This is a genomic window from Streptomyces sp. NPDC046925 (assembly GCF_040644915.1).
Lineage (GTDB): Bacteria > Actinomycetota > Actinomycetes > Streptomycetales > Streptomycetaceae > Streptomyces.
On sequence record NZ_JBEYWZ010000027.1, the window covers coordinates 1 to 44,656 of the forward strand.

Genomic DNA, 44,656 nt, shown 5'->3' on the forward strand with positions numbered 1-44,656 from the left:
GCCTTCGCGCGGTAGACGCGGCCCTTGTTCGTGAAGAACAGCAGCCAGTGGTGCGTCGTCGACACGAAGAAGTGGTCGATCGGGCGACGCCCCCCTTGCATCAGTAGGCCCCCTGGCCGTAAAGCACCGCACGCAGCGTCTTCCACAAGATCACCGTGTCCAGGGCGAGCGACCAGTCCTCCACGTACCGCAGGTCGAGCCGCACCGCCTCCTCCCACGGCAGGTCGCTGCGTCCGCTGATCTGCCACAGGCCGGTCAGACCCGGCTTGACCAGCAACCGCCGCCGGATGTCCGGGCCGTAGGCGGCGGACTCCTCCGGCAGCGGAGGCCGGGGGCCGACGAGCGACATCGAGCCGGTGAGTACGTTGAAGAGCTGCGGGAGCTCGTCGATCGAGTACCGGCGGAGCACTGCTCCCACCCGGGTCACCCGCGGGTCCCTGCGCAGCTTGAACAGCAGCCCCGCGCCTTCGTTGCGGTGGGCGAGCTGGGCGCGTGCCGCGTCGGCTCCGACCACCATCGTGCGGAACTTGAATATGGTGAACTCGTGGCCGTCCTTGCCGACTCTGCGCTGGCGGTAGAGCGCCCCGCCCCGGCTCTCCGCAAGGACGAGCAGGCCGACGAGCACCATCAGCGGCGCGAACAGCATCAGCAGGATCGCCGCGCCAAGGCGGTCGACGACCCCTTTGACCACCCGGCGGCCCCCGGTGAAGGCAGGCATGCTGACCCGCAGGAGCGGAATCCCGAGCACCGCGTCGACGTGCAGCCGAGGTCCCGCCACCTCCATGAGCACCGGGGCCACGACCATCTCGGCGTCGCTGCCTTCGAGGTTCCAGGCCAGGCGCTGGAGGCGGTCCGGTGACCAGTGCGGGTCCGGGGTGACCGCGACGACGCGGTAGCCGTCGCGGCGCACGTGGTTGGCGACGTCCGTCAGCTGACCGACGACCGGCACTCCGTCCAGTTGGTCACCGTCGAGGCCGCGACCGTCCGTCGTGCATACCGCGTCCACCTGCCAGCCCAGGTGCGGGAACTTGCGGGTGCGGGTGATCAGGTCGCTGACGGTGGCCAGGCTCCCGGCGGCGAGCACCGGGCGCAGGCACCGCCCTTCCTTGCGCTGTTTGTGCAACCACAGGCGCAGCAGATACCGCGCGGTCATGGTGAGAAGCGCGATCGCGGGCACCGCGACGAAGATCCAGAGTTTGATGTTGCGCGAGGTGAGGGCGATTCCGCCGAGCGCCAGTACGACGACCGCCGTGAACAGCGAGCGTCCGAGCCGGCGGAACTCCTCGGCGCCCTGGCCGAGTACCGCCGGGGCCCAGGCCCGGCTCACCGCGAGCGCCGCCAGCACCAGGAGTTCGGTGCCGAAGGCGAGGATTCCCCACTTTTCGTGCCAGTTGGCCGCGTCCCGGGCTCCGAAGAAGATCCCGATGGACGCCACCACGAAGGCGGTGACGACCGTGTCGCTGGTGATCACGGTACGTCGGTACCGCTGTTCCCAGTCGCTCGCCGGTCGGCTGATGGTCCCGTTCGTCAGGCGCCCATGAGGCGCCGACGGAAACGGGTCGACTAATTCCCCCTGCTGCACAGGACCCCCCACAGGTCGCAAGTTCCCTCGGGAGACCCCCCGCCCCCCGCGCCGCGCTGTTCAACCCCCTACGGGAGGCCCCCGCCTCCCGCGTCGCGCCGTTCTTCCCCCTCGGGAGGCCCCCGCCTCCCGCGCATGGCAAATCCCGGCCTGTTCGCCGCTACGGGCACAACTCACCCCGACGGGAAGCAGATTCGCGTGACCTGCCGGAGGTTCGAGGTGCCCCGGAACCGGTCGAAGCCCCGGGCACTCCCCGCACCCAAGGCCCGTTCCCGGACCCGAAGTTGATCACCCCTGTGCCTGACACCGGGGACGCGATTGCCGCCTGTCTGTAGCGCCGAACGTATTGATCATTGTTGGTCGCTTCATGCTGGAACAGCTGAAGCACGGTCAATTTAGACCATCGGGATCGGTCTGTAGAGGGGGTGTGTGGAATTCGTGTTCAACCTTTGAGACTGGATCCACTTGCGGATGACGGCCGACGAACGCCTTGACGGAGAGAGCATGCCCCGTGACCTGGGGTGACGGGAGTTGTCCCAGCTGACGACACCAGCAACCGCGAGCCGTTCCGGAACTCTCAACTGGGCTGAATTTGACCCCTTGTTGGCATCCCTCTCAGGGACGGATGCGGACGCCGTGGCGGGTGCGCATCCGGTGCAGTTCCCACAGGGCGACCGCGGTCACGGACACCGGGCCGCCGAGGACCGCGCACCACTGTGCGGCCGGCGGCCCGTGCGGCAGCCCTCCGTCGAGCGCCAGGCTGCAGAGCATCAGCTCCCAGACGAGTACGACGGTGAGCGCGGCCGGGAGAGCGGCGTGCACGTTGGATGTGTTGAAGGCGTAACGGGCGGCGTAGGCGGAGGCGAAGAAGAGGAACGGAAGGAGCCAGACGAGGCCGATGAGCAACACGAGCGCCACAAGGCCGTTCAGGAGCGTGCCGTAGTTCTGTTTCAGGAGAACGGCACTGCCCGCCAGTACGAGTCCGACGCCCACCAGGATGCCGATGTACCAGCCCACGGCCTTGAGCGGCGCGCGCAACCGGGAGCGGAGCAGGCGCCGTTGCGAGGCGGGCGCGTAGCGGATGAAGCCGAGAACGACCAGCGGCCCGGTGAAGATGAGCAGCAGCGGGGCGAGGATCACCTTCACGACGCCGTCGTTGGCGACGCCGCTCCAGCCGTCGTCCGCGCCGTAGGCGTAGATCAGACCGAGGCTCGCGATCGCGCCGGCGATCGCGCGCCACAGCTGCACCCGCGTCACGATCCGGTCCTCGACGCGGCCCGCACCCGGCTGGTTGAAGATCGCCTCGGCGCGGCGGCGGGCGGATCGGATCACCGGGATGAGCGGCGAGACGAAGAAGAGCGCACAACCGGAACGCCGCCGGGCGGGCCTCGGCGGTTGCGGTTGCGGATAAGGGAACGGGTGCGGCGGCGGGGCGGGGTGCGGCGGCGGCGGCACATACGGACTCGGCGGCGGACCGTACGGACTCGGCGGCGGACCGTACGGATCCGGGCCCCCGCCTGGCCGCGGCGCGCCGTTGCCCGGTCCCCAGCCCTGATGTCCCCCGTGTGCCACCGCTACTCCTCTGCCTTGTGCGTCGCCTCTGAGCGCGCGCAGTTTACTGGCCGGAACAGAACGGGTGGCACCGGCCGCGGGACTCGGGCGCGGGCGCGTCCGCGTCCCGCGGCCGGAGCTTGCGGCGGCATTCGGCCCAAGGGGGAGGCACGGTCTCCGTGGGCGGCCACCGTCGCGCGCGCTCCGTCCGGCACAATCCCCCCATGGAGATTGCCGAGCACCTGGAAGTTCTCGACGCCGAAGGCCAGTTGCTGGCCCGTGCCGCGCAGGCGGCCGGGACCGGCGGCAAAGTGGTCACCTGCCCCGACTGGACCGTGCGCGACCTGCTGCGGCACACGGGAGCGGTGCACCAGTGGGCCGCGGCTTTCGTCGCCGAGGGACACACGGCGCCGCGCCCCATCGGCGATCCCCCGGACCTGGACGGCGCCGCCCTGATCGACTGGTACCGGCAGGCGCACGGCGACCTGGTGTCGACACTGCGTGCCGCCGCGACCGACGTGGAGTGCTGGGCGTTCCTGCCCGCGCCGTCCCCGCTGGCGTTCTGGGCGCGGCGGCAGGCGAACGAGACGGCGGTCCACCGCGTGGACGCCGAGTCCGCGCGCGGGGGCGACCCGTCGCCGATCGGCACGGAGTTCGCGGCGGACGGGATCGACGAGCTGCTGCGCGGGTTCCACGCGCGCTCGCGCAGCAGGGTGCGCACCCGGGAGCCCCGGGTGCTTCGTGTGCGGGCGACGGACGCGGACGCCGTGTGGACCGTGCGCCTCTCGCAGGAGCCGCCCGTCACGGAGCGGGGCGACGACGGCCCGGCGGAGTGCGAGCTGTCGGGCCCAGCGGAGCACCTCTATCTCGCGCTGTGGAACCGGGGTCCGCTCCCGCACGTCACCGGCGACACCGCGCTGAGCACGCTCTGGAGCGAGACGTCGGGGGTGTGAGCCCGGCGGGACGTCGGAGGTGTGAGCCTGCCGGACGTCGGAGGTGTGAGCCGTACGCCGGTGGGCTGAGCCTGCCGGCTACGCGGAGGTCGTCCGCCCCAGCATCCGTTCGAGCACCGCGCGCTGGATCGGCCGCACCTGCGCGTGCAGGCGACCCCCCTTGTCGGTGAGCACCACCCGCACCCCGCGCCGGTCCTCGCTGCACATGGCGCGCTCCACCAGGCCGTCCTTCTCCAGGCGGCCGATGAGGCGGGACAGCGCGCTCTGGCTCAGGTGCACCCGGCCCGCGATGTCCTGCACGCGATAGGCGCAGTCGCCGTCCGCCGCGGCGCCCTCGGACAGCACGTCGAGCACCTCGAAGTCGCTCGCGCCGAGGCCGTGCTCACGCAGGGCGCCGTCGAGTTCGCACAGGGTGCGCGCGTGCACCGCGAGGATGTCGCGCCATTGGTCCACGAGCCCTTGCTCGGCCGTCTTCGCCGCCATGACATCGCACGTTAGCAGAGAATGCACCTTTGTTGCACTGGAATTAAATGCACCTGCACTCAATGCACATGCATGTACTGTGCTCCGCATGACTTCTCCGCTCACAGCTGTCTCCGCGTCCCCGGAGCGCTGGTCCCCGCGCCTGTGGGGCACTCTCCTGGTGCTCTGCGCCGCGATGTTCCTCGACGCACTCGACGTGTCGATGGTCGGCGTCGCCCTGCCCTCCATCGGCTCCGAACTGAACCTCTCCACCTCGACCCTGCAATGGGTCGTCAGCGGCTACATCCTCGGCTACGGCGGCCTGCTGCTCCTGGGCGGCCGGGCGGCCGATCTGCTCGGGCGGCGCCGGGTCTTCCTGATCGCGCTCGGCGTCTTCGCCCTCGCCTCGCTGCTCGGCGGCTTCGTGGTCTCCGGCCCGCTGCTCATCGCCAGCCGCTTCATCAAGGGGCTGAGCGCCGCGTTCACCGCGCCCGCGGGCCTGTCCATCATCACCACGACGTTCGCCGAGGGCCCCCTCCGCAACCGCGCGCTCACCATCTACACCACCTGCGCCGCCACCGGCTTCTCGATGGGCCTCGTCCTGTCCGGTCTGCTCACCGAGGCCAGCTGGCGCCTGACGATGCTGCTGCCCGCGCCCATCGCCGTCATCGCGCTGATCGCCGGACTCAAGCTGATCCCGCGCAGCGCCCGCGAGAAGAACACCGGCGGATACGACGTGCCGGGCGCCGTCACCGGCACGGCCGCGATGCTGCTGCTCGTGTTCACCGTCGTCGAGGCACCGGAGGCCGGCTGGGCCTCGGCCCGCACCCTCCTGTCGTTCCTCGCCGCGGCCGTGCTGCTCGCCGTCTTCGTACGCATCGAACTGCGCACCGCGAGCCCGCTGATCCGCCTCGGCGTCCTGCGCTCGGGGCCCCAACTCCGGGCTCAGATCGGCGCGATGACGTTCTTCGGAGGCTATGTCTCCTTCCAGTTCCTCGCCACGCAGTACTTCCAGACGCTGCTCGGCTGGTCGGCCCTGGAGACCGCGCTCGCCTTCCTGCCCGCGGGCGCGCTTGTCGCCCTCTCGTCCACGAAGGTCGGCTCGGTGATCGACCGGTTCGGCACGCCGCGGGTCATCGTGGCGGGCTTCGTCCTGCTCGTCGCCTCGTACGCGCTGTTCCTGCGCGTCAGCCTCACCCCGTCGTACGCCTCCATGGTCCTGCCGTCCATGATCCTGCTCGGCTTCGCGTGCGCCCTGGTCTTCCCCTCGCTCAACATCCAGGCCACCAACGGCGTGGACGACGACGAGCAGGGCATGGTGTCGGGCCTCTTGAACACCTCGATCCAGGTGGGCGGCGCGATCTTCCTCGCCGTCGTCACGGCCGTCATCACCGCGTCGTCGCACGGCGGCGACGCCTCGCCGCAGGCCGTGCTCGACAGCTACCGCCCCGGCCTGATCGTGGTCACGGCGATCGCGGTCGCCGGACTCCTGATCACCCTCACCGGGCTGCGGACACGTCGTACGCAGGAGACGATCCTGGTGGTGAAGTCCGTACGACGAGAGGCCGACGAGGAGCGGGTGGCCGTCCGCGACTGAGGTGCGGTGCGCGACCCGGCGGGAGCGTCAGCCGAGCCAGCCGGGGCGGACAAGCCCCGACTCGTAGGCGAGGACGACGAGTTGGGCGCGGTCGCGGGCCCCGAGCTTCACCATGGTCCGGCTGACGTGGGTCTTGGCGGTCAGCGGGCTGACGACCAGGCGGCGGGCGATCTCCTCGTTCGACAGGCCGATGCCGACGAGCGCCATGACCTCCCGCTCCCGCTCGGTGAGTTCACCGAGCGGCTCGGGGCCCGCGGGCTCCTTGGAGCGGGCCGCGAACTCGGCGATGAGGCGCCGCGTCACACCGGGCGAGAGCAGCGCGTCGCCGTGGACCACCGCGCGGACGGCGCGCAGCAGTTCGTCGGGCTCGGTGTCCTTGACGAGGAAGCCCGAGGCCCCGGAGCGGATCGCCTCGAAGACGTACTCGTCCAGTTCGAAGGTGGTCAGCATGACGACCTTCACGTCGTTCAGATCGGGTTCGCCGGTGATCGTGCGGGTCGCGGCGAGCCCGTCGAGCAGCGGCATGCGGATGTCCATGAGGACCACGTCGGGGCGCAGTTCACGCACCCTGCGCACCGCCTCCTCGCCGTCCGCCGCCTCCCCGGCGACCCCGATGTCCGGCTGGGCGTCGAGCAGCGCCTTGAAACCGGCCCTGACCAGCGACTGGTCGTCGGCGAGCAGTACGCGGATCACTGGTCCTCCCGGGGTGCCGTGCGGGTGGGCAGTACGGCGGTGACGCGGAATCCCCCGTCCGGGCGCGATCCCGCCTCGATCGTGCCATTGAGGGCGGCGGCGCGCTCCCGCATCCCGGCGAGGCCGTTGCCGCTGCCGCCCGCGTCGGCGCCGGTGGCGGGGCCGTCGTCGTCCACCCGCAGGGTGAGCGCCGCCGCCTCGTACCGTACGAGCACGCGCGCGTGCCGCGAGCCGGAGTGCCGTACGACGTTGGTCAGGGCCTCCTGGACGATGCGGAATGCGGCGAGGTCGACGCCGGGCGCCAGTCTTCCGCCGGACCCCTGTGTGTCGACGTCGACGGTGAGTCCCGCACTGGCGGCCTGCTGTACGAGCTCGGGCAGCCGGTCGAGCCCGGGGGCCGGGGCGCGCGGCGCGTCACCGGGCGTGCGGAGGGTGTCAAGGACCTGGCGGACCTCCCCCAGTGCCTCCTTGCTGGCAGCCTTGATGGTGGTCAGGGCGGTGCGGGCCTGTTCGGGGTCGGAGTCGAGCAGCGCGAGGCCGACGCCCGCCTGGACGTTGATCACGGAGATGCTGTGCGCGAGGACGTCGTGCAGTTCGCGCGCCATGCGCAGGCGCTCCTCGTCGGCCCGCCGCTCGGCGGCCCGCGCGCGCTCGGCGCGCTCCTTCATCCACTGCTCCCGGCGTACGCGGGCCAGTTCGGACACGGCGACGATGGCGACGACCCAGACGGCGACGACGGTTTCCTCGCCCCAGGTCCGCGCGTTGTCGCCGTCCGGCGGCAGCCACCGGAAGAGCCAGTGCGCGACCAGCAGATGCCCCGCCCACAGCATCGCGACGGCGCCCCACGCCGCACGCCGGTGCCCCGCGACGACCGCGGCGAAGCAGCCGACGGCGACGGTGATCAGGACCGGGCCGTACGCGAACCCGGCGCCGAGATAGACCAGCGTGGTCCCGGCCGTGAAGTAGGCGACCGGGACCGGGTGGCGGTGCCGCAGCAGGAGCGAGAGCGTCCCGGCGAGCAGCAGCAGCCGCGCCGGGATGTTCAGGTCCACCCGGTCGAGCTGGCCCTCTGCCGCGTACTTCGAGCCGATCTGCACGAACACGGTGATCGCCAGCGTCGTCAGCCACGGCAGCCTGCTGACGTCGCCCTCCTGGTGGCGCTGATGCCACCACGGCGGGCCGTGCCGCCACATCGGCGGCCCGCCCCAAGGAAGGGACGGACCGCCGCGCCCGTGTTCGCGCTGCTCGTCCATGACGGCAACGCTAGACCGCGGGACGGGCGGCGGGCGTCAGCCCGGCGTGGCGATCACGCGTACTCCCCCGGGAGTACGCGCGAGGACGCGCCGCCCGCGGCCTGAGCGGGCGGGTCGCTTTCGCGGCGTCCGCTTCTTCCGGCGCCTGTCACCGTTCCGCCTCCAGTTCTGCTTCCAGTTCTGCTTCTAGTTCTGCTCCAACAGCCCGACGCTGTGGGCGAGTTGGGTGGCCGCGTACGAGAAGAACGCCGGGCGGTCCTCGACGACGCGGTTGAACTGGCCGAACACCTCGAAGCCCACGAGCCCGAAGAGCTGGCCCCACGCCGCGACCAGCGCCATGTTCACGGCGGGCGGCAGATCGGGGGCAACGTCCGCGGTGAGCCGCTCGGCCTCGGAACGCAGCTCCTTGGGCAGCGGTTGCACGGCGACTCCGCGCCCCCGATGGGCGTCGCGCACGATCCCGACGAGCAGCAGCCCGACGCGGGCGGCGGCCTGGATCGTGCTCTCGGGCGCGCTGTAGCCGGGCACGGGCGAGCCGTAGATGAGGGCGTACTCGTGGGGGTGGCCCAGCGCCCAGGTCCGTACCGCCTCGCAGGCGACCGTCCAGCGCCGCACGGGTTCGGCCGACGCGACCTCGGCGTGCGCTTCCTCGGCGGCGGCGCCGAGGGAGTCATAGGCGTCGATGATGAGCGCGGTCAGGAGGTCGTCGCGGCTGGGGAAGTAGCGGTAGAGGGCGGAGGAGACCATGCCGAGCTCGCGGGCGACGGCGCGCAGCGAGAGCTTGGCGGCGCCGTCGGCGGCCAGCTGTCTGCGGGCCTCGTCCTTGATGGCGGCGGTGACTTCGACTCGGGCGCGGGCCCTGGCCCCGCTGGTGGCACTGCTCATGCAGGCAGTGTGCCACGGGTTCGGAGCAGTGCGCCGAAACGAGATCGGGGAACCAAATAGAGAGCGCCGCACATTTTCGAGAGCACTGCTCTTGAAATGGGGCACCGCTCTCGTGCACACTGCTCTTAAGCGAGAGCAGTGCTCTCGGAAACCCTTACGACTTTGGCGGTCACCATGTCTGCGTCCTCGTTGTCCTCGACGTCCTCGACATCCTCGACGTCCTCCCTGTCCGACGCCCCGGCCCCCGCTCCCCACTACCTCGAGGCCGGCCCCGTGGCCCTGCGGTTCAACAGCCTCGTCGGCTGGCTGGCGCGGCGCGGCATCAGCCTCGCCGGGTCCGCCGAGCTCTCCGTACGGGGGCGCAAGAGCGGCCAGATGCAGCGCGTGCCGGTCAACCCGTTCACGTACGAAGGTGCTCAGTACCTGATCTCGGCCCGCGGGCACTCGCAGTGGGTGCGCAACATGCGGGTGGCGGGCGGCGGCGAGCTGCGGGTCGGGCGGAAGGTCCGCCCGTTCACGGTCGAGGAGGTCCCGGACGCCGAGAAGCTGCCGTTGCTGCGCGGCTACCTGGAGAAGTGGGGCTGGGAGGTCAACCAGTACTTCAAGGGCGTCACCGCCAAGTCCACAGACGCGGAGATCGAGGCGGCCGCGTGCGACCACCCCGTCTTCCGCGTCACCGTCACCAAGTGACGCCGCCCGGAACCTGCGGAGCCACCGGCGGCAACCACTGGCGGAACGCCTGGCGGAACCGGAACCACCGACCGGACTACCGGTCGAACGCGCTCAGCGCCCGCCCCGCCAGCGGGTGGCTCCGCACCAGCTCGCCCAGCGTCGTCGAACCGCGGGTGATCCTCGCGAACGCGTTCCACGCGGGCCTGAACCCGGTGATCGCCGCGTGCAGCGTGCCGGGACGGCGCTCGAAGACGGCGAGCATGCGCTTGCCGACGCTCATCTCGACGCCGAGGCCCGCCTTGACGGCGAAGGCGTAGTTCAGGGCCTGGCGGCGGGCGTCGACGGCGTCGTGCGCCTCGCCGATCCGGACGGCCCACTCCCCCGCGAGCCGCCCCGAGCGCAGCGCGAAGGAGATGCCCTCGCGGGTCCACGGCTCGAGGAGCCCCGCCGCGTCACCGCACACCACGACCCGGCCGCGCGAGAGCGGCGAGTCGTCGCTGCGGCAGCGCGTGAGATGGCCGGAGGAGATGCTCGGCTCGAAGCCCGCGAGGCCGAGGCGGGCGATGAAGTCCTCCAAGTACCGCTTGGTGGCCGAGCCTTCGCCGCGGGCGGAGATGACGCCGACGGTGAGGGTGTCGCCCTTGGGGAACACCCAGCCGTAACTGCCCGGCATGGGGCCCCAGTCGATAAGCACGCGGCCCGCCCAGTCCTCGGCGACGCTCTGCGGCACCGGGATCTCGGCCTCAAGCCCGAGGTCCACCTGGTCGAGCTTCACGCCGACGTGCGCCCCTATGCGGCTCGCGCTTCCGTCGGCCCCGACGACCGCGCGGGCGAGGACCGTCTCGCCGCCCTGGAGGACCACGGCGACCGTGCGCCGGTCGGGCACCGCGGAGCCGTGCTGCTCCACGCGCGCGACGGTGACACCCGTGCGCACCTCGGCGCCCGCCTTCTGCGCGTGCTCCACCAGTTGCTGGTCGAACTCGGGGCGGTTGATGAGCCCGAAGAGCATCTGCTTCGAGCGGCGGGTGCGGGAGAACTTGCCGTCCAGGGAGAACGTCACCGCGTGCACACGGTCCCTGAAGGGCAGCTCGAACCCCGGCGGGAGCGCGTCGCGCGAGGGGCCGATGATGCCGCCGCCGCACGTTTTGTACCGGGGCAGTTCCGCTTTCTCCAGGACGAGGACACTGCGTCCCGCGACGGCCGCCGCATAGGCCGCGGACGCCCCCGCGGGCCCTGCTCCCACCACGACGACGTCCCACACGTACTGCGCGTCGTCCGCCGAGTCCGCTGAGTTCTCGCTGCTCACGTTGGTCTACCGCTCCCGATCCCGCTGTTGGCCGCGCTTTCCAAGGCATCCTACGGCGGGCACCTCGGGCACCCTCCTGTGGGAGGATCACATCACCCACATACGTACAACGTCGCACCTGCGAGGAGCGTGCCCATGTCGCCGGATCCGATCGCCGAGACCGTCGCCTCACTCATGCCGAAGGCGAAGGCGGAGCTCACCGAACTGGTGGCCTTCAAGTCGGTGGCGGACTTCGACCAGTTCCCCCGGAGCGAGAGCGAGGCCGCCGCGAACTGGGTGGCGGACGCGCTGCGCGCCGAGGGTTTCCAGGACGTGGCCCTGCTCGACACCCCGGACGGCACCCAGTCGGTGTACGGCCTGCTTCCGGGCCCCGAGGGCGCTCCCACCGTGCTGCTCTACGCCCACTACGACGTGCAGCCGCCGCTGGACGAGGAGGCGTGGACCACCCCGCCGTTCGAGCTGACGGAGCGCGACGGCCGCTGGTACGGCCGCGGCAGCGCCGACTGCAAGGGCGGCGTCCTGATGCATCTGCTCGCGCTGCGCGCCCTGAAGGCGAACGGCGGCGTCCCGGTGACCGTCAAGGTGATCGCCGAGGGTTCCGAGGAGCAGGGCACGGGCGGCCTGGAGCGGTACGCCGAGGAGCACCCCGACCTCCTCACGGCCGACACGATCGTCATCGGCGACGCGGGCAACTTCCGCGTCGGCCTGCCGACGGTCACCGCCACCCTGCGCGGCATGACTCTCCTGCGCGTCCGTATCGACACCCTTGCGGGCAATCTGCACTCGGGGCAGTTCGGCGGCGCGGCCCCGGACGCGCTCGCCGCCCTGGTGCGGGTCCTCGACTCGCTGCGCGCCGAGGACGGCTCGACGACGGTCGACGGACTCACCGGCGACGAGGTGTGGGACGGGCTTCAGTACGAAGAGGACGACTTCCGCAGGGACGCCAAGGTCCTTGAGGGTGTGCGCCTGGTCGGCAGCGGCACGGTCGCCGACCGCATCTGGGCCCGTCCCGCGGTCACGGTGCTCGGCATCGACTGCCCGCCGGTGGTCGGCGCGACGCCGTCCGTGCAGGCGGGCGCGCGGGCGCTGATCAGCCTGCGGGTGCCGCCGGGCGTGGACGCGGCCGAGGCCACCAAGCTGCTCCAGGCGCACCTGGAGGCGCACACCCCGTGGGGCGCGCAGGTGACCACCGAGCAGATCGGGCAGGGCCAGCCGTTCCGCGCGGACACCACGAGCCCGGCGTACGCGGCCATGGCGGCGGCGATGGGCGAGGCCTACCCCGGCGAGGAGATGCAGTACGCGGGGCAGGGCGGCTCGATCCCGCTGTGCAACACCCTCGCCGCGCTCTACCCCCGTGCCGAGATCCTGCTGATCGGCCTGAGCGAGCCCGAGGCGCAGATCCACGCGGTGGACGAGAGCGTGTCGCCGCAGGAGCTCGAGCGCCTCTCGGTCGCGGAGGCGCTGTTCCTCCAGAAGTACGCGGCGAGCTGAGCCGCCGGGCGGGCGGGGGGCCGGACGGCGCCCCCGCCGGTCACCGGGAGCCGACAGGGACTCCCGCCTCCAGGTACAGGGCGATCCCGCTCTCCCGCGCGCGCAGGGCCCAGCGCAGCCGTTCGTAGCGCACGGGGGGCAGCAGGGTGGCCGCCTCCTCCTCGGTGACGAAGCGGCAGTCACGGAGTTCGGGTCCGGGCAGGAGCATCTGCCGGGCCCGGTCGGCGTCGAGGCTCCCGCCGTCGAAGAGGAACCGCATCCCTCCGTAGCCGGGCGGCGCCGGTGGCTCCCAGTCGGCGACCAGGAGCCGGGGGGTGTCGGTGAGTTGGATGCCGGTCTCCTCGGCCACTTCCCGCATGCCCGCGCGCGCGGGTGCCTCTCCGGGTTCGACGACGCCGCCGGGGAACTCCCAGCCGGCTTTGTACGTAGGGTCGACGAGCAGCACCCGGCCCCGCTCGTCGAAGAGCAGCACACCGGCCGCGAGGGTCTCCGCGGTGGGCTCGGGGGTCTGCACGATGTCGCAGACGGTGGCCTCCCCGGTGCGTACGGCCTCTGCGATGCGTTCGGCGGTCTGGCAGGGGGTGAGCGCTCCGGTGTCGATACGGTGCGCGTCGCCGCCGAGCCAGTCCGCGAGCGCGACGCGGTACGGCTCGATGTGGTCGAACGACCACTGCCGCACGCGCAGGTCCCCGTCCGGCAGGTCCGGGAGGGGGCGGGCGGATATTCGCTCGCGCAGGATCGTTTCGTCCGGGGCCAGGACCACATGGCGTACGGCGATTCTGCGCGAGGCGAGGCCGCCGAAGATCTCGTCGCGGTAGTCCTGCCGCAGCAGGGTCATGGGCACCACCAGGACGCCGCCCAGCTCGGCGAGCAGGGCCGCCGCGGTGTCCACGACGAGCCGCCGCCAGATCGGCAGATCCTGGTAGTCGCTCACCTCGGCGAGATGCTTGGGCGGCAGCAGGTCGGGCAGTCCGCCGCCGATGATCTCGGGGTCGAAGAGTGTGCTGTTCGGGATCAGTTCGATCAGTTCCCGTGCAGCGCTGGTCTTGCCCGCACCGAACGCACCGTTGATCCAGACGATCACGGTTCCCCCTCTTCCGTCGGCCCCCTGTGGCTTGCCCGCAACACCCTGCCACGGAAACCAGGGCCTGATGAGGCGGTCATTATCAGGACCAAAAGGCGCGCCATAGTGTCAAGCGATTCGCTGTCACTTCACCCCATCGGGTGGCAGTCACCCTGCATGAATCGTTCCCTCACTCCAGGGCCCGCCCGACCCCGCTAGCGTGATCCGCCAGGCGCCCCAGCCCCTGGTGACCTCCTGAATCCGGCTCTCCCGACGCACCCCGCTGCCGCGAGGATCCGGCCGACGTCGACACTGGGGGGACACGTGCAGCTCGACGCACTGAACGATTTCGCCTTCGAAGACTCCGACCAGCAGCCGCGCGTGTACGGCCACAACGGCGCCGTCGTCGTCGAACTGCACGGCGAGGTGGACTTGTTGGCCTACCAGCGGCTGACTCCGCTCATCGACCCCATCACCGGCGGCACCGCGACGACCGTGGTCATCGATCTGACCCGGACCACGTTCTTCGACTGCTCCGGCCTCGCCCTGCTGGTGCGCGCACACCGCCGTACGACGGCACGAGGCGCCCGCCTCTCCGTGGTCTGCACCCACCGTCTGACGCTCCGCATCCTGCGTCTCACGGGCCTCACTCCCACGCTGTTGCCCGTCGCGACGCTGGACATGGCGCTGGAAGACGACTGAGCGGGGTGGCGCTTGGTGCTGCGGGGTCCGGGCAGCATCATGAGCCTGCCCCGCGCGTGTCGCCGCCGGGAGTGTGCGCGCCGGATGCATATATGCATTCCGTTCACACCCCGTGTGAACCATTCACGCCCTGCGACGCCCGGGACAAGGTTTCACCGTCCGGTTGCTCCACCTGGTCCGGGTGTAGGCGTGGAAGTGATCGCCGGCATGGTTCTGCTCACGGGTGCAGTGAAGGACGTCACCGGGCCTCTCGTCCCAGCACAGGCCGGGAATGTCACGCACGTATTTCGGGGCTTTCATGCCAAGTGCTCCGTCTGCCGGGGATTGTCGGTGGCCACGCCCGACAATCTCAATTCCGCCGGTCACAGCGGGATACGACAGCCCGTGACACGGAACGGGTCATGCGGACGGCCGCCGCCCGATCAGGAGACGGCCTCCCGCATCTCTCCGGCGTCCCGGCCGACGTGAGCGGTCAAGCCGACCCGTCGGCCACGCGCCGGACCGCGGCGCCCGCCAGCGCGTCCCACTGCCGGCGCAGCAGCCCCACGGTCTGACACGGGCCGGCGTCCACGTTCCGGCAGACGCTGCAGGAGAGTTGGTGGCGGGCCCACGCGCCGTAGGCCTCCTGGACCGGCGAGAGGCGGACGCGAGCCGCGACGAGCGGAGGCCTTACGGCGCGGGGTGGTGGGTTCGTAGGCTCGTCCACGTCGACGCCCTTTCGCGGCGTAGGCCATGCCCCCCCGGTCCGTGTCACCGGCAAGCCACTGGCGACGGGGTGCTCGGGCGCCCGACGCCAGCGGCGGCCCGGGGGGCGGTCGGTGGAACCGACCTTGCACTAGACGATTCCGCGCCACGGGCCGGTTTGGATGCACCTCCCGGTCGATGATTGCCGACTTGCCTCACTTCGAACGCACGCTCTACAAACCTCTTGGTGCACACGCGAACCCGGCCTGCGGGGCGGCGGCTTTCACCCCTTGCCCGACCCCAGCGTCAGGCCCGCGATGAAGTGCCGTTGCAGGAGCAGGAAGACCAGGACCGTGGGCAGCGCCACCAGGACCGAACCCGCGGCCAGGAGGTTGTAGTCCGTGAAGAACTGGCCGCGCAGGTTGTTCAGGGATGAGGTGATCGGGAGTTTGTCGGGGTCGGAGATGAAGATGAGGGCCCAGAGGAAGTCGTTGTAGATCCAGGTGAATTCCAGCGTGCCCAGGGCCGCGAGGGCGGGGCGGCACAGCGGGAGGGTGATGCGCCAGAACTGGGTCCATACGCCGGCGCCGTCCACGATCGCCGCCTCCAGGATTTCCTGCGGCAGCGTCCGCATGAAATTGGCGAGCACGAAGACACAGAATCCGACCTGGAAGCCCACGTTGACGATGATGATCGCCCAGTACGAGTCGTACAGGGTCAGCGAGTCGGACATCCACCACGGCAGGGGAATCTTCAGGAAGAGGACGTAGAGGGGGGTCACGAGCACCTGCGGCGGCAGCAGGTTTCCCGCCGTGAAGAGCATCAGCAGGACCATTCCCCCGCGGATCCGCAGACGGGACACCGCGAAGGCCACGAACGCCGCCAGGAACAGCGTGACGAGGACCGCGGGCACCGCGATGAGCAGGGTGTTGGTGAAGTACTTGCCCATGCCGGAATCGCTGTAGGCCTGGCGGTAGTAGTCGAACGACAGACGCTCGGGGAACGAGAAATAGCCGTGCTGCGCCGTTTCCTCGTACGGGCGCAGTGAGGCGTAGACCGCGAGGAGAAGCGGCGCGAGGAAGGCCAGGGTCACCGCCGTCAGGAAGATGTGCACGCCGAATCGGCCGGGGCGGCGGGTGCGGCCCGCGGGTTTTCCGCCGGGCGGTGCGGGGGTGGCGGAGCGCGGCGTGGCGCGGATGTCGGCGGTCATCTCTCGCGCGCACCTCGCAGCTCTTGGACCAGGAACGTCACGATGAATCCGAGCGATACGGTCAGGAGTACGACCGCGATGGCGGAGCCGAATCCGATGCGGCTCGCCTCGCCGATGATGTTGTCGGTGATGAGCACGGAGAGCAGTTCAAGGCCATTGCGGCCCTTGTTGACCGCGTAGACGATGTCGAAGGCGCGCAGCGCCTCGATGACCGTGATGACGCCGACGATGACATTCACCGGTCGCAGGGTGGGGAAGACGACGCGGAAGAAGGTCTGGCGGGCGTTCGCGCCGTCTATCTCCGCGGCCTCTTTCAGGGCCGGGTCTACGGATTTCAGTCCGGCCAGATAGAGGATCATGACGTAGCCGGTGTGGCGCCAGCTCGCGGCCAGCATCATCATCCAGATGTTGATGTCGGAATTCCCGAGCCAGTCGATCGGGTCGTCCTGGTTGTTCAGGATGGTGTTGACCACGCCCTGGTCGGTACCGAGGATCAGCTGGGCCATGAAGCCGACCACGGCGAGCGAGAGCACCACCGGCATGTAGAGCACGGACTGGTAGAAGCGGCTGAAGCGGACGCCCCGGTCGATGACGACCGCGAGGAGAAGGCCGAACGGCGTGGCCACCAGGCCCAGGAACGCGATCCACAGCAGGTTGTGGCGGACGGCGGGCCAGAAAGCCGGGTAATTGTCGACCAGGCTCTCGTAGTTCTTTCCGCCCACCCATGTGAGGTCGCCGATGCCGTCCCAGGAGGTGAAGGACAGGCCGACGGAGGCCAGGGTCGGGCCCCAGATGACGAAGACGTCGAGGAGTACGGGAATTCCCAGCAGCACGCCGAGCACGGCGATGTCACGGCGTGTGAAACGCCGTGGTCCCCGCCGTCCGGCGCGCCGCGCGCTTTTCTGCGGCACGGAACGCTGTCCCCCCCGGTCCTCAGCCGACGTCCGACGAGAAGATGTCCTTCTTCTGGCGCTCGATGCTGTTGACCAGGCCGTCGACGTCGTCGGGATTGTCGATGAAGTCCTGCAGCGCCTTGATCATGACGGTCTGCGCGAAGTCGGGGCGGGTGTCGCGGTCGAGGAACTGCGATATCTGCTTCGCCCCGGAGACGAGTTCGGCCGATTTCTTCTGGAGCGGGCTGTACTTGCTGGTGTCCGCGCCGTCGTTGACCGCGACGTTGTTGGGGTCGCCGGCCAGGTAGATGTCCTCGGCCTTCGGTGTTCCGAGCCACTTCAGGAGTTCCTTGGCGCCGTCGAGGTTCTTCGACTTCTTCGCCACCAGGAATCCGTCGATCGGCGCCTCCACGGCGTCCTGCCCGTGCGCCGGGTCGATCTCGGGGAAGGCGAAGAAGTCGATGTCGTCTCGTTCGTCCGCCGGGAACTGCTGGCCGGGGTGCGGCATGCCGAGGACGGCCATGCTGGTCTTGCGCTTCTGCAACCCCTGGCCCGCCTCTTCCCAGGTACGGCCGAGCGCGCCCTTCTGGTAGTAGGGCATGAGTTCGCGCCACAGGTCGAAGACCTTCTTGACCTTGTTGTCGGTCCAGGCTTCCTCGCCGGCCATCAGGCTCTTGTGGAACTCGTATCCGTTGAGGCGCATGTTGATGTAGTCGAAGGTGCCCATCGCGGGCCAGCCGTCCTTGTCGCAGAAGGCGACCGGGATGCCGTCCTTGCGCATCTTCTTGGCGAGCGCGATGAACTGGTCCCACGTTCTGGCCTGCTCATAGCCCTGTTTCTCGAAGAGGCTCTTGCGGTGGAAAACGGCCCACGGGTAGTAGTAATACGGCACGAAGTACTGCTTGCCCTCGTGCGTGGACTGTTCCCGCAGCGCGTCCGAGAAGCCCTTGAATTCCTTCCACACGTCGCTGATCTCGATCAGCAGGCCCTTCTCCGCGAAGTACTGCATGCGGTATCCCGCGAACCACATGAAGACGTCGTCAGGGGTGCCCTGCAGATAGCGCGTGATGTTCTGCTGGAACTCGTTGTGCTCTGTCGTGTTGACCTTGACGGTCTTCCCGGACTTCTTCTCGTAGGCGTCGAAGGCGGTGGCGAACGCCTTCTTCGGGACCGCGTCCGAGGAATTGGAGCCCATCGTGACTTCGTCCTTGTTGCCGCCCGGGCCGTCGCCGCAGGCCGTGAGCAGGGCCGGAAGGGTGACCGCACCGGCTCCCGCGGCCGCACCACGCAGGACATTCCGCCGCGACATCCGATGTCCTGACATGCTTCGAGGCGTGGCAGGACCCATGAACGATGACTGTGCCATGTCCCCCTCCTCGGGGTGCAACCGAACACAACCGAACGCGAGGGTTGCGATCCCACTCCCAAGTGCCGTGCCAGTCAAGGGGTTTGGCGTTCGCATGCTCGAACCGTTACGGCCCCTCTTCCAACAGAGTCCAACACGGCCTAACGTAAGCGCGCACTTCTGACACGTACATGCAGCCCCACAACTTCTGCGAGTACGGAGGAATGTAACGATGCGTCACATCCCAGCCCTCACCACGCGTCGAAGAGTCGTCGGATCGCTCGCCGCCGTACTGCTGTGCGCGGCAGGGCTCGCCGCCCCGGCGGCGACGGCACGCGACACGGGCGGCGCGAGTGATACGGGCGGCGCGAGCGACTCGCGTGACCGGAGCGCGGCCGAAGGGACCTCCGCCGCGAAGGCGAAGCTCCCCGGCGATCTCGCCCGCACCCCGCCCATGGGCTTCAACAACTGGAACTCCACCCACTGCAGGGCCGAGTTCGACGAATCGATGGTCAAGGGAATCGCGGACCTCTTCGTCGAGAAGGGCCTCAAGGACGCCGGCTACCAGTACGTCAATCTCGACGACTGCTGGGCCCTGCCCGAGCGGAACGCCGACGGCAAGCTCGTGCCCGACCCCAAGCGATTCCCCAACGGCATCAGGGGAGTTGCCGACTATGTGCACGGCAAGGGCCTGAAGCTCGGCATCTACACCAGCGCCGGCACCAAGACCTGCAGCGACATCGGATTCCCCGGCGCACTCGGCCATGAGGTCAGCGACGCACGGCAGTTCGCCGACTGGGGCGTCGACTACCTCAAGTACGACAACTGCAACAACCAGGGTGTCGACGCCAAGCAGCGGTACATCGCGATGCGCGACGCGCTGAAGGCCACCGGCCGCCCCATCGTCTACAGCCTCTGCGAATGGGGCGAGAACAAACCCTGGGAGTGGGCGGCCGACGTAGGCCATCTGTGGCGCACCACCGGCGACATCAGCGACAACTGGAGCTCGATGCTGTCGATCATGAAGCAGAACCTGCCGCTCGCCGAGCACGCGGGGCCGGGCCGCTGGAACGACCCGGACATGCTGGAGGTCGGCAACGGCGGCATGACGGACACCGAGTACCGCACGCACTTCTCGATGTGGTCCGTCATGGCCTCGCCGCTGCTCATCGGCTCCGACCTGCGCAAGGCCACGCCCGAGACCTTCGAGATCATCGGCAACAAGGAAGTCATCGCCGTCGACCAGGATCCGCTGGGCAAGCAGGGCACGGTGCTGTCCTCGGAGGGCGGGCGCTGGGTCGTCGCCAAGGAGATGCGGGACGGCAGCCGGACGGTCGCCCTCTTCAACGAGACGAACACCGCCCAGTCGATCGCCACCACCGCCGGGGCCGTGGGGCTCCCGGACGCCGACGGCTACGCGCTGCGGGATCTGTGGCAGCACAAGAGCTACAACACGGCGGGCCGGATCGCGGCGACCGTCCCCGCGCACGGCACCGTACTGCTGCGCGTCGCGGCGGACGGCACCTGGGGCAAGAACCCGCCGGCGGTCGAACTGGGCCTCGGCGGTGACCCGTTGGTGGAGGCGGGCCAGGCGAAGAAGCTGACGTCGCAGGTCACCAACCTCGGCCGCACCTCCGCGCAGAAGGTGTCCGCCGCCTTCAGCGGTCCCTCCGGCTGGCGGATCAGGGCGACCTCTCCCGCGACCGCGAACTCCCTGCGTACGGGCAAGTCGCTGAGCACGTCGTGGACGGTGACCGCACCGCGGGGTGCGGCGCCGGGGGCATACGACCTGACGCTCAAGACCACCTACCGCTCCCCCGGCGGCGCCCGCGCCCAGAGCGTGCTCCCGCTGACGGCCCACGTGGTCGTGGCGCCGCCCGCGGGCGACTCGGCGGTCAGTGACCTGCCGTGGATGTCGACCGTCAACGGCTGGGGGCCTGTCGAGAAGGACACCAGCAACGGCGAGGAGGCGGCGGGCGACGGCAAGCCGCTCACCATCGGCGGGGCGGTCTACGCCAAGGGGCTCGGGGTGCACGCGGCGAGCGCCGTCGAGTACTACACCGGCGGGTCCTGCGAGAAGGTCGCCGCACGGGTGGGCGTCGACGACGAGAAGGGCGCCAAGGGCACGGTCACCTTCGAGATCTGGGCGGACGGCAAGAAGGCCGCGTCGACCGGCGTCCTGACCAACGCCGACGCCGCGCGGAGCCTTACGGCCGACGTGTCCGGGGCGCAGGTCGTACGCCTCGTCGTCACGGACGGCGGCGACGGCAGGGACTCCGACCACGCGGACTGGGCGGAGCCGGTGCTCAGCTGCTGATCATCACGGGTCATCAACTGCGGTCCGGGCAGGGGTACTTCAGCCCGGACCGCAGTCAAGAGCGGCAACTCCCCCGGCGTATACCCGAAGCGATCAGCTCCCCACCACCGGCCGCAGGGCCACCGTCCTGTCCTCCTGGCTCAGTGCGGCCGCCGCGGCCCCGACCAGGCCCGCGTCCGTCCCCATCAGCGCCGGGGCCACGGTCAGGTCGCGTACGAACGAGAGCGTGGCGTAGTCCTTCAGGGAGCGGCGCAGCGGGTCGAAGAGCACGTCGCCCGCCTTCGCCACCCCGCCCCCGATCACCGCGATGTCGATCTCGACGAGGGTCGCCGTGGCCGCGATTCCGGCGGCGAGTGCCTGTGCCGCCCGTTCGAAGGAGGCGACGGCGACCGGGTCACCGGCGCGCGCCGCGAGGGCCACCGCGGCGGCGGACGTGTCGCCGTCGGCCCCCGGCCGCCATCCGCCCTCCACCGCGCGCCGCGCGATGTTCGGCCCGCTCGCTATGCGCTCCACGCACCCGCGCGCGCCGCACGGGCAGGCGTCGCCGTCCAGGTCGACGCTGATGTGCCCGATGTGCCCCGCGTTACCGGTGGGGCCGGGGTGCAGCTTGCCCCCGAGGATCAGGCCGCCGCCGACCCCGGTGGACACCACCATGCACAGCGCGTTGTCGTGCCCGCGCGCCGCGCCCTGCCAGTGCTCGGCTGCCGTCATCGCGACGCCGTCCCCGACGAGCTCGACCGGAAGGCCGCCGGTGGCCGCGCGCACCCGCTCGACCAGCGGATAGCCGCGCCAGCCGGGGACGTTGACCGGGCTGACCGTCCCCGCCGACGCGTCCACGGGACCCGCGCTGCCGATGCCGACCGCCCGCGCCCTGCCCCACAGCGGGGCGCGCGTGAGCTCGCCTATGACCTCTTCGACCGCCCGCATCACGGTGTCGCCGTCCTCACGCGCCGGCGTGGGCCGCTGGGCGCGCAACAGGATCCGGCCGCGGCCGTCCACCAGCGCGCCGGCGATCTTGGTGCCGCCGATGTCGAGTGCGGCGACGAGGTCCGTGTGCATCAGTGTCAGATCTCCTGGTGAAAGGGCAGGCCGACCTTTTGGTGAAAGGGCAGGCCGGAGAATGCGATGGACAGTCTCTCTTGCATCTGACAACGTTGTCCAGGTTCTATGCTCGACGCCACATCACTTACGCACCACTTTCAGCTCACCTACGTCGACGACAGGACAGCGCACCGTGGCCGAGACCGCCAGCCGACCCGAGCGACCCGAACCCCGCTACGGCAATCGTCCGACCATGAAGGACGTCGCCGCGCGCGCCGGAGTCGGCCTCAAGACGGTCTCCCGCGTGGTGAACGGCGAGCCGGGCGTCACCCCGGACACCGAGCGCCGCGTGCAGGAGGCCATCGACGCCCTGGGCTTCCGCCGCAACGACAGCGCGCGGGTCCTGCGCAAGGGCCGCACCGCCAGCATCGGCCTGGTCCTCGAAGACCTCGCCGACCCCTTCTACGGCCCGCTCAGCCGCGCCGTGGAGGAGGTGGCCCGCGCCCACGGCGCGCTCCTCATCAACGGTTCGAGCGCCGAGGACCCGGACCGCGAGCAGGAGTTGGTGCTCGCGCTGTGCGCACGCCGGGTCGACGGCCTGGTCGTCATCCCGGCCGGTGACGACCACCGCTATCTGGAGCCGGAGATCGCCGCCGGTGTCGCCACCGTCTTCGTCGACCGTCCCGCCGGGAAGATCGACGCCGATGTGGTGCTCTCCGACAGCTTCGGCGGAGCGCGCGACGGCGTCGCCCATCTCATCGCCCACGGCCACCGCCGTATCGGCTTCATCGGCGACCAGCCGCGCATCCACACCGCCATAGAGCGGCTGCGCGGCTACCGCGCGGCCATGGAGGACGCCGGAATCGCCGTCGACGAGGAGTGGATGTCGCTGGGCGCGACCGATCCGGACCGTGTCGAGCAGGCCACCAAGACGATGCTGGGCGGCCCGGACCCCGTCACGGCGATCTTCGCGGGCAACAACCGCGTGACGGTGACGGTCGTCCGTGTCCTCGCCGGGCTCCCGCGCCCCGTGGCCTTCGTCGGCTTCGACGACATCGAACTCGCGGACCTGCTGCAGCCGGGCGTGACGGTCGTCGCGCAGGACGCCGCCCAGCTCGGCAGGACCGCCGCCGAGCGCCTGTTCCGGCAGCTCGACGGCGCGTCCGACGCGCCGGAGCGGATCGAACTCCCGACGCGCCTCATCGAGCGCGGGTCGGGCGAACTGCCGCCCGCGGGCTGACGGTTGACGGGGCGTCGGCGCTCAGCAGACCGGGAGGCCGGGCAGCGGTTCGTCGTTGTCTCCGCCCTTGATGTAGACGTCGCTGATGAAGACGTCTCTGTTGCCGCTGTCGTCGTCCGTCTTGGCCCACCAGACGTTCGTCCACTCGCCGTGCGTCTCGCGGCGGCCGAGGTTCTGCTGGCAGTAGAAGTAGTTCGTGCCCGCGTTCAGTACGCCCGCTTCGGCGCCCGAAGCGGTGTACGACGTGGAGGTACGCCAGACCGAGCAGTCGTACTTGCCGCCGCCCGCGGCGTGGCAGGCGGGTTCGGGGGCGGGATCGTCGCCGCCGGACGCTCCGCCGGAGCCGCCGCCTGTCCTGCCGTCGTCCTCGGTCGGCTCGGAGGAGGGCTTGGGGCGGGTCTCCGGTTTGCCGTCGGACCCGGTGTCGTCCTTGTCCTCCGCCTCGCCCTTGCCCCTGTCCTTGCCGGAGGAGTCCTCCCCTTCCGGCTTGCGGGACTTCTCGTCGCCCTGCTTCGAGGGCTTGGAACCGTCCGCGCCGTCGAGGGCGCCGCGGCTGCTTCCGTCGTCCGGCTCGGCGGCGCCCCCGGAGGACGCGGGCCGCTTGGCCTGGCTGCCGCCGTCCCCCTGGTCGCCGAGGAGGGTGACGGTGATGCCGGTGGCCGCGAGGACGACGGCGACGGCCGCCGCCGCGAGCAGCACCCGGCCGCGGCGCGGTCGCCGCTCGGGGGGCGTGGCGGGCGCCGCGGGACCCGAGGGCACGGCCCCGCCGGAGGGCGGCGGTCCGAACCCCGGCGGCGGCCCGCTCGGGATGCTCCGCTCCGTGGCCTCCCGCGGCCGGGGCGCGGGCCCGTGCGCCGCCGCCGTCACCGCACCGGCCGCGGCGTCGGCCAGGAGCAGCGCCCCCTGCGCCGCGTCCGGCCGTGCCTGCGGGTCCTTGTGCATCAGCTGCCGCAGCACCGGGATCAACGGGCCCGCCCGCTGCGGCTCGGGCAGCGGGTCGGTGACGATCGCGGTGAGCGTGGACCACGTCGACGTACGGCGGAAGGGGGACGCTCCCTCGACGGCCGCGTACAGCGTGGCGCCGAGGGCCCAGACGTCGGACGCGGGGCCCGGGTCCTGGCCCTGTGCGCGCTCGGGCGCCAAGTAGTCCAGGGAGCCGACCAGTTCGCCGCTGCGCGTGAGGTGGGTGGCGGAGCCGTCGCCGGGGTCGTCCATCGTGGCGATGCCGAAGTCGGTCAGGACGACGCGGCCGCCGGTCTCCAGGAGAATGTTGCCGGGCTTGACGTCGCGGTGCAGGACACCGGCGCGGTGGGCGGCGGCGAGCGCGTCCATCACCTTGGCGCCGATGGCCGCCGCCTCGCGGGGGTCCAGGGTGCCGCGCTCGCGCAGCACGTCGTCCAGGGACGGCCCTTCGACCAGTTCCATGACGATCAGGGGCCGCCCGTCGACCTCCGCCACGTCGTGCACGGCGACGACTCCGGGATGGCGCACCCGGGCCGCGGCGCGGGCCTCGCGCTGCATCCGTACGCGCAGGTCGGCCAGTTCGGGGGCTGCCGCGTCCGTGTAGGTCCGCAGTTCCTTGACGGCGACCTCGCGGCCGAGCACCTCGTCGACGGCGCGCCAGACCACCCCCATGCCGCCGCGCCCGAGCTGCGCCGCCACGCGGTAGCGCCCGGCGAGCAGCCGGCCGACACCGCCCGTCTGTTCCTGGTCCCCCGAAGTCACCACTGCCCCGTTCCTGTGACACCACTGTGCGTGGCCCACAGACTACGGGGCAGGAGTGACGGCGCGTGTCCGGAGTTACTTGGCGGAGGGCGTGAGGTCGCCGCGGCGCGGGCCCGAGAAGTACTGCAGGCGGGCCAGCGTCAGTCCGGTGAGGCGGGTGACCTCGCCGGCGTCGAGGGCGCCGCAGTCCAGGCCGCGCAGGAGGTACCCGGCGAGCGCCTTGGCCGATGCCGGCTCGTCCGCCACGTCGCCGCCCTCGCGGTGGGCCGCGTACGCGGACAGGCGCGCGGCGGCCTGCTCGAAGCCCTCGCGGTAGAAGGCGAACACGGCCGCGTAGCGCGTGGGGATGTGGCCGGGGTGCATGTCCCAGCCCTGGTAGTAGGCGCGGGCCAGGGCGCGGCGCGTGAGGCCGTAGTGCAGCCGCCAGGCGTCGTGGACCTTCTCGGTGGTGCCGACGGGCAGAACGTTCGTGGAGCCGTCCGATACGCGTACGCCGGTGCCCGCCGCCGCGACCTGCATGATCGCCTTGGCGTGGTCGGCGGCCGGGTGGTCGCTGGTCTGGTAGGCGGCGCTGACACCGAGGCAGGCGCTGTAGTCGAAGGTGCCGTAGTGCAGGCCCGTGGCGCGGCCCTCGGCGGCGTCGATCATGCGGGCCACGGTGGCGGTGCCGTCGGCGGCCAGGATGGACTGGCTGGTCTCGATCTGGATCTCGAAGCCGATCCGGCCCCGCTCCAGGCCGCGCGCCTTCTCGAACTCCTCCAGGAGGCGCACCATCGCGGTGACCTGCTCGGGGTAGGTGACCTTGGGCAGCGTCAGGACGAGGCCTTCCGGCAGGCCGCCCGCTTCCATGAGGCCGGACAGGAAGATGTCGAGGGTGCGGATGGCGCGGTCGCGCACGTTCTCCTCGAAGCACTTCATGCGGATGCCCATGTACGGGGCGGCGGTGCCGTTCTTGTAGGCCTCGGCGACGAGGCGGGCCGCGCGGGCGGCGTCCTGGTCCTCGTCCGCGCCCTTGTAGCCGTCCTCGAAGTCGATGCGCAGGTCCTCGACGGGCTCGCGCTGGAGCTTGGCGCGTACGCGGTCGTAGACCGGCACGGCGAGGTCGTCGGCGAGGCCCAGGACGGCCGCGAAGGAGGCCGCGTCCGGGGCGTGCTCGTCGAGGGCCTTCAGGGCCTGGTCGCCCCAGGTGCGGATGGTGTCGGCACCGAAGAGCTCACCGGGGACGTACACGGTGTGGACCGGCTGGCGGGTGCCCGGGTCTCCGGGGTAGCGGCGCTCGAGCTCCGCGTCCACCGGGGCGAGGGAAGCGCTGATGCCCTCGCTGACCGCGCCCGCGAGACTCGTTGCCACCTTCTCTTGCTGACCCATTCCTGCACCCTCCACACGCTCGGGACCACACACTCTGGACCATTCAGGATTACTCAAAAGCCAGATGAACTTCCGCTTCACGGAATCGAGAATCCGCATAGCGAAGTTATCCGGCGACCTTCCCGCTGGTCAACACCCTCTCGTCTGCCGGACCCCGTCCGTTCACCCGTGTCTCAGATCCTGCTTCCGCACTCGCGTGCCCGCACCTCATCCTGACCGTCACCCATCGAAGGAGACCGCGTGCCGAACGACACCCGAGTAACGCGCCGCCTGGGCCTGCAGACCGCGCTCGCCGCGGCGGCAGTGCCCTTGTTCACCACCGCGCTGGCCGCATCCCCCGCGCGTGCAGTGGAGCGGGCGGGGCGCCGCCTGGAGATCATGTCGTTCAACCTCCGCTACGCGAGCACCACGCCGCCCCACACCTGGGCCGACCGCCGCCCGGTGACCCGGGAACTCCTCCGCCGGGCGCGCCCCCATGTCATCGGCACCCAGGAAGGCCTCTACCAGCAGGTGCGGGACATCGCCGAGGACCTGGGCGCACACTACGACTGGATCGGCACCGGCCGGGCCGGCGGCAGCCGCGACGAGTTCATGACCGTCTTCTACGACACCCGCAGACTCGCGCCGGTCGAGTACGACCACTTCTGGCTCTCCGACACCCCGGACGTCATCGGATCGAACACGTGGGGCGGCGGCTCCATCCGCATGGTCACCCGGGTCCGCTTCCACGACCTGCGCACGGACACGGAGTTGTACGTCCTGAACACCCACCTGGACAACGCGAGCCAGAACGCACGCGCGCGTGCCGCGCGGCTGATCTCCGAGCGGATCGCCGCCCTCGACTCGTCCCTGCCGCTCCTGGTCACGGGTGACTTCAACGTCGCGGCCCACAAGAACCCGGTCTACGACACGATGCTGGGCGCCGGGCTCGTCGACACCTGGGACGCGGCGGACGAGCGCAGCAAGGCGTACGCCACCTTCCACGGCTACAAGCCGCTGACGCCGGACGGCGACCGGATCGACTGGATCCTGGCGACGCCCGGCGTGCGGGTCCACTCGGCGGCCATCAACACCTTCTCGCAGGGCGGCCAGTTCCCCAGCGACCATCTGCCGGTGCAGGCCTCGCTGACGCTGTGACGCGACTGCGCCCGTGACACGGCGAGGCCTTCGCCCCCGCTGTGTGCGGGTGGCGAAGGCCTCGTTCTGCCTGAAGCGGGTCAGCCCTTGCGGGTGTTGACCTCGTCGGTGAGGGCGGGGACGACGTCGAAGAGGTCGCCGACCACGCCGTAGTCGACCAGTTCGAAGATCGGGGCCTCGGCGTCCTTGTTGATGGCCACGATCGTCTTGGAGGTCTGCATGCCCGCCCGGTGCTGGATCGCGCCGGAGATGCCCGAGGCGATGTACAGCTGCGGGGAGACACTCTTGCCGGTCTGGCCGACCTGGTTGGAGTGCGGGTACCAGCCCGCGTCCACCGCGGCGCGCGAGGCGCCCACCGCCGCGCCCAGCGAGTCGGCGAGGGACTCGATGAGGTGGAAGTTCTCCGCGCCGTTCACGCCGCGGCCGCCGGAGACCACGATGGCGGCCTCGGTCAGCTCCGGACGCCCGGTCGACTCGCGCGGCGTGCGCGCGGTCACCTTCGTGCCGGTGGCCTGCGCGGAGAAGGACACCTCAAGGGCCTGGACCGCACCGGCGGCCGGGGCGGCCTCCACCGCCGCGCTGTTGGGCTTGACGGTGATGACCGGGGTGCCGGTGGTGATGCGGGACTTGGTGGTGTAGGAGGCGGCGAACGCCGACTGCGTGGCCACCGGGCCCTCGTCGCCCGCTTCCAGGTCGACGGCGTCGGTGATGATGCCCGAGCCGATCCGCACCGCCAGGCGGGCGGCGATCTCCTTGCCCTCCGCGGAGGAGGGCACCAGCACCGCGGCCGGCGAGACCGCGTCGTAGGCGGCCTGCAGCGCGTCCACCTTCGGCACCACCAGGTAGTCGGCGAACTCGGCGGCCTCGCTGGTGAGGACCTTGACCGCGCCGTGCTCGGCCAGCGCGCCGGCGGTGTCGGCGGCGCCGCTGCCCAGCGCGACGGCCACCGGCTCGCCGATCCGGCGGGCCAGCGTGAGCAGCTCCAGGGTGGGCTTGCGGACGGCACCGTCCACGTGGTCGACGTAGACCAGAACTTCAGCCATGGGACTTCAATCCTTTGCAGAGACGAGGAAGCGAGATGAGGGGGGCGGCGGGGCTCAGATGAACTTCTGGCCCGCGAGGAACTCGGCGAGCTGCTTGCCGCCCTCGCCCTCGTCCTTGACGATCGTGCCCGCACTGCGCGCGGGCCGCTCGGTGGCCGCATCGACCGTCGTCCAGGCACCCTCCAGGCCCACCTGGCCGGCCTCCAGGTCCAGATCGGAGAGGTCCCAGGCCTCGACCGGCTTCTTCTTGGCGGCCATGATGCCCTTGAAGGAGGGGTAGCGGGCCTCGCCCGACTGGTCGGTCACCGACACCACCGCGGGCAGCGCGGCCTCCAGCTGCTCGGAGGCGGTGTCGCCGTCCCGGCGGCCCGTCACCTTCCCGTCGGCCACCGATACCTCGGACAGCAGGGTCACCTGCGGGACGCCCAGGCGCTCGGCCAGCAGGGCCGGCACGATGCCCATGGTGCCGTCGGTGGACGCCATCCCCGAGATCACCAGGTCGTAGCCGGCCTTCTCGATCGCCTTGGCAAGGACCAGCGAGGTGCCCAGCGCATCGGTGCCGTGCAGGTCCTCGTCCTCCACGTGGATGGCCTTGTCCGCACCCATCGACAGCGCCTTGCGCAGCGCGTCCTTGGCGTCCTCCGGACCCACCGTCAACACGGTGATCTCCGCGTCATCCGCCTCGTCCGCGATCTGCAACGCCTGCTCGACCGCATACTCGTCCAGCTCCGACAGCAGGCCATCGACGTCATCCCGGTCCACGGTCAGGTCATCGGCGAAGTGCCGGTCGCCGGTGGCGTCGGGCACGTACTTCACGGTGACAACGATCCTCAAGCTCACGCCGGCTCTCCTACTGCATCGTCTTTACTGGGCTGCTGCCTTGGCTCTGGCCACTGCCTTCCTGCAGGCAGCATAGGCGCCTGAAGGGGCGGATCCCGGTCGGGGCGGCCCGCGCTCCGACCAGAATATTACTCGCCAGTACACCTATTGCGTTCCCACTAAGCAAGCGCTTTGAACTGTGACCTTCCCAACGCTCTGTAATCGGGCGCGGAGAGGGTCGTACGGGAACTTTCAGTCGCGCAGCGCGTTGAAGCGACCTTGGTGGTAGAGCAGCGGTCGTCCCACGCCCGCGGGGTCGCCCACCACGGCCTCCGCGAGGACGATCCGGTGGTCACCTGCGGGCACCCGTGCCGCGACCCTGCAGACCAGCCAGGCGAGCGTGCCGTCGAGCACCGGGACACCCTCGGGCCCCTCGTACCAGCGCGTGCCCGCGCCGAAGCGGTCGGCGCCGCTGCGCGCGAAGGTCGATGCGAGGTCGAGCTGGTGCTCGCCGAGTATGTGGACGCCGACATGCTCCGCCTCCGAGACCGCGGGCCAGCTGGAGGCACCCGTACCGATGCCGAACGAGAGCATGGGCGGTTCGGCGGAGACCGAGACGAGCGAGGTGGCGGTGAAACCCACGGGTCCTGCGGGGCCCTGCGCGGTGATCACCGCGACCCCCGCCGCGTGCTGCCGGAAGACGGAGCGCAGGAGGTCGGGGGATGCGAGCTGAGGAGTGCGGAGATCGGGCGTTGCCGTCATGGATTTGTCCTTCTGCAGGAGGTACGAGCGGTTCCGTGGCTGCTCAGCAGCCCGGACAGCGCGCACTCGCATGACGGGCGAGGTCCACGTGGACGCGCTCGTAGAGAAGGAGCTCCGGAGGCATGGGAGCAGGCTGGCGATAGGTGGCGGGTGCAGTCAAGTCCGTTCCGCGATGTGAAAGATGCCTCGCCAGGCCCTGGACCGGTGTCATGACGCCCTCCTCCCCCATGCCCCGCTCCTCACACGGCCCTGCCGAGCGCGGCGATCACGTCGGCCTTGCGCGGCTGCCCGGTCGCGCGCAGCACGGTCCGTCCTTCCGCGTCGAGCACCAGGACCGTCGGTGTCTTGAGGATGTCCAGTTCCCGTACGAGATCGAGCTCGGCCTCGGCGTCGATCTCCATATGTGAGACACCGGGCACGATCGCGGCCACCTCGGAGAGAACTCTGCGGGTGGCCCGGCAAGGCTGGCAGAAGGCGCTGGAGAACTGCACGAGCGTGGCGCGCCGGCCCAGTTCGCGGCCCTCCCAAGTACCGTAGCCCGAAGGGTCGATGCGGTCCCCCGCGTCACGTATCCGCACGTCAGCCTCCCGCCCCGGCATGATGATCCAACTGTCCCCGTCTTCAGCGTCCGCGCGCTCGCGGACATTCCCAACGTGACGAGAATCTCGCGCCCGCCGGGCACTATGGGTGGTCAGCCGTCCGTTCTTGGGGCACGATCTGCGCAACGCCGAAAAACCTACGGCTGCGTAACTTCCCGCCGGGAGCCCCCTCCCAAGGCAGACACGAAGGGCCCTCCCCACCCATGGCAGAGCTTGTCTACCGTCCGGTCATCGGTGCCGCCAAAACGCTGTTCAAGGCCTGGGACCTGAAGATCGACTGCAAGGGGTCGGAGAACATCCCTCGCACCGGCGGTGCGGTCCTTGTCAGCAACCACATCAGCTATCTCGACTTCATCTTCGACGGCCTCGCGGCCCTGCCGCAGAAGCGGCTCGTGCGCTTCATGGCCAAGGAGTCGGTGTTCCGGCACAAGATCTCCGGTCCGCTGATGCGCGGGATGAAGCACATCCCCGTCGACCGCAAGCAGGGCGAGACCGCCTACCAGCACGCGCTCGACTCGCTGCGCTCCGGTGAGATCATCGGTGTTTTCCCCGAGGCGACGATCTCCCCGTCGTTCACGCTGAAGAGCTTCAAGTCGGGCGCCGCGCGCCTGGCGCAGGAGGCCGGGGTCCCGCTGGTCCCGATGGCGCTGTGGGGCACGCAGCGGCTGTGGACCAAGGGGCAGCCGCGCAACTTCAAGCGCAGCCACACCCCCATCACGATCCGGGTCGGCGAGCCGATGGAGGCTCCCGCGGACCAGTTCGCGGGAGCGATCACCCGGCGCCTGCGCGAGCGCTGCCAGGAGCTCCTCGAGGCCGCCCAGCGCGCCTATCCCGTACGCCCCAAGGGCCCGGACGACACGTGGTGGATGCCGGCGCACCTCGGCGGCACCGCGCCGACTCCGGCCGAGGTGAAGGCCGCCGAGGCGAGCTGAATCGATTACTCCGGGCGTTCGGACGCCCGCTCCGGCGCGTGGACGGTGAGCCGCGCGCCGGGGCTGAACTTTTCGATGAGCTCGGCCAGCTCGTCGCCCGCGGCCTCGGCCCCGGAGTCCGGCCCCATCCCCTCCAGCAGGAAGATGGCGTTGACGGACTCCTCCGTGAGGCGGGTGCGCGGCCCCTGGCGCCAGTTCCAGCGGCGGCAGGTGACTCCCTCGTCGTCGCACCAGACGACCTCGCCCGCGTCCGGGTGCTCGACGGTCCGCTCGCCCCCCGCCATGGTCACGAAGTCCTCGGTGCCGGTGGCCCGCACCAGGCGCATGCCGCCCTTGATGTGGTCCAGATCCTCGCCGCCGACCGGGATCAGGTGGGCCACGCTGATCGCGTTGTAGACGTCGACGAGGGTGTTGATGCGCGGCAGTCCGCCGTCAGCGAGGGCGCGCTTGGCGAGCGCCTCGGCGGAGTTGCGCGTACGCGAGGGCTTCGCGCCGAAGGCGGTGTACGTCGCGCGCCAGGCCGCCATGTGCGGGTCCTCGTGCGAGGCGCGGCCCTCCAGCCGCTCGGCGAGGCGGCGCGCGGCCTCGTCGAGGAGGTGCGAGGTCGCGTCGGTGCTGGGTCCGTTGACGAGCCCGAAGGCCTCGACGGCTACGTGGGTGAAGCCGGGCGCGAGGGCGCGGACCTCGTCGGAGACGGTCAGGTCGATGGTCATGGTCCGTCGTGCCTCACAGTTCGTGCGTCACAGTTCCGAGGGGTAGATCTGCCAGAGGTGCCGCCGGTCGCGGGCTTCCTTGAGTACGCGGACCACCACTGGACTCGGTTCAGCGTACAGGACCGGATAGTCCACTTCATTGGACTCTGGATCCACGGGCCAGGCCAGCCGCTCCTCGCCGAGGCTGAACTGTGCGTCGACCCCGGCCGGGATGTTCCCGCGCGCGTCCTGCCGGTGCCAGGCGCCGTCGAGGCGCACGGCGACCAGGCCGTGCAGGGAGTAGCCGCTGGTGTTGTCGTCCCGCAGCCGCTGATAGCAGAACGCCGTCGGGATGTCCTCGGCGCGCAGCAGGGCGGCCAGGGCGTGGGACTTGGCGGTGCAGATGCCGGTGCGCTCCCGCAGGACGTCGGAGGCGCGCCAGGTGACCTCCGTGCGGCCCGCGTCCTGCGAGTGCGGGATGGCGTCGCGCACGAACTCGAAGGCGGCCCGGGCGTAGGCGTACGTATCGGCGGATGACTTTGCAAGACCGGCCACCGTCTCGCGGACCAGCGGATGATGGTGGTCGACCACGTCGTCGGCGGCCAAGTACGCCGACAGGTCAGGGTTTTCCTGGATCAGGTGCATGGCACGGGAGCATAGGAACGCGGCCGACCGCGATGCAATGCATTTACGGTCGACCGCATACCTATGCGGTAATCAGTAGGGGGACGGCTAGCGCGCCATCTCCTCCTTGAGGGCCGCGACGAACCCGTCCACGTCCTCCTCGCGCGTGTCGAACGCGCACATCCAGCGGACGTCACCCGCCGCCTCGTCCCAGAAGTAGAAGCGGTACTGCTTCTGCAGCCGCTCGCTCACGTCGTGCGGCAGCCGCGCGAAGACGGCGTTGGCCTGCACCGGGTAGAGGATCTCCACGCCGTGGACGGCGCGCACGCCCTCCGCGAGGCGCTGCGCCATCTCGTTCGCGTGCCGTGCGTTGCGCAGCCACAGATCCTTGGCGAGCAGGGCCTCCAACTGCACCGAAACGAAGCGCATCTTGGAGGCGAGCTGCATGGACAGCTTGCGCAGGTGCTTCATGTGCTTGACGGCGTCCTGGTTGATGACGACGACGGCCTCCCCGAAGAGCGCGCCGTTCTTCGTGCCGCCCAGGGACAGGATGTCCACGCCGACCGCGTTCGTGAACGTCCGCATGGGGACGTCCAGGGACGCGGCGGCGTTCGATATGCGTGAGCCGTCGAGGTGCACCTTCATGCCGAGCGCGTGCGCGTGGTCGCAGATGGCGCGGATCTCGTCGGGCGTGTAGAGCGTGCCCAGTTCGGTGTTCTGCGCGATCGAGACGACCTGCGGCATCGCCCGGTGCTCGTCGTCCCAGCCGAACGCCTGCTTGTCGATCAGCTCGGGGGTCAGCTTGCCGTCGGGCGTGGGCACCGTGAGCAGCTTGAGGCCGCCCATGCGCTCGGGGGCGCCGCCCTCGTCCACGTGGATGTGCGCGGACTCGGCGCAGATCACCGCGCCCCAGCGGTCGGTGATCGCCTGGAGCGCGACGACGTTGGCGCCCGTGCCGTTGAAGACCGGGAACGCCTCGGCCGTGGGGCCGAAGTGGCCCCGGATGACCTGCTGGAGGTTGGCCGTGTAGTCGTCCTCGCCGTACGCGATCTGGTGACCGCCGTTGGCCAGAGCGATGGCGGCGAGCACCTCCGGGTGGGCGCCCGCGTAGTTGTCGCTCGCGAACCCCCGTATCTCCGGGTCGTGATGGCGGCGCGCGTCGGTCTTCGGAGGGTTCACGGCCTCTCTGTCACGGGTGTCGCGAGCGGTCACGGCTTCTCGGTCAGCCACAGGCGGGTTCCGTTCACTTCTCCGGCGGGCCGCTCCCAGACTCCGGCGATGGCATCGGCCAGCTCCGTGACGTCCGTGAAGCCCGCGAACTTCGCGTTGGGCCGCTCCGCGCGCATCGCGTCGTGCACCAGCGCCTTGACCACCAGGATGGCAGCCGCCGATGTCGGGCCCTTCTCGCCCCCCGCCTTGCGGAAGGCGTCACCGAGGGCCAGGGTCCAGGCCTCGGCGGCGGCCTTCGACGCGGAGTACGCCGCGTTGCCCGCGGTCGGCTTGGAGGCGCCGGCCGCGCTGATCAGGAGATAGCGGCCGCGGTCACTGCGCTGGAGGCCGTCCTGGAAGGCGAGCGAGGTGTGCTGCACCGTGCGGATCAGGAGCTTTTCGAGCAGGTCCCAGTCGGCGAGGTCGGTCTCGGCGAAGGTGGCACTGCCGCGCCAGCCGCCGACGAGGTGGACCAGGCCGTCGATCCGCCCGAACTCCTTCTCCGTGCGGGTGGCCCACTCGCGGGCCGCTGCCGGGTCGAGCAGATCGACCGTGTCGCCTATGACGGTGGCCCCGCCGTGCGCGTACCTCGCCGCGTCCACGGCCTCCGCGAGGCGCGCCGCGTCGGCGTCGGACGCCACGACCGTGGCACCGGCCTCGGCGAGCCTCAGCAGCGTGGCACGGCCCGCCGGACCGGCTGCCCCCGCGACCGCGACCACGGCTCCATCGAGTGCGGACATCGTCCTCGCCTCCTTGGTGGTGCGGTTGCTCACGCGGCGACCTGCTCGGCGCCCTTGGCGGTGATCCCCTTCGTAGAGGCGATCACGTTCTTGAGCTTCTTGGAGAGCGCCTCATAGAACATGCTGAGCGGAAACTCGTCCGGAAGCACGTCGTCGACCAGTTTTCGGGGCGGAAGCTGCACATCCAGGGCGTCCGGGCCCTTGGCCCAGCGCGATCCCGGGTGCGGGGCGAGGTACTGGGAGACCAGGTCGTACGCGGCGAACCAGTGCACGAGCTTGGGGCGGTCGATGCCCGCGCGGTAGAGCTCCTCGATCTCGGCGCACAGCTGGTTGGTGACCTGCGGCGCGCGCTCCCAGTCGATCTTGAGCTTGTTGTCGGTCCAGCGGACGACGTCGTGCTTGTGGAGGTACGCGAAGAGCAGCTGGCCGCCGAGCCCGTCGTAGTTCTTGACGCGGTCGCCCGTGACCGGGAAGCGGAACATGCGGTCGAAGAGGACGGCGTACTGCACGTCGCGCGCCTGCGGGACGCCCTCGGCCTCCAGCTTCACGGCCTCCTTGAAGGCGGTGAGGTCGCAGCGCAGCTCTTCGAGGCCGTACATCCAGAACGGCTGGCGCTGCTTGATCATGAAGGGGTCGAAGGGCAGGTCGCCGTGGCTGTGGGTGCGGTCGTGGACCATGTCCCACAGGACGAACGCCTGCTGGCAGCGGTCTTGGTCGCCGACCATCTCGCGGATGTCGTCGGGCAGTTCGAGCCCGAGGATGTCCACGGAGGCCTCGGTGACGCGGCGGAAGCGGGCCGCCTCGCGGTCACAGAAGATGCCGCCCCAGCTGAAGCGCTCGGGGGCCTGGCGCACGGCGATGGTCTCCGGGAAGAGCACGGCCGAGTTCGTGTCGTACCCGGCGGTGAAGTCCTCGAAGGTGATGCCGCAGAACAGCGGGTTGTCGTAGCGCGTGCGCTCGAGCTCGGCCAGCCAGTCGGGCCAGACCATGCGCAGGACGACCGCTTCGAGATTGCGGTCCGGATTGCCGTTCTGCGTGTACATGGGGAAGACCACGAGGTGCTGCAGGCCGTCCCGGCGGTCGGCCGCGGGCTGGAAGGCCAGCAGCGAGTCCAGGAAGTCCGGCACCTTGAAACCGTCGTCGGCCCAGCGCCGCAGGTCCGCGCCGAGCGCCTGGTGGTACGCGGCGTCGTGCGGCAGGAGCGGGGCGAGCTGGTCGATCCCGGATATCACGCGGTCGACGGCGAGTTCGGCCACGGCCTTCGCCGGGGCGCCTTCCGCGTCGAAGTCGATCGAGCCGTCCGCGGACTGCCACGGGCGGATCTCTTCCACGGCGTCCTTGAGCATCGGCCAAGCCGGGTGCTCCACGACCCTTCCCACGGGGGCACCCCCGCTCGCGGGAGGAACCGCCCCTTCCGTAACCCTCTGCACAAGAATTTCCGTCACTTGTCAACCTCCACGGGAGAACCTCGCGTGAGGACACCGTATGCGGGCGAGGTTCTCCACCACAAGAGGAGGCTCAGGAAATTATCCTGTGACACCCCCAACATCACCGCCGATTTTCCTGTCGGTAACCGTTGAGGCGATCGCTTCTGCCACATCTGCCAACGCGGCCCGCGCATCGTCCAGGAGCCGCGGGAAGCCCAGGAAGCCGTGGAACATCTCCGAATAGTGCCCCCGTGTCACCGGGACCCCCGCACGGCCCAGCTTGACCGCGTAGGCCTCGCCCTCGTCGCACAGGGGATCGCAGCCCGCGGTCACGATGTGCGCGGGCGGCAGCGCGGACAGGTCCGCGGTCGCGGGCGAGGCGTAGGGGTGGGTGCCGTCGCCGTCCGGGCCGAGGTACTGCCGCCAGAACCAGCGCAGGTGCGCGGCGGTGAGGAAGTAGCCGGTCGCGTTCGACGTATACGAGCCGCTGTCCTGCCCCGCGTCGAGCACGGGGTAGATCAGCACCTGGAGCGCCACGGCGGGTCCCGCGCGGTCCCGTGCCATCAGGGCGGCGACGGTCGCCAGGCCTCCCCCGCTGCTGTCCCCGGCCGTCACCACGGCGCCCGGATCGCCGCCGAGCTCCCCGGCCCCGGCCCTCCCGGCGGCCCAGCACAGCGCCGCGTACGCGTCCTCGGCGGCGGCGGGGAAGCGGTGCTCGGGGGCCAGGCGGTAGGCGACGGAGACCACGACGGCGCCGGACTCGGCGCACAGGGTGCGGGCCGTGGCGTCGTGGGTGTCGAGGCCGCAGAGGGTGTAGCCGCCGCCGTGGAAGAAGACGACGGTGGGGCGAGGGCTCCTCGGCCCTTCCGGGTGGTAGACGCGTACGGGCAGGTCGGGGGCGCCCGCGGGGCCGGGGACGGTCCGGTCCCGGACCGCTCCCACCGGGGGTGCGGTCTTGCCCTGCGCGGGGGGCGCGGCGAGGATGCGGCGGGCCTCGGCCGCGTCCGTGACCGTGCCGCCGAGGTCGGGGAAGGCGGCGCTCAGCGCGTCGACGAGGGGGCGCGCCTGCGGGGCCAGGCGATCACCGTCCGTCCCCGGGGCCGTCACCCGGATTCCTGGGCGCGGAAGTACGGGATGACCTTCTCGCCCCACTGCCGCAGGGTCTCCATGCAGGCCTCCTGCGGGACGGTGCCCATCTGGACGAGGCACATGATCTCGTCGGCCCCGGCGTCGCGGAGGCGTTCCACGTAGGCGATGGCGTCGTCGGCGGTTCCGTAGGCGTGCTCGGCGTTGAAGGTGGCCGTGGAGGTGGGCCGTACGGGGATGTTGTGCTCATGCAGCCGCGCGACGACCTGCTCGGCGGCCTCCCGCATCGCGGCCGCCTCGTCGGCGCCTTCGACCACGGCTTCGTCGGGGATGCCCGCGCCGCCGTACCAGTGGCCGATGGACTGCGCGAAGAACCGCTGCCCGCGGATGCCCACGCTCCGGGCCGTCTCCCGGTCGTCGAGCACGATGGTCGGGCAGAGCACGGAGAAGTGGTCGTTGATGACACCGGAGACGAAGCGCGCGTCGCTGCGGGACGCGATCGCGGTGTCGTACGCCGCCCGCATCTCGGCGATCGACTCGGGCCCCGCGAAGCCCATCACCAGGGCGCCGATGCCGAGTTCGGCGGCCTGCTTGAGGGTTTCGGTCCTGCTGCAGGCCAGGAAGAGCGGGGGGTGCGGGGTCTGGTGGGGCCGGGGCAGGATGGGGTGCGGGTCGATGTCCAGGAGCGGGCCGTGGTGCTCCAGTTCGTCGCTCGCCCAGGCCTTGCCGATGATCTGGAGCGCTTCTTCGACCTCCTGGGTCGTACGTTCCTTGTCGACGCCGCAGAGCGATGTCTCCTGGAGCGTGCCGCCGCGCCCCGCCCCGAGGTCGAGCCGTCCGCCGGAGAGCAGGTCGAGCATGGCGGCGCGCTCGGCGACCCGCGCCGGGTGGTTGAAGCGGAACGGCATGCAGACCACGCCGTGGCCTATGCGGATGGTGCTGGTGCGGGCGGCGACCCAGGTCAGGAAGATCTCCGGGGCGCTCATGTGGGCATACCACTTGAGGGAGTGGTGTTCGACCGCCCAGATGCGGTCGAAGCCCATCTCCTCGGCCAGGACGGCCTGTTCGACGCTGTCCCGGATGAGTTGGTGCTCGCGCTCGACCGTGGGATCGGCGAGCTGTGCTTCGAATATGACGGAGAACTTCACGTGCCCTCCAGGGAGTTGAGCCGTGGCCGCGTGACCCTTGTTTCGATTAGTCATATGACTAGTCGTCAGGTGTCGAAGTAGCAAGAGCTGTCGCGGGGGCACTTGTCCGGGGCGGTGCGGTCCGGTCAGGCGGGAGGGCGTACGGAGTTCGGGCCCACGGAAACAGCCGGGGCCCGCACCTCCTGGTGCGGGCCCCGGCTGTCTGCTCACCCCCGGGTCAGAGGCCGAACTCCTGCGGCGATACGCCGAGCGTCGCGCACGCTTCGCGCAGGACCTGCTCCTCGGCCGGGGCGATGTACCCGTCCGCGCCGGCGACGACGAAGCCGGTCTGTACGACCGCCTTGGCCTCCATCGGCTTCTTCGCCGCCTTGGCGATCTCCTGCATGGCCTCGGCCTTGCCCTGCTGGAAGTTGAACGTCAGCTGGTCGGCGTGCTTGTTGAAGCGCGTCCGGAGCTGCTCGGGCGGGAAGTTCTTCAGGACGTCGTTCTGCAGGATCAGCGACTCCACGTGCTGGCGCTCAGCGGGGTCGACCGAGCCGTCCGCAGCCGCGACCAGGGCGCACATGGCCATGCTGGCGTCGCGGTAAGCACCGCTCTTGAGCTCCGTCTTGAGTGAGGCGAGCTGGGTCTTGAGCACGCCCACGAGCTGGGCCTTCGACCCCCCTCCGGATCCTGACCCCGGCCTTCCGTGACCGCCGGAGCTCCGCGACCCCTGAGACTGCTGCTGCAGCCCCTTGGCCTGGTCCTTGATCCGGTCCCACATCGCCATCCGTGCCACCTCGGCTACCTGTTCGCTCCGTATCCGCGCACTCCGCACGTCACCCAGCCAACGCCTCCCCGCCCCGCGAAGTTCCGGGAGCCTGTTGTCGTTCCAGGCGCTGTCACGGGCCGCGCTCAATTCCACAGGTGCTGCGGGCGGGGTATGGGGATTGGCGGCCAGTGCCTGCCCGGACCGGTCAGGAATGAAGAAGCTTCGGGTGGGGTGTGGTGCCTAGCGTGTGAGGCATGGCAATCATCGAATCCGTCACCCTTGACGTGGCCGACACCGCGGCCGCCCGCAGCTTCTACGCCTCGGCCTTCGGGCTGGGCTCGCAGATACGTCTGCGAGCGTCGGAGGCGCCCTCCACCGGCTTCCGGGGGTTCACGCTGGCCCTCACCGTGTCCCGGCCCGCCGACGTCGACAGCCTCGTCGACGCCGCCCTCGCCGGAGGCGCCACCTCGCTGAAGCCCGCCGCGAAGTCGCTCTGGGGCTACGGCGGTGTCGTACAGGCCCCGGACGGGACGGCCTGGAAGGTCGCGACATCGGCGAAGAAGGACACCGGCCCCGCGACCGGGAAGATCGACGAGATGGTGCTCCTGCTGGGCGTCGAGGACATGGCCGCGAGCAAGCGGTTCTACGTGGATCAGGGACTCTCCGTCGCGAAGAGCTTCGGCCGCATGTACTGCGAGTTCGACAGCGGTTCGAGCGCCTTCAAGCTGGCCCTGTACCGCCGCCGCGCCCTCGCCAAGGATCTGGGCCTGTCGCCCGACGGCACGGGATCGCACCGGCTCGCGATCGGCGGTGACGCCGGGACCTTCACCGACCCGGACGGGTTCGCGTGGGAGGCCGTGGCGCGGGACTCCGTGGCGCGGGAGCCCGTGCGCTGAGCGACAATCGGCGGCTGAGCGAGAATCAGGGCACGTTCCGCCGCACCCGCCGACAGGAGTCGCCCATGTCCATCCGCCGCGCCATGCCCGACATCCGGACCGAGGCCATGGAGGAGAGCCGGGACTTCTACGGACTCCTGGGATTCGAGGAGGTCATGAACCTCGGCTGGGTCATGACGCTCGGTTCTCCCTCCAACCCCACGGCCCAGGTCACCTTCATGAGCCGCGACGCCACCGCGCCCGTCGTGCCCGACATGAGCGTGGAAGTGGAGGACGTGGACGCGGTCTACGCGGCGGTGCACAAGAGCGGCGCGGAGATCGTGCATCCCTTGCAGGACGAGGAGTGGGGCGTGCGGCGGTTCTTCGTACGGGACCCCAACGGCCGTGTCGTCAATGTGGTGAGCCATCGGTGACGTGGTGAGCCATCAGTGACGTGGTGAGCCACCAGTGATCGCGAGCACCTTCACCCGTCCAGGCCTCCCCGCTCGACCAACTGGCGCGCGATGACGTTGCGCTGGATCTCGTTCGTGCCCTCGCCGACGATCATCAGCGGGGCGTCGCGGAAGTAGCGCTCCACGTCGAACTCGGTCGAGTAGCCGTAACCGCCGTGGATGCGCACGGCGTTGAGGGTGATCTGCATGGCCGTCTCGGAGGCGAAGAGTTTGGCCATGCCCGCCTCCATGTCGACGCGGCGGCCCGCCTCCGCCAGACGGGCCGCGTGCAGGGTGAGTTGTCGGGCGGCGGTCAGTGAAGTGGCCATGTCCGCGAGGCAGTTGCCGATCGACTGGTGCTTCCAGATCGGCTCGCCGAAGGCCTCGCGCTGCCGGGCGTAGGCGAGGGAGTCCTCGAACGCGGCGCGGCCGACGCCGAGCGCACGCGCCGCGACCTGGAGCCGCCCGGTCTCCAGACCCTTCATCATCTGTGCGAAGCCCCTGCCCTCCACCCCGCCGAGGACGGCGTCGGACGGCGCCCGGTAGCCGTCGAACGACAGCTCGCAGCTCTCCACCCCCTTGTAGCCGAGCTTGGGCAGGTCGCGCGAGACCGTCAGGCCGGGGCCGTGCTCGACCAGCAGGATCGACATGCCCCGGTGGGCGGGTACGGCGGCCGGGTCGGTCTTGCACAGCAGGGCGATCAGGCCGGACCGGCGGGAGTTGGTGATCCAGGTCTTCGACCCGTCGACGACATATCCCTCCCCGCCCGCGGCCCGGCGCGCGGTCGTCCGCATGGCCTGGAGGTCCGAGCCGCCGCCCGGCTCGGTGAGCGCCATCGTCGCCCGGATCTCACCGGTGGCAAGCCCCGGCAGCCAGCGGCGCCGCTGTTCCCGCGTACCGAAGCGGAGCAGCAGCTTGGCGACCACGGTGTGGCCGCCCATCGCACCGGCCAGGCTCATCCAGCCTCGGGAGAGCTCCTCGGTGACCAGGACGTAGCAGGGCAGGGAGACCGGTGTGCCGCCGTACTCCGCGGGGACGGCGAGACCGAAGACGCCGAGCCGCTTCATCTGCTCGATCAGCGCTTCGGGATAGGTGTCGGAGTGCTCCAGTTCCCGCACGACCGGCTTCACCTCCCGGTCGACGAAGTCCCGCACCGTACGGACGACGAGCTGCTCGTCCTCGGACAGGCTGTCGGGAGTGCTCATGCGGTGACGCCCCTCGTCGAGCGCGCCGAGCGCCGGCTGCGGCCGGACACGACAAAGGCAAGGAGTGTGCGAACTCCTTGCCACCATCAAGATATAGCTCATGGGGGGCCTTGCCACAAGGCCCGGTCTCTGTCGCAGAATCGTCGCCCTCAGACCGGAACCGGCGAAATCCTCGGCCCGGAACCCAGCGAAATGAGAACAATGTTTGATGTGATCGTTGTCGGCGGCGGACCCACCGGCCTGATGCTGGCGAGCGAGCTGCGACTCCACGGCGTGCACGTGGTCGTCCTGGAGAAGCTGACGGAGCCGACCGCGCAGTCGCGCGGGCAGGGCCTGCACACGCGCAGCGTCGAGGTGATGGACCAGCGCGGCCTCCTCGGCCGGTTCCTCGCGGACCATGAGAAGTTCCAGGTCGGCGGGTTCTTCGGCGGCATCATCAAGCCGTGGCCCGACCGCCTGGACACGGCCCATCCGTACGGCGTCGCCGCCCCGCAGCCGGCCACCGAGCGGCTGCTCCACGAGCGCGCCGTCGAACTCGGCACCGAGATCCGGCGCGGCTGCGAAGTGGTCGGGCTGAGCCAGGACGACGGGGAGGGCGCGGACGGCGGCGCGGTGACCGTCGAGCTCGCGGACGGCACACAGCTGCGCTCGCGCTATCTCGTCGGGTGCGACGGCGGCCGCAGCACCGTGCGCAAGCTGCTCGGCGTCGCATTCACCGGCGAGCCCGCCACCGTCGAGACGCTGCTCGGCGAGATGGAGACGACCGAGGACCCGGCGACGATCGCCGCCGTCGTCGAGGAGGTCCGCAGGACCCACCTGCGGTTCGGTGTCGCCCCGCCCGGCGACGACGGGGTCTGCCGCGTCGTCGTGCCCGCCGACGGGGTGGCCGAGGACCGGACGGCCGAGCCGACCCTCGACGACTTCAAGCAGCAGCTGCGGGCCTACGCGGGCACCGACTTCGGCGTGCACTCACCGCGCTGGCTCTCCCGGTTCGGCGACGCGACGCGGCAGGCCGAGCACTACCGCGTCGGGCGGGTGTTCCTGGCCGGCGACGCGGCGCACATCCACCCGCCGACCGGCGGACAGGGGCTCAACCTCGGCGTGCAGGACGCGTTCAACCTCGGCTGGAAGCTGGCGGCGGCGGTGGGCGGCCGGGCACCGGAAGGGCTGCTCGACACCTATCACTCCGAACGGCACCCGGTGGGCGCCCGGGTCATCGCCAACACCCGCGCGCAGATCACGCTGCTCGGCAACGATGCGGGGGCGACCGCGCTGCGCGAGCTGTTCTCCCGGCTGATGGACTTCGAGGAGGTGAACCGGTACGTGACCGGGATGATCACCGCGGTCGACGTCCGCTACGACGTCGGCGGGGACGGGGGTGACGCCCACGAACTGCTCGGCCGCCGGATGCGGGACATCGAGCTGAAGCGGGGCCGTCTCTACGGGCTGATGCACGAGGGCCGCGGGCTCCTGCTCGACCAGACCGGCGGGCTCTCGGTCGCCGGCTGGGCCGACCGCGTCGACCACGTCGTGGACGTCAGCGAGGAACTGGACGTGCCTGCCGTGCTCCTGCGGCCGGACGGCCACGTGGCGTGGGCCGGCGACGACCAGCAGGAGCTGCTCGGCGTGCTGCCGACGTGGTTCGGCGCACCGGGCGACGCCGAAGACCTCAGCTGACCTGCGTGTGGAACTGCACGAGGCGCTGCTGGACGAGGTTCACCGTGCCGCGCTGACGGCCCGGCACACGGCGGCGCAACGCCACCAGGGCAGGGCCGAGTTCGCGGACCGTGTCCGGGTCGCGGACCTGTTCCCACTGGTGGTGGGCCAGGTCCGCGGCGGCCTCGACGTCGGGGGCGTCGGGGGCCTGGCCCGCCGTGATCCTGGTGGAGACCACCGCGAGCCAGATCTCGCAGCTGCGGACCGGGTCCTTGGCGAAGATCGCCAGATGCCCGCGGACCTCCATCCAGTGCACCACCTCGGGCGACGAACTCCCGTACGTCCGCAGCGCCTCCTGCTCCCACGCCGAGGCCATGGCCGCGGCCTCGCCGTGCCGCCCCGCCTCCACGGCCCGGGTGATCGCCGCGTGCGGATCGGCGCCGTCGGTGCGCGGTGCGGCGGAGGGCGGCATGGCGGGGGCGCTGCCCTGCTGCTGGGCGGGGACCGGCGCACGGTGCTGTACGCCGCCGGGGCCGCCGAGCGGGGCGGCGGGGTCGACGGACAGCACGATGTCCGGTGCGCCCTCCTCCAGCGCCTGGGCGGCGACATGCTGGTGCAGGTCGGACAGCGGCGGCCGGTGTCCGCTGCGCAGGACGGTCGCCAGGGCCTTCATGTACGCGGGCACGGCCACGTCACGCGCGCGCCGGCCGGACGGCGGAGCGACCCGCCCGTACAGGGCCACGCCCGCCCCCACGTCCAGGGGCCGCTGCGCCAGTTGCTGCCAGCTGTCCGTGTCGGCGTGCAGATCGGCGATGACGGTCGTACTGCCCGGCCTTCGCAGCCGCAGCTCCTGGGCGATCCAGTGCCAGGGGAATCCGGTGTAGCGCACCGTCGCGGCCGTGGTCCGCGCGAGGGCCACATGCTGCATCTGCTGGCGGCGGTCGAGGTGCAACTGCCCGACCAGATAGATCGTCAACGGCCCCGGCGTCATCGCGGCGGCGCGCAGCCGGGTGAGCACTGTCTGCGGGTCGAGCGGGTCCGCAAGCTCCACGACACTCGCTGTCGCGGTACCGGCGAGAACCGCCGGCGACACCGCCGCGAGTACGGGCAGCACGGAAGCCGCATCGACCATACGGGCCTTGCCGACCGGCGCAGCCGCAATCAGCAGCGCGGTCCCCGGCACCGTTCCCTCCCCATCAGTCACCAGAGCACCGTATCCGCTGCTCACCCCGATCGCGGCAGCGGGAAGCCGATCAGCGGCGGCCGCACTGTCGGCTTCCCGGTGAAATCGCGGGGTGTCGGGGTGCGGAAGGCGGGTAAACGGGCCGTGCTCAGGCAGGCCGTGCACGGCTCTGCCGGGGCCGGCGGCCGCCGCCGGATTCGTTTCGCAGGTCAGGGCATATCTCGGGGCTTGACAACTACAACAGGAACGTGCTGCGGAAGGCTTCCGGAGCGAGGTATTCGCA

General features: G+C 70.6%; 41 protein-coding genes. 12 read left to right on the forward strand and 29 right to left on the reverse strand.

The window, feature by feature from the left end:
- Positions 1-100 precede the first annotated feature (100 nt).
- Both ABZ906_RS45660 and ABZ906_RS45665 read right to left on the reverse strand, forming a co-directional pair.
- Positions 101-1,582, reverse strand: coding sequence for a sugar transferase (locus ABZ906_RS45660; RefSeq protein WP_361183468.1), 1,482 nt, complete (start codon positions 1,580-1,582; stop codon positions 101-103).
- Positions 1,583-2,197: 615 nt separating this feature from the next.
- Positions 2,198-2,914 (reverse strand): hypothetical protein, encoded by a 717-nt coding sequence (locus tag ABZ906_RS45665; RefSeq protein ID WP_361393214.1) that lies wholly within the window; start codon positions 2,912-2,914, stop codon positions 2,198-2,200.
- Positions 2,915-3,357: 443 nt separating this feature from the next.
- Between ABZ906_RS45665 and ABZ906_RS45670 the strand changes: the two genes are divergently transcribed.
- Positions 3,358-4,086, forward strand: a complete 729-nt coding sequence (locus ABZ906_RS45670) for a maleylpyruvate isomerase family mycothiol-dependent enzyme (protein ID WP_361183471.1) — start codon at positions 3,358-3,360, stop codon at positions 4,084-4,086.
- Between the two features lie 78 nt (positions 4,087-4,164).
- Here ABZ906_RS45670 and ABZ906_RS45675 read toward each other — a convergent pair whose 3' ends face one another.
- The gene (locus ABZ906_RS45675) at positions 4,165-4,569 is read right to left on the reverse strand and encodes a MarR family transcriptional regulator (RefSeq protein ID WP_361393216.1); all 405 of its coding nucleotides are present in this window, start codon (positions 4,567-4,569) and stop codon (positions 4,165-4,167) included.
- Positions 4,570-4,657: 88 nt separating this feature from the next.
- On the opposite strand from ABZ906_RS45675, the gene ABZ906_RS45680 reads away from it, so the two are divergent.
- On the forward strand, positions 4,658-6,145 hold the full coding sequence (locus ABZ906_RS45680) for an MFS transporter (protein ID WP_361393218.1): 1,488 nt from the start codon (positions 4,658-4,660) through the stop codon (positions 6,143-6,145).
- A gap of 27 nt (positions 6,146-6,172) precedes the next feature.
- On the opposite strand, the gene ABZ906_RS45685 is transcribed toward ABZ906_RS45680, so the two are convergent.
- From ABZ906_RS45685 to ABZ906_RS45695, 3 genes are all read right to left on the reverse strand, one after another.
- Positions 6,173-6,838: a response regulator transcription factor gene (locus tag ABZ906_RS45685; protein WP_361183475.1), complete on the reverse strand. Its 666-nt coding sequence runs from the start codon at positions 6,836-6,838 to the stop codon at positions 6,173-6,175.
- Positions 6,835-8,091 carry a sensor histidine kinase gene (locus ABZ906_RS45690; RefSeq protein ID WP_361393220.1) on the reverse strand — a complete coding sequence of 419 codons (1,257 nt, stop codon included), beginning with the start codon at positions 8,089-8,091 and terminating at the stop codon, positions 6,835-6,837. Before ABZ906_RS45690 ends, ABZ906_RS45685 begins: the two co-directional genes overlap by 4 nt.
- A gap of 186 nt (positions 8,092-8,277) precedes the next feature.
- Entirely contained in the window at positions 8,278-8,976 is a 699-nt protein-coding gene (locus ABZ906_RS45695) for a TetR/AcrR family transcriptional regulator (RefSeq protein WP_361393222.1), read from the reverse strand.
- Positions 8,977-9,150: 174 nt separating this feature from the next.
- On the opposite strand from ABZ906_RS45695, the gene ABZ906_RS45700 reads away from it, so the two are divergent.
- Positions 9,151-9,666, forward strand: coding sequence for a nitroreductase family deazaflavin-dependent oxidoreductase (locus ABZ906_RS45700; protein ID WP_361393224.1), 516 nt, complete (start codon positions 9,151-9,153; stop codon positions 9,664-9,666).
- A 76-nt stretch (positions 9,667-9,742) separates the two neighbouring features.
- Here the strand turns inward: ABZ906_RS45700 and ABZ906_RS45705 are convergent, their stop codons facing one another.
- The gene (locus ABZ906_RS45705) at positions 9,743-10,954 is read right to left on the reverse strand and encodes a geranylgeranyl reductase family protein (RefSeq protein WP_361393226.1); all 1,212 of its coding nucleotides are present in this window, start codon (positions 10,952-10,954) and stop codon (positions 9,743-9,745) included.
- Positions 10,955-11,089: 135 nt separating this feature from the next.
- Between ABZ906_RS45705 and ABZ906_RS45710 the strand changes: the two genes are divergently transcribed.
- A complete protein-coding gene (locus ABZ906_RS45710) occupies positions 11,090-12,445 on the forward strand; it encodes a dipeptidase (RefSeq protein WP_361393228.1) in 1,356 nt (451 codons plus the stop codon).
- A gap of 40 nt (positions 12,446-12,485) precedes the next feature.
- Here ABZ906_RS45710 and ABZ906_RS45715 read toward each other — a convergent pair whose 3' ends face one another.
- A complete protein-coding gene (locus ABZ906_RS45715; protein ID WP_361183485.1) occupies positions 12,486-13,529 on the reverse strand; it encodes an NUDIX domain-containing protein in 1,044 nt (347 codons plus the stop codon).
- Between the two features lie 303 nt (positions 13,530-13,832).
- Here ABZ906_RS45715 and ABZ906_RS45720 point away from each other — a divergent pair, with 303 nt between their 5' ends.
- A complete protein-coding gene (locus ABZ906_RS45720) occupies positions 13,833-14,210 on the forward strand; it encodes an STAS domain-containing protein (RefSeq protein WP_361183486.1) in 378 nt (125 codons plus the stop codon).
- Between the two features lie 472 nt (positions 14,211-14,682).
- On the opposite strand, the gene ABZ906_RS45725 is transcribed toward ABZ906_RS45720, so the two are convergent.
- From ABZ906_RS45725 to ABZ906_RS45740, 4 genes are all read right to left on the reverse strand, one after another.
- Positions 14,683-14,916: a hypothetical protein gene (locus ABZ906_RS45725; RefSeq protein ID WP_361183488.1), complete on the reverse strand. Its 234-nt coding sequence runs from the start codon at positions 14,914-14,916 to the stop codon at positions 14,683-14,685.
- Between the two features lie 261 nt (positions 14,917-15,177).
- The gene (locus tag ABZ906_RS45730) at positions 15,178-16,104 is read right to left on the reverse strand and encodes a carbohydrate ABC transporter permease (RefSeq protein WP_361393229.1); all 927 of its coding nucleotides are present in this window, start codon (positions 16,102-16,104) and stop codon (positions 15,178-15,180) included.
- Entirely contained in the window at positions 16,101-17,015 is a 915-nt protein-coding gene (locus tag ABZ906_RS45735) for a sugar ABC transporter permease (protein WP_361393230.1), read from the reverse strand. The genes ABZ906_RS45730 and ABZ906_RS45735 overlap by 4 nt, the downstream gene beginning before the upstream one ends.
- A 22-nt stretch (positions 17,016-17,037) precedes the next feature.
- Complete coding sequence (locus ABZ906_RS45740) at positions 17,038-18,306, reverse strand: ABC transporter substrate-binding protein (protein ID WP_361393232.1); 1,269 nt, start codon at positions 18,304-18,306, stop codon at positions 17,038-17,040.
- Positions 18,307-18,574: 268 nt separating this feature from the next.
- On the opposite strand from ABZ906_RS45740, the gene ABZ906_RS45745 reads away from it, so the two are divergent.
- The gene (locus ABZ906_RS45745) at positions 18,575-20,659 is read left to right on the forward strand and encodes an NPCBM/NEW2 domain-containing protein (protein ID WP_361393233.1); all 2,085 of its coding nucleotides are present in this window, start codon (positions 18,575-18,577) and stop codon (positions 20,657-20,659) included.
- A 93-nt stretch (positions 20,660-20,752) separates the two neighbouring features.
- Here ABZ906_RS45745 and ABZ906_RS45750 read toward each other — a convergent pair whose 3' ends face one another.
- Positions 20,753-21,718 carry an ROK family protein gene (locus ABZ906_RS45750; RefSeq protein WP_361183496.1) on the reverse strand — a complete coding sequence of 322 codons (966 nt, stop codon included), beginning with the start codon at positions 21,716-21,718 and terminating at the stop codon, positions 20,753-20,755.
- Positions 21,719-21,953: 235 nt separating this feature from the next.
- On the opposite strand from ABZ906_RS45750, the gene ABZ906_RS45755 reads away from it, so the two are divergent.
- Positions 21,954-22,940: a LacI family DNA-binding transcriptional regulator gene (locus tag ABZ906_RS45755; protein WP_361183576.1), complete on the forward strand. Its 987-nt coding sequence runs from the start codon at positions 21,954-21,956 to the stop codon at positions 22,938-22,940.
- A 21-nt stretch (positions 22,941-22,961) separates the two neighbouring features.
- Here the strand turns inward: ABZ906_RS45755 and ABZ906_RS45760 are convergent, their stop codons facing one another.
- Positions 22,962-24,665 (reverse strand): serine/threonine-protein kinase, encoded by a 1,704-nt coding sequence (locus ABZ906_RS45760; RefSeq protein ID WP_361393260.1) that lies wholly within the window; start codon positions 24,663-24,665, stop codon positions 22,962-22,964.
- A 75-nt stretch (positions 24,666-24,740) separates the two neighbouring features.
- Positions 24,741-26,033, reverse strand: a complete 1,293-nt coding sequence (locus tag ABZ906_RS45765) for an aldolase/citrate lyase family protein (protein WP_361393235.1) — start codon at positions 26,031-26,033, stop codon at positions 24,741-24,743.
- A gap of 240 nt (positions 26,034-26,273) precedes the next feature.
- Here ABZ906_RS45765 and ABZ906_RS45770 point away from each other — a divergent pair, with 240 nt between their 5' ends.
- Positions 26,274-27,170 (forward strand): endonuclease/exonuclease/phosphatase family protein, encoded by an 897-nt coding sequence (locus tag ABZ906_RS45770; RefSeq protein WP_361183500.1) that lies wholly within the window; start codon positions 26,274-26,276, stop codon positions 27,168-27,170.
- Positions 27,171-27,250: 80 nt separating this feature from the next.
- On the opposite strand, the gene ABZ906_RS45775 is transcribed toward ABZ906_RS45770, so the two are convergent.
- The 4 genes from ABZ906_RS45775 to ABZ906_RS45790 form a co-directional block, all read right to left on the reverse strand.
- Entirely contained in the window at positions 27,251-28,213 is a 963-nt protein-coding gene (locus tag ABZ906_RS45775) for an electron transfer flavoprotein subunit alpha/FixB family protein (RefSeq protein ID WP_361393237.1), read from the reverse strand.
- Between the two features lie 54 nt (positions 28,214-28,267).
- Positions 28,268-29,053 (reverse strand): electron transfer flavoprotein subunit beta/FixA family protein, encoded by a 786-nt coding sequence (locus ABZ906_RS45780; RefSeq protein WP_361200048.1) that lies wholly within the window; start codon positions 29,051-29,053, stop codon positions 28,268-28,270.
- Positions 29,054-29,284: 231 nt separating this feature from the next.
- On the reverse strand, positions 29,285-29,794 hold the full coding sequence (locus tag ABZ906_RS45785; protein ID WP_361393239.1) for a flavin reductase family protein: 510 nt from the start codon (positions 29,792-29,794) through the stop codon (positions 29,285-29,287).
- A gap of 239 nt (positions 29,795-30,033) precedes the next feature.
- Complete coding sequence (locus ABZ906_RS45790) at positions 30,034-30,393, reverse strand: thioredoxin family protein (protein WP_361393241.1); 360 nt, start codon at positions 30,391-30,393, stop codon at positions 30,034-30,036.
- 203 nt (positions 30,394-30,596) lie between these two features.
- On the opposite strand from ABZ906_RS45790, the gene ABZ906_RS45795 reads away from it, so the two are divergent.
- Positions 30,597-31,325, forward strand: coding sequence for a lysophospholipid acyltransferase family protein (locus ABZ906_RS45795; protein WP_361200039.1), 729 nt, complete (start codon positions 30,597-30,599; stop codon positions 31,323-31,325).
- Between the two features lie 5 nt (positions 31,326-31,330).
- On the opposite strand, the gene ABZ906_RS45800 is transcribed toward ABZ906_RS45795, so the two are convergent.
- From ABZ906_RS45800 to ABZ906_RS45835, 8 genes are all read right to left on the reverse strand, one after another.
- Positions 31,331-32,038 (reverse strand): phenylalanine--tRNA ligase beta subunit-related protein, encoded by a 708-nt coding sequence (locus ABZ906_RS45800; RefSeq protein ID WP_361393243.1) that lies wholly within the window; start codon positions 32,036-32,038, stop codon positions 31,331-31,333.
- Positions 32,039-32,065: 27 nt separating this feature from the next.
- The gene (locus ABZ906_RS45805) at positions 32,066-32,662 is read right to left on the reverse strand and encodes a transglutaminase family protein (RefSeq protein WP_361393245.1); all 597 of its coding nucleotides are present in this window, start codon (positions 32,660-32,662) and stop codon (positions 32,066-32,068) included.
- An 87-nt stretch (positions 32,663-32,749) separates the two neighbouring features.
- Positions 32,750-33,820, reverse strand: coding sequence for a low specificity L-threonine aldolase (locus tag ABZ906_RS45810; protein ID WP_361393247.1), 1,071 nt, complete (start codon positions 33,818-33,820; stop codon positions 32,750-32,752).
- 29 nt (positions 33,821-33,849) lie between these two features.
- Positions 33,850-34,590 carry an SDR family NAD(P)-dependent oxidoreductase gene (locus tag ABZ906_RS45815; protein WP_361200028.1) on the reverse strand — a complete coding sequence of 247 codons (741 nt, stop codon included), beginning with the start codon at positions 34,588-34,590 and terminating at the stop codon, positions 33,850-33,852.
- A gap of 29 nt (positions 34,591-34,619) precedes the next feature.
- Positions 34,620-36,035, reverse strand: a complete 1,416-nt coding sequence (locus tag ABZ906_RS45820; protein WP_361200025.1) for a DUF6421 family protein — start codon at positions 36,033-36,035, stop codon at positions 34,620-34,622.
- An 81-nt stretch (positions 36,036-36,116) separates the two neighbouring features.
- Positions 36,117-37,124, reverse strand: a complete 1,008-nt coding sequence (locus tag ABZ906_RS45825; RefSeq protein ID WP_361393249.1) for an alpha/beta hydrolase — start codon at positions 37,122-37,124, stop codon at positions 36,117-36,119.
- On the reverse strand, positions 37,121-38,251 hold the full coding sequence (locus ABZ906_RS45830; protein ID WP_361393251.1) for an LLM class flavin-dependent oxidoreductase: 1,131 nt from the start codon (positions 38,249-38,251) through the stop codon (positions 37,121-37,123). The genes ABZ906_RS45825 and ABZ906_RS45830 overlap by 4 nt, the downstream gene beginning before the upstream one ends.
- A gap of 217 nt (positions 38,252-38,468) precedes the next feature.
- Complete coding sequence (locus ABZ906_RS45835; protein ID WP_361393253.1) at positions 38,469-39,020, reverse strand: TerB family tellurite resistance protein; 552 nt, start codon at positions 39,018-39,020, stop codon at positions 38,469-38,471.
- Positions 39,021-39,256: 236 nt separating this feature from the next.
- Here ABZ906_RS45835 and ABZ906_RS45840 point away from each other — a divergent pair, with 236 nt between their 5' ends.
- The gene (locus ABZ906_RS45840) at positions 39,257-39,898 is read left to right on the forward strand and encodes a glyoxalase (protein ID WP_361393255.1); all 642 of its coding nucleotides are present in this window, start codon (positions 39,257-39,259) and stop codon (positions 39,896-39,898) included.
- A gap of 65 nt (positions 39,899-39,963) precedes the next feature.
- Complete coding sequence (locus tag ABZ906_RS45845) at positions 39,964-40,311, forward strand: VOC family protein (RefSeq protein ID WP_361200007.1); 348 nt, start codon at positions 39,964-39,966, stop codon at positions 40,309-40,311.
- A 50-nt stretch (positions 40,312-40,361) separates the two neighbouring features.
- On the opposite strand, the gene ABZ906_RS45850 is transcribed toward ABZ906_RS45845, so the two are convergent.
- Complete coding sequence (locus ABZ906_RS45850) at positions 40,362-41,534, reverse strand: acyl-CoA dehydrogenase family protein (RefSeq protein WP_361393257.1); 1,173 nt, start codon at positions 41,532-41,534, stop codon at positions 40,362-40,364.
- A 201-nt stretch (positions 41,535-41,735) separates the two neighbouring features.
- On the opposite strand from ABZ906_RS45850, the gene rox reads away from it, so the two are divergent.
- Positions 41,736-43,211: a rifampin monooxygenase gene (gene rox, locus ABZ906_RS45855; RefSeq protein WP_361393259.1), complete on the forward strand. Its 1,476-nt coding sequence runs from the start codon at positions 41,736-41,738 to the stop codon at positions 43,209-43,211.
- Here the strand turns inward: rox and ABZ906_RS45860 are convergent.
- Positions 43,204-44,394 (reverse strand): hypothetical protein, encoded by a 1,191-nt coding sequence (locus ABZ906_RS45860; RefSeq protein WP_361199998.1) that lies wholly within the window; start codon positions 44,392-44,394, stop codon positions 43,204-43,206. The two genes, rox and ABZ906_RS45860, sit on opposite strands and share 8 nt — an antisense overlap.
- Between the last annotated feature and the right edge of the window lie 262 nt (positions 44,395-44,656).

What these genes read in the sequence shown, in the direction of transcription:
- ABZ906_RS45730 (WP_361393229.1), bottom strand. Translation starts at nt 16,104, where the DNA reads ATGACCGCCGACATCCGCGCCACGCCGCGCTCCGCCACCCCCGCACCG.
- ABZ906_RS45750 (WP_361183496.1), bottom strand. Translation starts at nt 21,718, where the DNA reads ATGCACACGGACCTCGTCGCCGCACTCGACATCGGCGGCACCAAGATC.
- ABZ906_RS45710 (WP_361393228.1), top strand. Translation starts at nt 11,090, where the DNA reads ATGTCGCCGGATCCGATCGCCGAGACCGTCGCCTCACTCATGCCGAAG.
- ABZ906_RS45700 (WP_361393224.1), top strand. Translation starts at nt 9,151, where the DNA reads ATGTCTGCGTCCTCGTTGTCCTCGACGTCCTCGACATCCTCGACGTCC.
- ABZ906_RS45670 (WP_361183471.1), top strand. Translation starts at nt 3,358, where the DNA reads ATGGAGATTGCCGAGCACCTGGAAGTTCTCGACGCCGAAGGCCAGTTG.
- ABZ906_RS45745 (WP_361393233.1), top strand. Translation starts at nt 18,575, where the DNA reads ATGCGTCACATCCCAGCCCTCACCACGCGTCGAAGAGTCGTCGGATCG.
- ABZ906_RS45675 (WP_361393216.1), bottom strand. Translation starts at nt 4,569, where the DNA reads ATGGCGGCGAAGACGGCCGAGCAAGGGCTCGTGGACCAATGGCGCGAC.
- ABZ906_RS45845 (WP_361200007.1), top strand. Translation starts at nt 39,964, where the DNA reads ATGTCCATCCGCCGCGCCATGCCCGACATCCGGACCGAGGCCATGGAG.
- ABZ906_RS45800 (WP_361393243.1), bottom strand. Translation starts at nt 32,038, where the DNA reads ATGACCATCGACCTGACCGTCTCCGACGAGGTCCGCGCCCTCGCGCCC.
- rox (WP_361393259.1), top strand. Translation starts at nt 41,736, where the DNA reads ATGTTTGATGTGATCGTTGTCGGCGGCGGACCCACCGGCCTGATGCTG.
- ABZ906_RS45695 (WP_361393222.1), bottom strand. Translation starts at nt 8,976, where the DNA reads ATGAGCAGTGCCACCAGCGGGGCCAGGGCCCGCGCCCGAGTCGAAGTC.
- ABZ906_RS45850 (WP_361393257.1), bottom strand. Translation starts at nt 41,534, where the DNA reads ATGAGCACTCCCGACAGCCTGTCCGAGGACGAGCAGCTCGTCGTCCGT.
- ABZ906_RS45790 (WP_361393241.1), bottom strand. Translation starts at nt 30,393, where the DNA reads ATGCCGGGGCGGGAGGCTGACGTGCGGATACGTGACGCGGGGGACCGC.
- ABZ906_RS45740 (WP_361393232.1), bottom strand. Translation starts at nt 18,306, where the DNA reads ATGTCGCGGCGGAATGTCCTGCGTGGTGCGGCCGCGGGAGCCGGTGCG.
- ABZ906_RS45775 (WP_361393237.1), bottom strand. Translation starts at nt 28,213, where the DNA reads ATGGCTGAAGTTCTGGTCTACGTCGACCACGTGGACGGTGCCGTCCGC.
- ABZ906_RS45795 (WP_361200039.1), top strand. Translation starts at nt 30,597, where the DNA reads ATGGCAGAGCTTGTCTACCGTCCGGTCATCGGTGCCGCCAAAACGCTG.
- ABZ906_RS45755 (WP_361183576.1), top strand. Translation starts at nt 21,954, where the DNA reads ATGAAGGACGTCGCCGCGCGCGCCGGAGTCGGCCTCAAGACGGTCTCC.
- ABZ906_RS45690 (WP_361393220.1), bottom strand. Translation starts at nt 8,091, where the DNA reads ATGGACGAGCAGCGCGAACACGGGCGCGGCGGTCCGTCCCTTCCTTGG.
- ABZ906_RS45840 (WP_361393255.1), top strand. Translation starts at nt 39,257, where the DNA reads ATGGCAATCATCGAATCCGTCACCCTTGACGTGGCCGACACCGCGGCC.
- ABZ906_RS45680 (WP_361393218.1), top strand. Translation starts at nt 4,658, where the DNA reads ATGACTTCTCCGCTCACAGCTGTCTCCGCGTCCCCGGAGCGCTGGTCC.
- ABZ906_RS45785 (WP_361393239.1), bottom strand. Translation starts at nt 29,794, where the DNA reads ATGACGGCAACGCCCGATCTCCGCACTCCTCAGCTCGCATCCCCCGAC.
- ABZ906_RS45815 (WP_361200028.1), bottom strand. Translation starts at nt 34,590, where the DNA reads ATGTCCGCACTCGATGGAGCCGTGGTCGCGGTCGCGGGGGCAGCCGGT.
- ABZ906_RS45835 (WP_361393253.1), bottom strand. Translation starts at nt 39,020, where the DNA reads ATGGCGATGTGGGACCGGATCAAGGACCAGGCCAAGGGGCTGCAGCAG.
- ABZ906_RS45805 (WP_361393245.1), bottom strand. Translation starts at nt 32,662, where the DNA reads ATGCACCTGATCCAGGAAAACCCTGACCTGTCGGCGTACTTGGCCGCC.
- ABZ906_RS45765 (WP_361393235.1), bottom strand. Translation starts at nt 26,033, where the DNA reads ATGGGTCAGCAAGAGAAGGTGGCAACGAGTCTCGCGGGCGCGGTCAGC.